This window comes from Moraxella sp. I5G (assembly GCF_055193055.1).
In genome coordinates this window covers 1-57,671 of record NZ_JBUXLH010000009.1, presented here as the reverse complement: position 1 = coordinate 57,671, position 57,671 = coordinate 1, and the positions used below count along the sequence as shown (strand labels likewise).

At 37.9% G+C, this 57,671-nt stretch carries 48 protein-coding genes, 2 tRNA genes and 1 other RNA gene (1 of these 51 running past the window's edge); 24 read left to right on the top strand and 27 right to left on the bottom strand.

Annotation, left to right across the window (positions count from 1 at the left end):
• On the top strand, positions 1–427 hold the 3' portion of the coding sequence (locus ACZBKJ_RS06320) for an alpha/beta hydrolase (RefSeq protein ID WP_463200109.1). The gene continues 221 nt to the left of window position 1, outside the view; only the last 427 of its 648 coding nucleotides appear in the window; its start codon lies beyond the left edge, outside the window; its stop codon occupies positions 425–427.
• Here the strand turns inward: ACZBKJ_RS06320 and ACZBKJ_RS06315 are convergent.
• The 7 genes from ACZBKJ_RS06315 to ACZBKJ_RS06285 form a co-directional block, all read right to left on the bottom strand.
• Positions 419–1,681, bottom strand: a complete 1,263-nt coding sequence (locus tag ACZBKJ_RS06315; RefSeq protein ID WP_463200108.1) for a TIGR03862 family flavoprotein — start codon at positions 1,679–1,681, stop codon at positions 419–421. The two genes, ACZBKJ_RS06320 and ACZBKJ_RS06315, sit on opposite strands and share 9 nt — an antisense overlap.
• A complete protein-coding gene (locus tag ACZBKJ_RS06310; RefSeq protein WP_463200107.1) occupies positions 1,674–2,312 on the bottom strand; it encodes a class I SAM-dependent methyltransferase in 639 nt (212 codons plus the stop codon). Before ACZBKJ_RS06310 ends, ACZBKJ_RS06315 begins: the two co-directional genes overlap by 8 nt.
• Before the next feature lie 90 nt (positions 2,313–2,402).
• Complete coding sequence (locus ACZBKJ_RS06305) at positions 2,403–2,798, bottom strand: DUF6636 domain-containing protein (protein ID WP_463200106.1); 396 nt, start codon at positions 2,796–2,798, stop codon at positions 2,403–2,405.
• A 35-nt stretch (positions 2,799–2,833) separates the two neighbouring features.
• Positions 2,834–5,194 (bottom strand): phosphoenolpyruvate synthase, encoded by a 2,361-nt coding sequence (gene ppsA, locus ACZBKJ_RS06300; RefSeq protein ID WP_463200103.1) that lies wholly within the window; start codon positions 5,192–5,194, stop codon positions 2,834–2,836.
• A gap of 357 nt (positions 5,195–5,551) precedes the next feature.
• Entirely contained in the window at positions 5,552–6,856 is a 1,305-nt protein-coding gene (locus ACZBKJ_RS06295; protein WP_463200102.1) for a GDSL-type esterase/lipase family protein, read from the bottom strand.
• Between the two features lie 29 nt (positions 6,857–6,885).
• Positions 6,886–7,953, bottom strand: a complete 1,068-nt coding sequence (locus tag ACZBKJ_RS06290; protein ID WP_463200100.1) for an SGNH/GDSL hydrolase family protein — start codon at positions 7,951–7,953, stop codon at positions 6,886–6,888.
• A 20-nt stretch (positions 7,954–7,973) separates the two neighbouring features.
• On the bottom strand, positions 7,974–9,389 hold the full coding sequence (locus ACZBKJ_RS06285; RefSeq protein ID WP_463200099.1) for an MBOAT family O-acyltransferase: 1,416 nt from the start codon (positions 9,387–9,389) through the stop codon (positions 7,974–7,976).
• A gap of 303 nt (positions 9,390–9,692) precedes the next feature.
• Here ACZBKJ_RS06285 and ppsR point away from each other — a divergent pair, with 303 nt between their 5' ends.
• The 6 genes from ppsR to cmk all read left to right on the top strand — a co-directional run bounded on the left by ppsR (position 9,693) and on the right by cmk (position 15,095).
• Positions 9,693–10,568: a posphoenolpyruvate synthetase regulatory kinase/phosphorylase PpsR gene (gene ppsR, locus ACZBKJ_RS06280; RefSeq protein WP_463200098.1), complete on the top strand. Its 876-nt coding sequence runs from the start codon at positions 9,693–9,695 to the stop codon at positions 10,566–10,568.
• 49 nt (positions 10,569–10,617) lie between these two features.
• Complete coding sequence (gene sthA / locus ACZBKJ_RS06275; protein WP_463200097.1) at positions 10,618–12,237, top strand: Si-specific NAD(P)(+) transhydrogenase; 1,620 nt, start codon at positions 10,618–10,620, stop codon at positions 12,235–12,237.
• A 12-nt stretch (positions 12,238–12,249) separates the two neighbouring features.
• Entirely contained in the window at positions 12,250–13,137 is an 888-nt protein-coding gene (locus tag ACZBKJ_RS06270) for an RDD family protein (RefSeq protein ID WP_463200095.1), read from the top strand.
• Entirely contained in the window at positions 13,134–13,850 is a 717-nt protein-coding gene (gene ung / locus ACZBKJ_RS06265) for a uracil-DNA glycosylase (protein ID WP_463200094.1), read from the top strand. Before ACZBKJ_RS06270 ends, ung begins: the two co-directional genes overlap by 4 nt.
• A 70-nt stretch (positions 13,851–13,920) precedes the next feature.
• Entirely contained in the window at positions 13,921–14,385 is a 465-nt protein-coding gene (gene tadA / locus ACZBKJ_RS06260) for a tRNA adenosine(34) deaminase TadA (RefSeq protein WP_463200093.1), read from the top strand.
• A 20-nt stretch (positions 14,386–14,405) separates the two neighbouring features.
• On the top strand, positions 14,406–15,095 hold the full coding sequence (gene cmk / locus ACZBKJ_RS06255) for a (d)CMP kinase (RefSeq protein WP_463200092.1): 690 nt from the start codon (positions 14,406–14,408) through the stop codon (positions 15,093–15,095).
• A 50-nt stretch (positions 15,096–15,145) separates the two neighbouring features.
• On the opposite strand, the gene ACZBKJ_RS06250 is transcribed toward cmk, so the two are convergent.
• On the bottom strand, positions 15,146–15,274 hold the full coding sequence (locus ACZBKJ_RS06250; protein ID WP_463200091.1) for a hypothetical protein: 129 nt from the start codon (positions 15,272–15,274) through the stop codon (positions 15,146–15,148).
• A 2-nt stretch (positions 15,275–15,276) separates the two neighbouring features.
• Here ACZBKJ_RS06250 and rpsA point away from each other — a divergent pair, with 2 nt between their 5' ends.
• On the top strand, positions 15,277–16,947 hold the full coding sequence (gene rpsA, locus ACZBKJ_RS06245; protein ID WP_463200090.1) for a 30S ribosomal protein S1: 1,671 nt from the start codon (positions 15,277–15,279) through the stop codon (positions 16,945–16,947).
• A gap of 93 nt (positions 16,948–17,040) precedes the next feature.
• Here the strand turns inward: rpsA and ACZBKJ_RS06240 are convergent, their stop codons facing one another.
• The gene (locus ACZBKJ_RS06240; protein ID WP_463200089.1) at positions 17,041–17,766 is read right to left on the bottom strand and encodes a Bax inhibitor-1/YccA family protein; all 726 of its coding nucleotides are present in this window, start codon (positions 17,764–17,766) and stop codon (positions 17,041–17,043) included.
• Positions 17,767–17,992: 226 nt separating this feature from the next.
• Here ACZBKJ_RS06240 and ACZBKJ_RS06235 point away from each other — a divergent pair, with 226 nt between their 5' ends.
• From ACZBKJ_RS06235 to folP, 4 genes are all read left to right on the top strand, one after another.
• Positions 17,993–18,958, top strand: coding sequence for an NAD(+) kinase (locus tag ACZBKJ_RS06235; protein ID WP_463200156.1), 966 nt, complete (start codon positions 17,993–17,995; stop codon positions 18,956–18,958).
• A 3-nt stretch (positions 18,959–18,961) separates the two neighbouring features.
• Complete coding sequence (locus ACZBKJ_RS06230) at positions 18,962–20,560, top strand: phospholipase D family protein (protein ID WP_463200088.1); 1,599 nt, start codon at positions 18,962–18,964, stop codon at positions 20,558–20,560.
• Positions 20,561–20,693: 133 nt separating this feature from the next.
• Positions 20,694–22,031 (top strand): MFS transporter, encoded by a 1,338-nt coding sequence (locus ACZBKJ_RS06225; RefSeq protein WP_463200087.1) that lies wholly within the window; start codon positions 20,694–20,696, stop codon positions 22,029–22,031.
• A gap of 26 nt (positions 22,032–22,057) precedes the next feature.
• Entirely contained in the window at positions 22,058–22,927 is an 870-nt protein-coding gene (gene folP / locus ACZBKJ_RS06220; protein WP_463200085.1) for a dihydropteroate synthase, read from the top strand.
• A gap of 79 nt (positions 22,928–23,006) precedes the next feature.
• On the opposite strand, the gene clpB is transcribed toward folP, so the two are convergent.
• The gene (gene clpB, locus ACZBKJ_RS06215; RefSeq protein WP_463200084.1) at positions 23,007–25,583 is read right to left on the bottom strand and encodes an ATP-dependent chaperone ClpB; all 2,577 of its coding nucleotides are present in this window, start codon (positions 25,581–25,583) and stop codon (positions 23,007–23,009) included.
• A 201-nt stretch (positions 25,584–25,784) separates the two neighbouring features.
• On the opposite strand from clpB, the gene ACZBKJ_RS06210 reads away from it, so the two are divergent.
• Together ACZBKJ_RS06210 and ssrA are read left to right on the top strand one after the other, a co-directional pair.
• Positions 25,785–26,339: a carboxymuconolactone decarboxylase family protein gene (locus tag ACZBKJ_RS06210; RefSeq protein ID WP_463200083.1), complete on the top strand. Its 555-nt coding sequence runs from the start codon at positions 25,785–25,787 to the stop codon at positions 26,337–26,339.
• A 92-nt stretch (positions 26,340–26,431) separates the two neighbouring features.
• Positions 26,432–26,789: a transfer-messenger RNA gene (gene ssrA / locus ACZBKJ_RS06205) on the top strand.
• Positions 26,790–27,235: 446 nt separating this feature from the next.
• Here the strand turns inward: ssrA and ACZBKJ_RS06200 are convergent.
• Genes ACZBKJ_RS06200 through ACZBKJ_RS06190 form a run of 3 tightly spaced genes read right to left on the bottom strand, consistent with a single transcriptional unit; the run spans position 27,236 to position 33,577 of the window.
• Positions 27,236–28,930 carry an efflux transporter outer membrane subunit gene (locus tag ACZBKJ_RS06200; RefSeq protein ID WP_463200082.1) on the bottom strand — a complete coding sequence of 565 codons (1,695 nt, stop codon included), beginning with the start codon at positions 28,928–28,930 and terminating at the stop codon, positions 27,236–27,238.
• A 12-nt stretch (positions 28,931–28,942) separates the two neighbouring features.
• On the bottom strand, positions 28,943–32,092 hold the full coding sequence (locus tag ACZBKJ_RS06195; protein WP_463200081.1) for an efflux RND transporter permease subunit: 3,150 nt from the start codon (positions 32,090–32,092) through the stop codon (positions 28,943–28,945).
• Between the two features lie 9 nt (positions 32,093–32,101).
• Positions 32,102–33,577, bottom strand: a complete 1,476-nt coding sequence (locus ACZBKJ_RS06190) for an efflux RND transporter periplasmic adaptor subunit (RefSeq protein ID WP_463200080.1) — start codon at positions 33,575–33,577, stop codon at positions 32,102–32,104.
• A 302-nt stretch (positions 33,578–33,879) separates the two neighbouring features.
• On the opposite strand from ACZBKJ_RS06190, the gene ACZBKJ_RS06185 reads away from it, so the two are divergent.
• Positions 33,880–33,953 (top strand) — tRNA-Cys (locus ACZBKJ_RS06185).
• Between the two features lie 10 nt (positions 33,954–33,963).
• Positions 33,964–34,050 (top strand) — tRNA-Leu (locus ACZBKJ_RS06180).
• 65 nt (positions 34,051–34,115) lie between these two features.
• Here ACZBKJ_RS06180 and ubiA read toward each other — a convergent pair.
• Positions 34,116–35,012: a 4-hydroxybenzoate octaprenyltransferase gene (gene ubiA / locus ACZBKJ_RS06175; protein ID WP_463200078.1), complete on the bottom strand. Its 897-nt coding sequence runs from the start codon at positions 35,010–35,012 to the stop codon at positions 34,116–34,118.
• A 161-nt stretch (positions 35,013–35,173) separates the two neighbouring features.
• Here ubiA and lysA point away from each other — a divergent pair, with 161 nt between their 5' ends.
• The 3 genes from lysA (at position 35,174) to ACZBKJ_RS06160 (ending at position 38,409) form a co-directional block, all read left to right on the top strand.
• Positions 35,174–36,511: a diaminopimelate decarboxylase gene (gene lysA / locus ACZBKJ_RS06170; protein ID WP_463200077.1), complete on the top strand. Its 1,338-nt coding sequence runs from the start codon at positions 35,174–35,176 to the stop codon at positions 36,509–36,511.
• 106 nt (positions 36,512–36,617) lie between these two features.
• Positions 36,618–37,358, top strand: a complete 741-nt coding sequence (locus tag ACZBKJ_RS06165; RefSeq protein WP_463200076.1) for a hypothetical protein — start codon at positions 36,618–36,620, stop codon at positions 37,356–37,358.
• A gap of 91 nt (positions 37,359–37,449) precedes the next feature.
• Positions 37,450–38,409 carry a hypothetical protein gene (locus ACZBKJ_RS06160; RefSeq protein WP_463200074.1) on the top strand — a complete coding sequence of 320 codons (960 nt, stop codon included), beginning with the start codon at positions 37,450–37,452 and terminating at the stop codon, positions 38,407–38,409.
• A gap of 61 nt (positions 38,410–38,470) precedes the next feature.
• Here ACZBKJ_RS06160 and ccoP read toward each other — a convergent pair whose 3' ends face one another.
• From ccoP to ccoN, 4 genes are read right to left on the bottom strand one after another with little or no spacing between them, the layout of a single operon-like run.
• A complete protein-coding gene (gene ccoP / locus ACZBKJ_RS06155; protein ID WP_463200073.1) occupies positions 38,471–39,544 on the bottom strand; it encodes a cytochrome-c oxidase, cbb3-type subunit III in 1,074 nt (357 codons plus the stop codon).
• Complete coding sequence (locus ACZBKJ_RS06150) at positions 39,541–39,714, bottom strand: cbb3-type cytochrome oxidase subunit 3 (RefSeq protein ID WP_463200072.1); 174 nt, start codon at positions 39,712–39,714, stop codon at positions 39,541–39,543. The genes ccoP and ACZBKJ_RS06150 overlap by 4 nt, the downstream gene beginning before the upstream one ends.
• A complete protein-coding gene (gene ccoO, locus ACZBKJ_RS06145; RefSeq protein WP_463200071.1) occupies positions 39,714–40,352 on the bottom strand; it encodes a cytochrome-c oxidase, cbb3-type subunit II in 639 nt (212 codons plus the stop codon). The genes ACZBKJ_RS06150 and ccoO overlap by 1 nt, the downstream gene beginning before the upstream one ends.
• 10 nt (positions 40,353–40,362) lie before the next feature.
• A complete protein-coding gene (ccoN, locus tag ACZBKJ_RS06140) occupies positions 40,363–41,835 on the bottom strand; it encodes a cytochrome-c oxidase, cbb3-type subunit I (RefSeq protein WP_463200070.1) in 1,473 nt (490 codons plus the stop codon).
• 559 nt (positions 41,836–42,394) lie between these two features.
• Here ccoN and ACZBKJ_RS06135 point away from each other — a divergent pair.
• The 3 genes from ACZBKJ_RS06135 to ACZBKJ_RS06125 all read left to right on the top strand — a co-directional run bounded on the left by ACZBKJ_RS06135 (position 42,395) and on the right by ACZBKJ_RS06125 (position 45,598).
• Positions 42,395–42,805: an SCP2 sterol-binding domain-containing protein gene (locus ACZBKJ_RS06135; RefSeq protein WP_463200068.1), complete on the top strand. Its 411-nt coding sequence runs from the start codon at positions 42,395–42,397 to the stop codon at positions 42,803–42,805.
• 176 nt (positions 42,806–42,981) lie between these two features.
• On the top strand, positions 42,982–44,433 hold the full coding sequence (ccoG, locus tag ACZBKJ_RS06130; protein ID WP_463200067.1) for a cytochrome c oxidase accessory protein CcoG: 1,452 nt from the start codon (positions 42,982–42,984) through the stop codon (positions 44,431–44,433).
• A 106-nt stretch (positions 44,434–44,539) separates the two neighbouring features.
• A complete protein-coding gene (locus ACZBKJ_RS06125; RefSeq protein ID WP_463200065.1) occupies positions 44,540–45,598 on the top strand; it encodes a hypothetical protein in 1,059 nt (352 codons plus the stop codon).
• Between the two features lie 44 nt (positions 45,599–45,642).
• On the opposite strand, the gene ACZBKJ_RS06120 is transcribed toward ACZBKJ_RS06125, so the two are convergent.
• Positions 45,643–46,641: a bifunctional nicotinamide-nucleotide adenylyltransferase/Nudix hydroxylase gene (locus tag ACZBKJ_RS06120; RefSeq protein ID WP_463200064.1), complete on the bottom strand. Its 999-nt coding sequence runs from the start codon at positions 46,639–46,641 to the stop codon at positions 45,643–45,645.
• A 72-nt stretch (positions 46,642–46,713) separates the two neighbouring features.
• Between ACZBKJ_RS06120 and nfuA the strand changes: the two genes are divergently transcribed.
• Complete coding sequence (nfuA, locus tag ACZBKJ_RS06115) at positions 46,714–47,337, top strand: Fe-S biogenesis protein NfuA (RefSeq protein ID WP_463200154.1); 624 nt, start codon at positions 46,714–46,716, stop codon at positions 47,335–47,337.
• A gap of 414 nt (positions 47,338–47,751) precedes the next feature.
• Here the strand turns inward: nfuA and ACZBKJ_RS06110 are convergent, their stop codons facing one another.
• The 8 genes from ACZBKJ_RS06110 to dxr form a co-directional block, all read right to left on the bottom strand.
• The gene (locus ACZBKJ_RS06110) at positions 47,752–47,880 is read right to left on the bottom strand and encodes a methionine/alanine import family NSS transporter small subunit (RefSeq protein WP_463200063.1); all 129 of its coding nucleotides are present in this window, start codon (positions 47,878–47,880) and stop codon (positions 47,752–47,754) included.
• A gap of 11 nt (positions 47,881–47,891) precedes the next feature.
• The gene (locus ACZBKJ_RS06105; RefSeq protein ID WP_463200062.1) at positions 47,892–49,400 is read right to left on the bottom strand and encodes a sodium-dependent transporter; all 1,509 of its coding nucleotides are present in this window, start codon (positions 49,398–49,400) and stop codon (positions 47,892–47,894) included.
• 258 nt (positions 49,401–49,658) lie between these two features.
• A complete protein-coding gene (lpxA, locus tag ACZBKJ_RS06100) occupies positions 49,659–50,435 on the bottom strand; it encodes an acyl-ACP--UDP-N-acetylglucosamine O-acyltransferase (protein ID WP_463200153.1) in 777 nt (258 codons plus the stop codon).
• 23 nt (positions 50,436–50,458) lie between these two features.
• Positions 50,459–50,908, bottom strand: coding sequence for a 3-hydroxyacyl-ACP dehydratase FabZ (gene fabZ, locus ACZBKJ_RS06095; RefSeq protein ID WP_463200152.1), 450 nt, complete (start codon positions 50,906–50,908; stop codon positions 50,459–50,461).
• Between the two features lie 131 nt (positions 50,909–51,039).
• Positions 51,040–52,053, bottom strand: coding sequence for a UDP-3-O-(3-hydroxymyristoyl)glucosamine N-acyltransferase (lpxD, locus tag ACZBKJ_RS06090; protein WP_463200061.1), 1,014 nt, complete (start codon positions 52,051–52,053; stop codon positions 51,040–51,042).
• Complete coding sequence (gene bamA / locus ACZBKJ_RS06085; protein ID WP_463200060.1) at positions 52,053–54,461, bottom strand: outer membrane protein assembly factor BamA; 2,409 nt, start codon at positions 54,459–54,461, stop codon at positions 52,053–52,055. The genes lpxD and bamA overlap by 1 nt, the downstream gene beginning before the upstream one ends.
• 122 nt (positions 54,462–54,583) lie before the next feature.
• A complete protein-coding gene (rseP, locus tag ACZBKJ_RS06080) occupies positions 54,584–55,951 on the bottom strand; it encodes an RIP metalloprotease RseP (RefSeq protein ID WP_463200150.1) in 1,368 nt (455 codons plus the stop codon).
• A gap of 18 nt (positions 55,952–55,969) precedes the next feature.
• A complete protein-coding gene (dxr, locus tag ACZBKJ_RS06075; RefSeq protein ID WP_463200059.1) occupies positions 55,970–57,184 on the bottom strand; it encodes a 1-deoxy-D-xylulose-5-phosphate reductoisomerase in 1,215 nt (404 codons plus the stop codon).
• A 239-nt stretch (positions 57,185–57,423) separates the two neighbouring features.
• Between dxr and ACZBKJ_RS06070 the strand changes: the two genes are divergently transcribed.
• A partial coding sequence (locus tag ACZBKJ_RS06070) for a hypothetical protein (RefSeq protein WP_463200058.1) occupies positions 57,424–57,671 on the top strand: 248 nt, incomplete at its 3' end.

Genomic DNA, 57,671 nt, shown 5'->3' with positions numbered 1-57,671 from the left:
TGGCTTGGTGCTGCGTGATTTTATCGCTCGTTACCCCAAATGGCAAATAGGGCGAGCGGTTACCTTAGGCACGCCACACCAAGGCAGTTTATGTGCTGACTATACCAAGCGTCTGATTCCTTGGCTTATTGGAAAATCCTACGAAGGAGCGCTTGATGGTCATTGCTTACCCTTACCTGAAGGGGTTGATATTGGCGTAATTGCTGGCAACAAACCTTATGGGTTGGGTTTACCATTCTTATTATACCATCAGTACAAACACGGTATAAAAAACGACCACGATGGTACGGTTTTTTTATCTGAAAGCATCTTACCAACCACAAGCGATTACTTGGTGATGCCTGTAACACATTCGGGTTTTTTAACCAATAGAAAAGTTGCCAAACAAGTAGGTTATTTTTTACAAAATGGTTGTTTTTTACGCTGATTTAGTTAATTTTAGATATTTTACTACGCCCTCTGCAGCAATTCGACCTGTAGCAAAACACGCAGTTAGTAAATAGCCACCAGTTGGCGCATCAAAATCGAGCATCTCTCCAGCACAAAAAACAAATGGATTGGATACTAATTGCAGATTATGGGTTAAGCTGTCTTTTTTAACACCACCACCAGTGCTAATGGCTTCGGCAATTGGGCGAAAGCCATCAAAATCGATTGGTAATTCTTTAATAAATTTCGCCATTTTATCACCATCTTGCCAATCATTTTTTGATGTACATTCCCTTAACACAGCGATTTTAACATCATCCAAACCAGTTTTACATAGTTTAGTATTTAAAGATTGTTTTGTTTGATGGCACAATATTTTTTTAATCTCATTAATGTGTTTATTGGGCAATAAATCCAGATAAATGGTTATTTTATGATTTTTATTGAACTGTGTTCTCATTTTCTGATTATAATAATAAATCAACCCACTTTCCATACCATAATGGCTAATAATAATATCACCATGTTTCTTTTCGGCATTTTTAGCTTCTGTTTGCAGCCAAATATCAACACGTTTTAATGGTTTTCCAAAATATATTTTCATATAATCTGACCATGTCTTTGTAATACCTACATTACTTGCATACAAAGGACTGATTTGTTTTTTATCAAACCAATGCTGCCAAATACCGTTACTGCCTAACTGGGGGTAAGAAACGCCACCACAAGCCAAAATAATCGCATCAAATTTTTTATTCATAAAAATACTTTCTTGGTTATTTTGTTTTATTAAAAATCTTAATGTATTTTTATCAATTTCAATGCAAGAATGACGATAAAAAAAGTTTACATTATGTTTTAGTAAACGTAAAAGCCATGCTCGTAAAAATTTAGATGCTTTCATCTCAACGGGAAATACACGGCCCGACGAACCAATATAAGTTTGAATCCCAAGCTTGTCAAACCAACGTATTAGCCACTGATTAGAATACTTATACAGAAAAGGCGTTAGCCAATCTTTTGGTGTATAACGACGGACAAACTCGGTCATTGGTTCACTATGGGTAATGTTTAAACCTGTTTTGCCTGCCCATAAAATCTTTCGCCCTGCGCTTGGCATTTGCTCATAAACTTCCACATTGACATTATACTCAGCCAAAAAATCTGCCGCCATCAAACCGCCTGCACCTGCCCCAATAATTGCAACGGTTTTTTGAGTGAAATTTTGTTTTGTATTTTGAGAATTATTCATTATTTAGTCCAAGTGGCAATATCTTATCAAAACGAGTTTGGTAATGCGTAGGTTTAGTGATGATTAATTCTTGACACATCTCACCTCTTTGCAAATATTTTATTTCAAAATGCGTTCTTTTAGAGTCTTTTGGAATGTTTATTTTTTGATAATTCAAACACCATGTTTCTTTTAATAATTGTTCTGCTTCATTGATATATTCAGTTATATTGCTTGCCAAAATAATTTGCCCATTGTCTGTTAAACGTGATAATAAAAATTCAAAAAATGGCATATTTAAAAAACGCTGATTTTTATTATGTGGTTCTGGATTGGGATATAAAATAAAACATTGTTTAATTTGTTGAGGAAAAACACCATAAACCACCCATGAAATTGCATCAGCATGGATAGGAATAAGATTATTGTATTTGGCTTGTTTGGCAAGTTTATCAAAAGTATGAAATTTTTCTGCCGTTCGTTCGATAGCGTATAAAGTTTGCTGCGGATTTTGATTGGCAAATAACAGCGCGTGTTTGCCCTTACCTGCACCAATTTCTAAATATATGGGTGTGTTATCAATTGGCACAAATCCCTTTGGAGCATGTAAAGCGTATGGATTAAATAAGCGCTTAAAATGATGACTTTTCATATTGTCTCTTTATCAATTTAAAACACCTATTATAAAATAGGCCAACAAAAAAGACAGCTAATTACAGCTGTCTTTTTGATGCATGATGAATCAAAATAGAGTTTGTTTTTTGCGGTTTAGTGTAAACCCATGACCTTGGTTGTTTTTACATGTCATGCCTGTTTTTTCATTCATGCACTGCCATCCACTGCCTTTTATTGAGCTACCATAAGACAAGGTCTTTACACCTTGTGTCTGAAAAGGATAGTCAAAACTACACTCTATTTTTGCCTTACCACGAGCCTCCAAAGAAAACATATCACCCCAATCACCATCACAGTCTTTTGGTTTGGGAAGAGCGGGTTTTTTATTGTCTTGTTTATGCAAATGGCACATTAACATACCACCAATATCACCACAGATGACATTACCATCAGGCGATTGAAAATCAGCAAAAGCATTAGAACCACATATTGCCAAGAAACAAATCAAAGCCACCTTTTTCATACGTTTCTCCTTAGTAGGCTGATTAAAAGAACCAACTATTTGGCTAAAAACAACCAAGTATCAAGCACTGTATCAGGGTTTAATGATACTGAACTGATGCCTTGCTCCATTAACCATTTTGCTAAATCTGGATGGTCAGAAGGTCCTTGACCGCAGATACCAACGTATTTACCTTGTTTTTTACACGCTTCAATCGCCATGGATAATAGTTTTTTCACCGCTAAATCACGCTCATCAAACAGATGCGACACAATACCGCTATCACGGTCAAGCCCTAAAGTTAGTTGGGTTAGGTCATTTGAGCCAATGGAAAAACCATCAAAATATTCTAAAAATTCATCGGCAAGTAAGGCATTAGTTGGCAACTCACACATCATAATGATTTCCAATCCATTTTCACCACGTTTTAATCCGTGTTTTTCCAAAAGTTCAATGACTGCTTTAGCACCTTTGGTAGTACGCACAAATGGAATCATAATTTTGATATTGGTTAAACCCATTTCATCGCGTACGTATTTTAAAGCGCGACATTCAAGCTCAAAACAGTCAGCAAAATTTTCTGACACGTAGCGGCTGGCTCCACGAAAACCCAACATGGGGTTTTCTTCTGATGGTTCATACAATTTACCACCAATTAAATTAGCATATTCATTGGATTTAAAATCACTCATACGCACAATTACAGGTTTATCACGAAACGCCACACCCAGTGTTGCAATGCCTTCAATTAATTTATTGATGTAAAAATCTATAGGTGATGGGTAGCCAGCAATGCGTTCGTTGATTGCTAAAACCACTTCTTGGGGTAGGCTGTCCATATTTAACAAGGCTTTTGGATGCACGCCAATCATACGGTTAATAATAAACTCAAGCCGAGCAAGACCAACGCCTTCATTAGGAATCTGTGCAAAATCAAACGCTCTGTCAGGGTTGCCTACGTTCATCATAACCTTAAAGGCTAGTTCTGGCATAGCATCAATGGTATTAGACTGCATTTCAAAATCTATCAGCCCTTCATACACAAACCCTGTGTCACCTTCAGCACAAGAGGCTGTTACTTCTTGCCCTTCAGTTAAAGTCTCTGTTGCATTACCACAACCAACAATTGCAGGCACGCCAAGCTCACGAGCAATAATTGCCGCATGACAAGTTCGTCCACCGCGATTGGTAATAATGGCACTGGCGCGTTTCATTACAGGTTCCCAATCTGGATCGGTCATATCCGAAACCAAAATATCGCCATCTTCCACTTTGCTCATTTCGGCTAAATTATGCACGATGCGAACTTTGCCACTGCCAACACGTTGACCGATGGAACGCCCTTCAGTTAATACTTTCGCACCCTTAGAATTAATTAAATAGCGTTCCATTTTGCCTTTGTCTTGGCGAGATTTTACTGTTTCGGGTCGAGCTTGAACAATAAAAATTTCACCCGAATCGCCATCTTTTGCCCATTCCACATCCATTGGGCAGCCATAGTGCTTTTCAATAATCATGGCTTGTTTGGCAAGAACACACAATTCATCATCGCTTAATGCAAATTGACTGCGGTCTGCTTTTTCTACCTCAACAATTTTGGTGGATTTAGCGGTACTGCCTTCATCACCATAAACCATTTTACGCTCTTTAGAACCTAGGTTACGACGAATGACTGCGGGACGATTTTGGTCCAATAAAATTTTTGAAACATAAAACTCATCAGGGTTTACAGCCCCTTGAACCACCATTTCGCCCAAGCCATAACTTGCTGTAACAAAAACCACTTCATCAAAACCACTTTCGGTATCAATGCTAAACATCACCCCTGATGTTCCAGTTTCAGAGCGAACCATACGCTGAACACCTGCTGACAACGCCACGCCTTGATGCTCAAAACCTTTATGCACCCGATACGCAATTGCACGGTCATTATAAAGGCTAGCAAATACTTCCTTGATGGCGACAAGTACGTTGTCAATGCCGCGAATATTTAAAAAAGTTTCTTGTTGACCTGCAAAAGATGCATCGGGTAAATCTTCAGCTGTCGCCGATGAACGCACTGCAACTGCCACATCTTCGCCACCTGTAAGCTCTTGATAAGAATGACGAATTTCATCTTCTAAAGACTTAGGAAGCGTTTGTTCAATTACCCATCCACGAATTTTTTTACCTGTAGCGGCCAGCGCTTCTACATCATTAACATCCAATGTATGAAGCTCGGCATTAATTTTATCCAAAAGTCCAGTTTCATTTAAAAAACAATTAAATGCGTCAGCAGTTGTTGCAAAACCGTTAGGAACATTGACACCCAAAGGCTGCAGATGGCTAATCATCTCCCCTAAAGATGCGTTTTTACCGCCAACAATTTCTACATCGTGTCTGCCAAGTTGGTTAAAAGGAATTACTTGAGTGGTCATACACTGCCCCAATTAAAAAATATTATCATTAAAAACTAGTCGCCAAGATTATAACGATAATTTTAAGACTTCTCAATTTTATTTTATATAAAAATGGCTATATTTTTAAAAAAAATACTTACTTTATCTAAATACCGCCAAGCATTAATTTTAAGACAATCAAAAAATAATATTGAAAGAAAAAATTAATTTATTACACGACGCTTTTATCTTTAAAATCATAAAATATTTGATTAATTCTTGATTAAATACTAATAAAATCAACCATGATACAACTTAAACTGATTCGATATATCAAAAAAATAGGCAATCCAAGCCATTGGATTACCTAAATAATTGTTATAGAATTTAGATGATTTATTCACGAATAAAAATTCTACCATTACCATTTGGCTGACTAATAAATCCTGAGCCGTGATTTTTTGGTATATTAATTGGGATTGGGTCTGGTTTAATTTGTCCGCCATGGCTCACCGTTGGAGTTGTTGGCACATAAGGCTGTCCACCCAAACGTCCAAAACTTAGCAAATCATCCGCCAAAATCTGACCTAGCGCTGTGTAGCCTACCGCACTAAAATGCACCCCGTCTTTAGATGCTCTACCACTATTAATCCATGATTTCATTGAACAGTTGCCGCCCATTGCGCCCTGCCAGTCCCAATATAGTGTGCGTTCATTTTGAGCAACTTCTCTTTGTGCATATTGAATCGCAGTTAAATTATTGGGACGCGTACCACAGCCACCACTTGTGCCTCTCAACGATTCTGGCGCGCCTAATACCAAGATTGCTGAACGCGGTGTCGCTTGGCGGACTTCACGAATTTTTTGAGTTAAAACCGAACGAACGGTCTCGGCTGAAACATTATTATATGCTTCATTTGTCCCGTAAGCGAACACCACTAAATTTGGTGATATTTTACCCAATTCACTTTGCCAAGCGTTTTTATTCCAACGACTCCAATGGGAAAGCTCTGCTCCATTGATTCCAATTGCTGAAACCGTTGCGCCGCTACCTGTAGCGCTCAGCGCCCACCAACCGCCAATATCCGTATTTCGTGCGCCATCATTGTAGATGGTAATGGGCAATTTTGCATCAAAAGATACCAGCTGCCAAGTATTGTTTTTATGAGGTACTTCTATATTAATCATACGTCCTGATGCGTCCGTTACAGTAAACTTACCATCACTGGGTGCTTGTTTAATACTGACCAACATTTTTTGCATGGGTTCGGCTTGTTTGGCTTTAAGCGTCAACGTTGCTCCTAAACCATTAGGTCTGGCAATCAGCCCACCTGCGGTATAATCACCACTTTGAACCGTACGGCTAGAAACTGGAGAAAAGTTTTTGTTATCATAGCCAAATCTTGCCATTCTTTGACCACTAAAATACATTGGCATTGCCCAGCCCATACCGCCTTTACCAAGCACACTTTGCAAACGCTCTCTTAACGCTTCAGTCATAGTATCACCTGCGGTATGTGAGTCACCAAACTGTACAATATGTACATTTTGTTTACTGATGGCTTCTTGAAAACTTGCCGCCTTAGGGTCACCAAAATTAACCAAATATCCAGCGCTAGCAGCTTGCATACCCAAAGTCAATGCTGATAAAAAAAACAGTGATTTTTTAACCAGTTTATCAAAGACAATACAACTTAACATAACACAACTCATCATTTATTATCAAAAAATTATTTTATAGTTAAATATGATAACACTTCATTAGCAAGAATTTGTTGCCCTTGTGGTGAAAAATGAATACCATCACTACTGCGTGTTTTAATTTTTTTATCATTTTGTAACAAATAATCACTATAAATATTCGAATCACCACCCATGATTGGTCTAGAATCAATCACTTTCACATTATGACGGTTTAACTCTTCGTTCATAACTGAAATCAGGCGAATCATTTGTTCATTCAGTGATGATTTTTTCATATTTGGCGGAGTAATCCAAATCACACCTACCTTTTTTTCTTCTGCAAAATTAATAATTTGGGCAATTCGTGACTGATATTCTTGATTCCATTCTGGACTATTAAATTTTAAATAAGCACCACCACTTGCTTTTGGCATATCCCATGGGTCATTAGGCCCAAGCATAACCATCAAAACTTGAATATCCGAATGCTCCATTAACGTTTTTTTAATGGTTGCTGGCCAATCAAAAAATTTAGGGTATGCCAAACCAGTACTTTGTTTGCTTAAATTAATAGATTGAATTTGTTGATTTTGCAAAGATTTTTGCATATATGGCGCGATGCCCTGCATCATAGAATCACCAGCAAACAATACTTTTTTAGATTTATCTACGGTTAATAAGGTTTGCAATTGTTCTTGTTTTTGGCTAGATAGCATTTGTTGATTTTTCAATGCTTCTTCTGCTTGTCTCTTTATTGCCTCTTCTTGCTGCTTTTTTTCCAAAAATACTTTATATTCTGGCGTATAGGCATAATTTTCATTAAAATCATCAATTACATTTTGATTATAAGCCTGAATATTATCTGCTAAATTATCACGAGCATCGTAAAAAGTTTTTCCAATTTCTGCTCCAGCAAGCCAAATCGGGTGATCAATATTTTCCAGCGGGCTATTTTTATGATAAGTTTGGCTATAATACGAATTAATGGAGTTTTGCATAATCCAAAACGACAAAACTAATGCACCCATCAAGAAAAATAAAATTAAAATTACATGATAAAAACTTGTATCTTCATCATTGTAATCATCATCAAAGTCATCATGTAACGTATTCATTTATCAATTCCAGCCATGAATTAAAAGTTTGCATAAATAAACCCAGGAATACCAGAAGGCGCAAAAACCACAATTATCATAAATAAAATAAACAGCAAAACATAGGAAATAATACTAGGAATTCTTATCATGATATGATAAATGCTTTTCATAATTGATTTAGAAAAAGGATAAATCATCCAAGCAATTGATAATATAAATAACAAATATAAAGGGTTGTTTACCCAAGCAACATTGATGTAATTATAAACTAAAGATTCAAAAATCAATCTGGATTCATCAAACGTTGTTGCTCTAAAAAATACAAAGGCAAAGGCAACAAAATGAACAGTGATAATAACACTGATGATTTTTCCAAAAACCCCACTATTTGCTAAAAAATTTCTTTGCTTTTTTTGACCTGATAGGATTTGACATATTTTATCACCAATATTTAATAAACTAATCGCTACACCATGCAGAAGCCCCCATAGTAAAAAATTAATAGTTGAACCATGCCAAATACCTGATAATCCCATAGCAATGATTAGATTAATTTGTGTTCTGTTAAGCCCTTTTCTACTGCCACCCAAAGGAATATAAATGTAATCTCGAATCCAAGTTGATAAGCTAATGTGCCACCTATCCCAAAATTCTCGAATATTATGCGCTAATAATGGCTGATCAAAATTCATGGGGATTTTAAACCCCAATAATAAAGCAAATGCTACCATCATTTCACTATAGCCTGAAAAATCCAAAAATAACTGCAAAGTATAACCATAAATTGCTGTTAAAATCTCTAAACTATGAAATCCTTCAGGATTTGCAAATACAGGATTTACCCAGATATCTGCCAGATAAGAAGCCAGCCACCATTTTTTTAATAATGCCAAAATCAACAATGAAAAGGCTAAGATTGGTAGTAAAGGTTTTCTTGGCGATTGGACTGTAATCTGTTCATACATACCACATGGATTGCCCTGTACATCATTTAATCCTTTGGTATTGTCGATGCGCGCAATTGGTCCTGCACTAATGGTCATAAAAGATGAAAAATAAACGCACGTCTGTAAAAATGTCAGGCTTTTTGGGTTATCTGTATTTTTATATGTGGTGTGTAAATAACTGATTGCCTGAAAGGTATAATAAGAAATACCCAAAGGAAAAATGATATTAACCAAAATGTATGAGCTATCCAAATTATAAGACTCTAACATCGTACGAATATTGGTAGCAAAAAAATCATAATATTTAAATAAGATTAAATTTATTAAAGATAATAAAATACCTACAATAAACCAGCCCTTACCTGCCGAATGAATTTCTTCAGGTTCTATTTCTTTTTCATCAATCAATTCTTGATATGCTAATTTTGTACGATAAATTTTTTGATTAATTATAAAAATAAATAAAGTAAAACCAGCTAAAATACTAATTGCCAGCCAACCTGCCATTTTATAAACAACAAAATAACTAAATAATAGTAATAAGAAATTTTGAATTTGCGGTTTTTTATAAAATAACCAATATACAGCAAAAAATACTGTAAAACATATTGAAAATTCTATAGATAAAAAAGAAAACATATTGAAGATTTATTAAATAGAAAGTAGCAAATTGTATCATTATTGTACAATAACTGCAATGTAACTTGATGGATATTTTAGCATTTATACTTAATTTATTTTATGCTATACTTGCCAAGACTTTTGTTTTGTGTTTGTTGCACCATCACGCCATTACTACCAAGGATTGTTATGTATATTTATAATGAAAATCAAAATTTCACTCAACCCAATCCCAATCAAAACACACCAAAACGCAGTGCTTTTTTTATCTCAGATGGTACGGCAATCACTGCAGAAACGCTTGGTCGGTCACTTTTAAGTCAATTTGGTGATGTGCAATTTGATATAAAAATCATTCCTTATGTTAATACACTAGAATTAGCCCGAGATGCCGTCAAGCGTATTGAGGAAGCTTATCGTTTAACGCAATTAAAACCTTTAGTTTTTGACACCATTGTCAGCGATGATATTCGCAACATTATCAATGAAGCGCCCGCCTGCAATTTGGATATTTATGAAGGGTTAATCACTCGCATTGCTGATGAAATTGGGCACACTCCCAATCCACATTCTGGTATGGCGCATGGACGCGTAGATTCTGACGATTATAAAGCCCGAATTGATGCGGTGCATTTTGCCTTAGACAACGATGATGGCGCGCGTACCACACACTATGATGGTGCTGATATTATTTTAATTGGACTTTCTCGCTCAGGAAAAACGCCCACTTCTTTGTATCTTGCTTTGCAATTTGGTATTCGTGCTGCTAATTATCCTTTTACTGAAGATGATTTAGACAGCAATCGATTACCCAAAGCCTTGCAACCTTATCGCCATAAATTATTTGGTCTAACAATTGATACTGAGCGCTTGGTGCGTATCCGTCAAGAAAGAAAGGCAGGAAGCCGTTACGCCAGTCTTGCCCAATGTCAAGAAGAACAGCGCGCTATCCAAGCCATCTACACCACCCAAAAAATTCCTAATTTAAATGTTTCTGAAATGTCCATCGAAGAGATTGCCACACGTATTTTGCAAATAACTGGACTGTCTCGACGTATTAATTAGTTGTTTAAACCTAGCTGTCCAACAAAGCTCACAATATTTAGGATTGATTATGTCAATAGCAAAAAACCAAAAAGATTCATCCAATTATCCAATCAGCAGCGAAGTTATCAAAACCAAAAAAGAGAATGATACCATTAAAGTCAATGCTTCAAAAATAGATGGTGACGCGAAAAACTCTACCAAAATTGCCATCAGCACCACTCATGAAGACCCAATCCACCACCTTATTAGTCCCTTAGATGGACAACGTGTTGCCCTAAAAACTACCAAGCAAAAGACTAAACACAGTTTTGACTATGATGTGGTGGTGCTGGGTGCAGGTCCTGCAGGCGAAGCGGCGGCAATGAAACTTGCAAAATCGGGTAAAAAGGTAGCGGTGGTTGATCCACGTGAACAAGTTGGCGGAAACTGTGCTCATGTTGGCACTATCCCTAGTAAAGCCCTGCGTCAATCGGTATTTAATGTTATTGGTATTCGTCGCGACCCGCTATTTAGCTCGATTACTGACAGTTTTTCAGTGCCATTAAATAAAGTATTGAGCAAAGCTCGCCGAGTTATTTTAAGCCAAGTAAACACCCATAAACTATTTTATCAAAGAAATGGGATTGATATTATTCAGGGTTGGGGTAGTTTTAGAGATGAACACACTTTAGATATTGACGACTTAGACGCTGAAACCGACCGTTCCATTACCTTTGAACAGGCTATCATTGCTGTTGGTTCTCGCCCTTATCGCCCTGATATTTTAGACTTTGACCATCCACGTGTTTTTGACTCAGATAAAATTTTACAGATGGACTATGTAGCTCGTAAAATCATCATTTATGGTGCGGGCGTCATTGGTTGTGAATATGCATCTATTTTTACAGGTCTTGGCTATGTTGTTGATTTAATTAACAATAAAGACCAACTTTTGAGTTACCTAGATGACGAAATCTCAGATGCACTCAGTCATGACTTTCGCCAATTTGGAGTGCGAATTCGTAATAATGAAGAAATTGACCGTCTAGAAACTTTTGATGACTGCGTGATTTTGCACTTAAAAAGCGGTAAAAAAATCAAATCTGAAGCTATTTTATGGTGTAATGGACGTTCTGGTAATACTGATGGTTTAAATCTTGAAGCAGTTGGTTTAAAAGCCAATAGTCGCGGGCAACTGGAAGTTGATCGAACTTATCGCACCGCCGCCCCTCATATCTACGCAGTAGGTGATGTGATTGGTTGGCCTTCTCTAGCATCGGCTGCCTATGACCAAGGAAGAAATGCTGCTGGTTTTATGGTTGGTGATAAACATGCTGAATTTATCTCCAGTGTACCCACAGGCATTTACACCATTCCTGAAATTTCAAGTATTGGTAAAACTGAAAAAGAACTCACTGCCGATAAAATACCTTATGAAGTTGGTCAAGCATTTTTTAAACACCTAGCTCGAGCCCAAATTATCGGGGAACGCTCTGGAGTTTTAAAAATACTTTTTCATCGTGAAACTTTGGAGATTTTAGGCATTCATTGTTATGGCAACCACGCTTCTGAGATTATTCATATCGGGCAAGCAGTAATGAAATGTGGGCATACTTTGGAATACTTCGTTAATACCACATTTAACTATCCCACTATGGCAGAAGCCTATCGTGTGGCGGCGCTTAATGGGCTAAACCGTATTTTTTAACAAGCAGATATTATGACAATCACCAAAATTTATCTGGCACGAAATAACGTTCAGGCTGGGCCTTATACTCTTGAGCAAATCAACACCATGTTAGCATCTGGTGAGGTTTTACTGGATGATTTAATCTGGCATAAGGGCATGTCAAATTGGCAAACAGTTGGTGAGGTAACTGGTGGACGTTTATTTTATCAGCCCAATCAGCCCCCTATTCAAAGCACTTCGCCACCCAATCGTGGTTTTGGAGACAATGTAGACATCTATCCGCATCAAACTTCAAACCGCCCAGATGTAGACAAGCTATATGGCCGTAAACCGGTTGCTCAACCCCAAAAAATTACCGTGGTATTATCCAAAGATACCGCGGTCAAATACGCTAGTATCAGTCAACGATTTTGTGCTTTTGGAATCAATACATTACTGTATCTTTTGGCGATTATGCCTTTATTGATTGCTTTTTTAAGTCTATTTGATGCCAATGCACTAGGTCAATCATCAAATGCCAGTGAAATTTTTGCTTATTCTAACAAACTTGCCAGTCAAATCCCTACTAGCACTTTAAACATCAGTCATACCATGTTGTTTGTCCTATTGGGTATGCAGTTATTACTGATTTTTAAACGCGGACAATCTTTTGGTAAAATGGTGATGGGCATTCGGGTGGTCAATCCTACTACCTATAAAACCCCAAATCTTTTTACGCTGTTGTTTATGCGAACAATATTCTTGATTTGCATTTATATCATAGGAATGTTGTTTTTTTCAGGATTGCCAGCGTTATTGATGTTAGCCATTAATTATTTTATGGCAAACAACAGTTCCACCAAACAAGGTTGGCATGATACTTTGACCAAAACGGTTGTTGTGCAAGCAAACCCAAACCAATTGGATAAAACCATATGAAAACTTACACCCCAGTAGAACAAGAAATTTTAAACCGCGCTCAAATTCCAGATGATTGGAAAACGGTATTAGCTGATGCTTTATTAAGCAAGGATATGAGTGCTTTACGCGAGTTTTTACAACACGAATATCAGCAGCAAAAGACTATTTATCCACCTAAAGACAAAATTTTTAATGCATTTAATCTAACACCATTGTCTCAAGTAAAAGTGGTTATTTTAGGGCAAGACCCCTATCATGGCGCAGGACAAGCTATGGGATTGTCATTTAGTGTACCTAAAATTATTCCAAAGCCACCATCATTGCAAAATATTTTAAAAGAACTGTCTTTGGATTTAGGTATTGCCATTAGTAAACACGGCGATTTAACGGAATGGGCAAAACAAGGCGTTCTATTATTAAATGCTACCTTAACCGTTGAAGACAGCAAAGCTGGCAGTCACCAAAACCAAGGTTGGGAAAGTTTTACGGATGCGGTCATTGATGCAATTAACACCCACACTCAAAATACTGTTTTTATTCTTTGGGGCAGTTTTGCTAAGAAAAAGGGGCGTTTTATTGATACCAATCGTCATTTAGTATTAACTGCAAGCCATCCATCACCACTATCAGCAAATCGTGGTGGATTTTTTGGCACAAAACCTTTTTCCAAGACTAATACTTATCTAATAGAACATGGTAAAACCCCCATCAATTGGCAACTTTCTCAATAATTGGCATTCAAATTCATCAACAATTTTTGACTTAAGTTTATGCTTGTTTTGGACTGACTTTGATGCGCAGATGATGAAACAAGCGTTGGTTCTTGCGAATACAGGGGCAGTTCTTGGTGAAGTGCCTGTTGGTGCAGTGATTACTTATCAAAATCAAATTATTGGGGAAGGTTTTAACTGCCCAATCAGCACCTCTGACCCAACTGCTCATGCTGAAATTGTCGCCATTCGCCAAGCCTGTCAGCATTTAAAAAACTACCGCGTACCTGAAGGCAGTACTTTATATGTAACGTTAGAGCCCTGCACCATGTGTTTAGGCATGCTGGTACATGCTCGCATTTCACGAGTAGTTTTTGCTACGACAGAACCCAAAGCAGGTGCGGTGATTAGCCAAGAGAATTTTATGGAAAAATCTTATTTTAATCACAAAATCACCATTGTAAGCGGTCTTTTTGCCGAAGAATCTTCCAAGTTATTAAGTTCTTTTTTTAAACAAAGGCGACTTGCTAAAAAATCAAAGCCCCAAATCGATTAAAAACGTTTATTAGGAAAATTATGCAAAAAAAACAACCCATCATTACCATTGACGGTCCAAGCGGTTCAGGCAAGGGCACATTAGCCTATCGTTTGGCAGTGCATTTAAATCTACCTTTATTAGACAGCGGGGCTTTATATCGCATCGTTGGGCTTTTAGCTTATCAAAAAGGTCTATTAACAGCAGCGCCTAATGAAGATGCTTTAGCTCAAATGACCCAAAATTTATCTTTAACTTTTCGTCCCAATCCTAATACCAAAATGGTAGATATTTATATTGACAATCAGTTATTTACAGACAATATCCGCACAGAAACGGTTGGTAATTACGCATCTAAAGTTGCCCTTTTTCCAAAAGTTCGTAACGCCCTTCTTATGGTTCAGCAAAATATGAAGCAAACAGGCGTGGTAGCTGACGGTCGTGATATGGGAACGGTGGTTTTTCCTGATGCCGATGTTAAAATTTTTTTAACCGCTAGCGCTGAATCTCGTGCCAAAAGACGTGTTCTGCAATTAGAGCAATTAGAGCAAGCCGCAGATTTTGATGAAATTTTAAATACCATCCTACTACGAGACGAAAGAGATAAAACACGAGAAGTTGCCCCCTTAATCGCCGCAAGTGATGCTTTAGAGATTGACAGCTCCAATTTAACTGCTGATGAAGTCTTTAACCAAGTTGTAACATTTTGTCAAAAAAAATTAAAATTTTAGAAAATTTTTGTATAAATTTCATAAATTCCGCAAATAAACGTGTAATTGTGCTAAAAGTTTGCTAAAATACCTACTTTTATTTGCGTCCAAATCCATGCCAAAGCCAGTATTGCATCATTTGGACGTTCACAAGAACCGTACTGACTGGACAGGCTACGGGTATTTTTAAAGGTAAACATAAATGGAATCATTTGCTGAACTGTTTGAAGCAAAGAACGCAAACGAAGTAAAAGTTGAAATCGGTGCTGTTATCTCTGGCGTAGTTGTTGCTATTGATAATGAACGTATCACCGTAGATACTGGATTAAAATCAGAAGGCTTCATCGCTCGCAGCGAATTTTTAAATGAAAGTGGTGAACTTGAAGTTGCCATCGGCGACAAAGTTGATGTTGTCGTTGAAAAAGTTGATAACGGCATGGGCGAAACCATTCTTTCTCGTGAAAAAGCTAAGCGCGAAGAAAGCTGGCGTATGCTTGAGCAGTTACACGAAAATGATGAAATCGTTAAAGGTCTTATTTCTTCTAAAGTAAAAGGTGGCTTTACGGTTGAAATTGGCTCAGTACGTGCCTTCTTACCAGGTTCATTGGTTGATGTACGCCCTGTACGTGATACCGCTCACATTGAAGGCAAAGAACTTGAATTCAAAGTTATCAAAATTGACAAACAACGCAACAATATCGTTGTTTCTCGCCGCGCAGTCATGGAAGCTGAAAACTCAGCAGAACGCGATGAATTGCTTGCTAAACTTGAAGAAGGCATGGAAGTACAAGGTGTGGTGAAAAACCTAACCGATTATGGTGCATTTGTTGATTTAGGTGGCATTGACGGTCTATTACACATCACTGATATGGCATGGAGACGCATCAAGCACCCATCAGAAGCTGTTGAAGTAGGTCAAGATGTTACTGTTAAAGTATTAAAATTTGATCGTGAACGCAACCGCGTTAGCCTTGGCTTAAAACAATTGGGTGCTGACCCTTGGAGCGAAGTTGAGCAAACTTACCCAGTTGGCACTATCACAAAAGCTCGCGTTACTAACTTAACCGACTATGGTTGTTTTGCTGAAATCGCTGAAGGCATTGAAGGCTTGGTACACGTTTCAGAAATGGATCATACCAACAAAAATATTCACCCATCAAAAGTTGTTCAAGTTGGTGATGAAGTCAATGTTATGGTGCTTGAAATTGATGGTGAGCGCCGTCGTATCAGCCTTGGCATCAAACAAACCATGGCAAACCCATGGGAAGAGTTTGACAAAAAGTACTCTAAAGGTGACAAAATCACAGGTACCATCAAATCAATCACTGACTTTGGCTTGTTCATTGGTCTAGAAGGCGGTATTGATGGTTTGGTTCACTTGTCTGATATCTCTTGGACTGAAAGTGGCGATGATGCCATCCGCAACTACAGCAAAGGTGAAACTGTAGAAGCGCAAGTACTACAAGTTGACGCTGAAAATAACCGCATCAGTCTTGGCATTAAACAGCTAAATTCTGACCCATTTAACGAATACTTGGCCGCTAATGAGCGTGGAGCTATCGTTAAGGGCACCGTAAAAGAAGTGGACGCCAAGGGTGCCATCGTTGCTCTAGCTGATGAAGTGGAAGGTTATTTGGCAGCTGCTGATATTGCTCGTGAGCGCACCGAAGATGCTAGTAAAGTACTAAACGTTGGCGAGGAAGTAGAAGCTAAAATCGTTCGTGCTGACCGCAAATCAAGAAGCATTACTTTGTCTATCAAAGCCAAAGATGAAGCTGAAGAGCGTCAAGCCATCAAAGAGTTATCAAATACCGCTACCGAAAATCAACCTAAAACATTAGGTGATATTTTTGCTGACCAGCTAAAAGGCTAACTCACAATAAAAAAGTGGTGATACATTTCACCACTTTTTTTATGAAGAAAAAATATCCTCTTTTGTTGAGGATATTTTTTATTTTATTAACAATTAATCGTTTTGTAGATAGCCAATTAAACGCAACATTTCAACATACATCCAAACCAATGTTGCCAAAATACCAACGCTATGCACCCATTCAAATTCTTGGTCTACACCATAACTGACACTGCGTTCTACATTATCAAAATCAAGCAACAAATTAAAGGATGCGATAATAGTAACAAATACACTAAAACCAATGGCAATCAAACCGCCACCAAAAAGTCCTGGAATACTGCTACTAAAAATTAAGCTCATGCCTAACTGGATAAAGTACACAATAGCAATGGCAATGGTTGCTGATGTGATGATGGAACGAAATTTTTCACCCACTTTTACGATGCCTGTTGTGTATAAAGTTAGCATCACCGCTGCAGTAATAAAGGTTGCAGATAATGCCATCAAAGGAACGCTAGGTGCTTTATAGTAAGCTGCCGCACTGACTGCCCCTAAAAACACTCCTTCAATCATTGCATAAGGAACTGATAATGTCTTAGCTAAATGTGGTTTAAACGCCATCAAAAGCCCAATGCCCATTGCTGAAAAAACAGCAACAATCGCTAGTATATACAACATGCCTGGTGCAATTGCGCCCATCAACGTAAAAAAGAAGATACCAAAACCGACAAAAGCGGATAGCCCTAATAAAAATGCAGTTTTTTTGACCACGCCATTAACCGTCATTGGAACAGCACCAACAGCAAGTTCAGTGCGGCTTATAATTGGGTTTGCCATAGTTTTCCTTTAAAATTAACCAATAAATCAAAATATAAGAGAACTTTTCTTATACAATAAATGATTAAATAAATCAATCAATTTTGGACAAACTTAATAAAATTTTACAATAGACCTAAAAGATAGTTACAAATTTGTATACGATTTTATCTTAGCACTTGTTTTTCTTGAGCTTATGAAAAACTTTCGGTATGATACGCCTACCTTAATTTATCCATCAAAAACCATGACCACAGTGCACACTTTAACACGCAGCCATTTTAAAAAAATTGGACTGATTGGACGGGCGGGCAAAAAAAGTATCACCACCACACTTAATCAGCTTATTGAGCTATTGCATCGATGGAACCTTTTAACAATTATTGACACCAGCACCGCTAGCATTGAAGGAATTTTAATAGATTTTAATCACACAGATGAGCATCATATCAAGATTGTGCCACGTTGGCGGATGGGCGAATACTGTGATTTGGTAATTGTCGTTGGTGGTGATGGTTCTATTTTGCAGGCTGGTTCGCTATTAGCAGGTACAGGTGTTCCTGTTTTAGGCATTAACCGTGGTCGTTTAGGATTTTTAGCCGATGTCAATCCTGACAAATTAGAAGAACAATTATTGCAAATCCTACAAGGCAACTATCACACTGATGAGCGTTTTTTATTAAAAATGCAGATATTAGGACAAGATGATTATGACAAACCTTGTGTTTTTCATGAAAGTTTTGCTTTAAACGATGTTGTACTTCATGCTGGAAAATCAGTACATACTATTGATTTTAATCTAAAAATTGATAATGTTGCCGTATATCGCCAACATGCTGATGGTCTGATTATCTCCACACCAACAGGTTCCACCGCTTATTCTTTGTCTGCAGGCGGCCCTATTATTCATCCAAACTTAGACGCCATCTGTCTTGCGCCCATGCATCCACACACATTATCTAGCCGTCCAATCGTAGTTACAGGCACCAGCAAAATTAGCATTAATATCAATAAAGATAATCGTACCCAGCCGATGGTAAGCTCTGACGGGGAAGCTAGTGTGCCATTAAAAAGCGACCAAACACTTTTGATTACTAAACATGATAAATCATTGATATTGTTACACCCTATTGGCATCGATTTTTACCAAGCCTGCCGAACCAAGCTTAATTGGAGCTTATACAGTGAAGAATTTTCCTTAATTGAAGATTAATTAATGGCAATAAAACAAGACAATATTCGCTCTAAATTGTTTAAAATTTGGGCATCTACAATTTACATCAGTCTGTTGGTAGCTTGTCAGGGTTTACCAAAAAATCCACATTTACCAAAAAATTCATTAGATCATCAGCCTTATGCGCTAAAAAGCACGACATCTGAATCAGCATTTTTACAAAATATCAAACAACAATCAGCTCAACATCCCAATTTATCAGGCTATCGTTTAATTGCTTCAGGTTCAGATGCTTTTAGCACACGCACGCTTTTAACTCAATCCGCCCAAAAAAGTATTGATATTCAATACTATATCTGGCACGATGATACTACAGGTATTTTTTTATTAAAACAGCTTTGGGCTGCCGCCGAACGTGGCGTTATGGTGCGATTATTATTGGATGATTTTAACAGCTCGCCTAGCCGCGACAAGATTTTAACCGCTTTTGCAAGCCATCCCAATATTTCCGTACGAGTTGCCAATCCTTTGGTTTATCGAAAATACCGTAAATTAAATTTTGTTACTCGTCCACGACAAAGCCAAACGCGCATGCATAATAAAAGCATGACCTTTGATAATGTAGTGAGTATTGTTGGCGGGCGAAATATTGGTGATGAATATTTAAACAGCAATCAAAAAAGAAGGTTTGCTGACCTTGATGTACTAGTTGCAGGGCAAGTAATTGACGACATCAAAACCAGCTTTGAGAGCTATTGGCAATCCAATTTATCATTTGATATACAGGTTTTAACTCAAAATAAATATAGCCCTACAGCGTTTAATTTTACACTCAACCCTAATGAAATTAGCACTTACCAAATCGCCACCCAAAATAGTTCGATGACGACCCTAATTCAAAATGTAATGCCACTACGTTGGGCTCGCATGTATTTTTTGGCCGATGATGTTAAAAAATTAAGCGGTAATGCTGATGAAAATGGGTTGTTAGTTACTCAATTACGCAATATGCTTCCTACCCCCAAAAAACGCTTGAGCATTATTTCATCGTATTTTGCTCCAACAAAAAAAGGGGTAAAAATTTTAAAACAGCTTAGCGAAAATGGCGTGCAAATCAGCATTTTAACAAATGCTTACACTGCTACCGATGTGCGTTTGGTGCATATGGGCTATGGGCATTGGCGCAAGGATTTATTAAAGTCAGGTATTCAGCTTTATGAACTCAAAGCAAATGCCAATAGCTTACATCAAATTAACAAACACAATGATAAGCCATCATTTATGACAAAAAAGAGTTTACACGCTAAAGCATTTGCAATTGATAATCAAGCAGTGTTTATTGGCTCTTATAATATTGACCCTCGTTCAGCTAATATTAATAGTGAACTTGGCATGGTAATTGATGATAATATGCTTGCTTGGCATATCCATAAAGCTCTTAATAACGATATAATCAAGCAAAACAGCCCAGATATTTTGCATCAAACCTATAAAGTAGAAATCAACCCAAGTTATCAATTGCAGTGGCGAACCATAGAAAACAATCAAGAGGTTATTTACACCAAAGAGCCAAAAACCTCTTTAATAAATCGCACAAATATCGCACTTTTGAGTTTATTGCCCATTGATGGGTTTTTATAAATCACTTATTCATAGATTAAATTTATAAATATATTATAATAGGCGCCAATACAAAAACAGACAATTTACAACGGCGCAAAAAAGCAACTGTAAAACAAGATATAATACGCATAAATCATATGGTAGGATACTCATGTCAAACTCTCTAACCTCTACGCATTTAACTATAATTGCCATTGCCGCGGTTACGGCAGGGATTGGCTTTTTTGATTATATGATTTTTGTGTACCTCAACGACGTGCTTAGTGAACTATTTTTTATTGGGCAAAGTCATGATTGGTTTTACGAAATGCAATTAATTGGTCTATTTGTGCTTAGTTGTTTGGCGATGCCTCTTGGTGGATTCTTAATTGGTGAATACGCAGATGATGAAGGGCGAAAACCTGCCTTTGGACTTAGTGTCATGGCAATGGGTGTATTTACTTTTATCATTGGACTTTTGCCAACGGATACTCATATTGGTGTTTTAGCATCATTTTTATTTATTTTAGCAAAACTTGGGCAAGGCATGGCGTTTGGTGGTCTGATTCCAACAATTTGGGTTTATTTAAGTGAACGTCTTCCAAATAAAAGTTTAGGTCTAGGGTTGGGTGTGGTTACCGCAAGTTCATTGTTTGCGGTTTTGCTCTTACTTTTTTTGGTGCTTGGGCTAGAAAATTATTTGTCCAATGACGATATTATGCTTTTTGGTTGGCGAATTCCCTTTTTGCTTGGTGGCGCAGTTTGTGCTGTTTTATATTTATTTGTACGTCGTTTTAGTGAAACACCTGTTTTTTTGCGTTTAAATACCAATCATGACGATAAGGCATTGAGTATTCACACTCTAGAAAATCAAAACGTAACGGAAAATTCATCCAAAGAATCCATTGGTTTTTACACTCTAATTCAAAAGCGGCTGGCTATTTTTTTACCTGCCATTACTTTATCTTGGCTAGCCGCTAGTTTGTTTGTCGTATTGGTTATTTTATTGCCTGATTTAATCAGCACTAATTTTATTTTGGATGAAAGTGTATTAAATTTAGGCGTCATTATTGGCATAACCTTTATGATTATTGGTTGTGTTGTTTATGGATTTATGGCAGATTTTGCCAATACTGCTCAAGTTATGTTGTTTGGTGGCATCTTTTTTATTTTGCAAATTTTATTATTTTTTGGTCATTTAACGGGTGGCGGTGAACTAATTTTAGTATTTTTTGCCCTACTTGGGTTCTCTAGTGGCATCATGGCGGTCGCGCCGATGATTATTATTCGACTGTTTCCAACTCGCATTCGCGCTACTTACACATGTGTGGTATACAACATCGCTTTTGCACTCATCAGTACTTTACTACCATTTATCCTAGGATTTGTCAGTTTTTATTTTCGCTTAATGCCGGCAATGTATTTAGTGTTAGCTGTGGGGGCGACGGTATTTATTAGCTTTTATGCTTACCACATTCCTCAAATTAAAAATGATAATTACACAGATTAATGCTATTTAAAAAAGAAAAATTTATTATGCTGACACACTGTTTAAAATTTCGTCAAAAAACCTTAGATTTATCCACCCCAAAAGTCATGGGGGTGCTGAATGTTACCCCTGATTCATTTTCAGATGGCGGGCAGTTTAATAGCGTAGATAAAGCTATTGCCCACGCCGAAACAATGATAAATTTTGGTGTGGACATTATTGATATTGGTGGCGAATCAACGCGTCCAAATGCTCCTATTGTCAGTACTGATGAAGAACTGTCCCGGGTAATGCCTGTGGTTGAGAAGATACGCAAGCAATTTGGTCATGATATTTGGTTATCGGTTGATACTAGCAATCCTGTTGTCATGCAGCAAAGCATTGATGTAGGTGCTGATATCATCAATGATGTGCGAGCGCTAGCATATAAAGGAGCAAAACAGATGGTTGCACAATTAAACTGTCCTGTTGTACTCATGCACAATCGGGGTAATCCCCGCACTATGGATGATTTGATTGATTATACCGATGTTATTAAAAACATTACTGATGAACTGCAAGATGCCATCACTCAAGCAGTAAATGCAGGGATTGACCATAAAAATATAATCATTGATGTTGGTATGGGCTTTGCCAAAGGATATCGTGAACATAAAATGTTAATCAACCATCTATCTGACATCATACAACATTTTAAGCTGCCCATGCTGTTTGGGGTATCACGTAAACGTTTTTTAGGGGAAATTTTAGGGCAAATGCAGCTGCCCTATCTTGATAACCATTTAGCTTCTGAACGGGATATGGTTGGGGTGATTGCCCATCTTTTAGCCATCAAACAAGGCGTTCAAATCGTACGAGTACACGATGTTAAAAATATGGTACAAGCAATAAAAGCCTATCAATTGTTTACCAACTAACAAATTACCAATCAGCAAACAAAAACCAAATAAAAATCCCAAAGCTAAACTTTGGGATTTTTGTACACATTGACCAAATTTAACTTAATAATCGTTTATTAAACACAAAATTACCTTGGCCGTCTACGTCCACTAAAATGGTATCGTGAGGTAAAAATTCACCATTTAACAATTTAACAGATAATGGGTTTTCAATTTCTTGTTGGATGGCACGTTTTAAAGGTCTTGCCCCAAACGCGGCGTCATAGCCATTATTTGCCAATTTTTGTGTAGCTAAATCGCTAAAAATAATTTGCATGTCTTTTTCATTTAAACGCTTAGCAAGGCGCGATAATTGAATAGTTACAATGCCTGCCATTTGTGCTTGTCCTAATGGGTGAAACACCACTATTTCATCGATGCGATTGATAAATTCTGGTCTAAAATGTGTGCCAACAGATTGCATGACTGCTTCTTTGATTTTGTCATAACTTTCATTTGCCATATCAAAAATCTTATGACTACCCAAGTTTGATGTCATAATGATAACCGTATTTTTAAAATCTACGGTACGACCTTGAGAATCTGTTAAACGCCCATCATCCAGCACTTGCAACAAAATGTTAAACACATCAGGATGGGCTTTTTCTACTTCATCAAACAATACCACACTATAAGGTTTACGGCGCACCGCTTCGGTCAAAACCCCACCCTCTTCATAGCCTACATACCCTGGAGGAGCCCCAACTAGACGGCTAACTGAGTGTTTTTCCATAAATTCGCTCATATCAATACGAATCATGGCGTTCTCATCATCAAATAAAAAGTTTGTCAAAGATTTAGTAAGCTCAGTTTTCCCCACCCCTGTTGGTCCTAAAAACAAGAATGAACCAGCGGGTTTATTTGGGTCAGAAAGTCCAGCTCTGCTACGACGAATGGCGTTAGCAACTGCATTTACAGCCTCATCTTGACCAACAACTCGGGCGTGTAATACTGACTCCATTGTTAACATTTTATCTTTTTCGCCTTGGAGCATTTTAGCAACAGGAATCCCCGTGGCTGCTGACACCACCTCAGCAATTTCATTATCTGTTACTTTGTTACGAAGCAGTTTTGGTGCATCGAGTTTGTCATTTTCATCTTGAGCAAGACGTTTTTGCAGCTCTGGAATTACTCCATATTGCAGGCGTGATGCTTCAGCAAAATCACTTTCTCTTTGAGCTTTTTCCAAAGCAAAGCGAGCTTTATCGAGTTCAATTTGAGCATTTTTGGTATTTTCCACCAATGCCTTTTCAGATTTCCAGATTTCTTCTAAATCTGTATATTCTTTTTGAGCGTCATCAATTTGTTTTTGCAAATTAACTGCTTGTGCTTTTGAACCTTCATCGTCGTCTTTTTTAACCGCTTCTAATTGCATTTTTAGCTGAATAATACGGCGGTCTAATTTATCCAAACTTTCAGGTTTGCTGTCTAATTCCATTTTGATACGACTTGCCGCCTCGTCAATCAAATCAATGGCTTTATCAGGTAACTGACGGTCTGTAATATAGCGGTGCGACATTTTAGCAGCAGCAATAATAGCACTGTCTAAAATTTTAACGCCATGATGCACTTCATATCGCTCTTTTAAACCACGTAAAATTGCAATAGTATCTTCGACACTTGGCTCATCAATGAGCACTTTTTGAAAACGTCGTTCAAGAGCAGGGTCTTTTTCGATGTATTGACGATACTCATCAAGTGTGGTCGCCCCCACACAGCGTAACTCACCACGTGCTAACGCTGGTTTTAGCATATTGCCTGCATCCATTGCTCCAGAGGTTTTGCCAGCCCCAACCATAGTATGCAGTTCATCAATAAATAAAATGATATTGCCATCTTGTTTGGCAAGGTCACTTAATACTGCTTTTAGTCGCTCTTCAAATTCACCATGATATTTTGCACCAGCAATCAAAGACCCCATATCCAGCGATAAAACCTCTTTGTTTTTCAGGCTGTCAGGTACTTCGCCATTGATAATTCTCTGGGCAAGCCCTTCAACAATTGCTGTTTTACCTACACCTGGCTCACCAATCAATACAGGATTGTTTTTAGTACGACGAGATAACACCTGCACTGTACGGCGGATTTCGTCATCGCGACCAATCACAGGGTCAAGTTTACCCTCTTTAGCTCTATCCGTTAGGTTGATAGTGTATTTTTCCAAAGCATTTCGAGTTTCTTCAGCATTTTGATTCTTCACGGTGTCATTTCCTCTTAGTTCTTGAATAATTTTTGTTAAATTTTGAGCATTAATGCCTGCTTTACTAAATACTTTTTTACTGTCTGTTTGTTCGCATAAAGCCAAAAGTAGCCACTCAGTTGCTACAAACTCATCACCCGCTTTTTTAGCATAACTTTCAGTTAAGTTTAGTATTTGGCTAGCATCAGCGCCTAAATTTAACTGACCTGTTGGTGTCATGGTGGTTACTTGACGTTCTAAAAAGGCTTTAGTTTCCTGATTTAAAATAGCAACATTTGCCCCTGCATTTTCAAGTGTTGCCAAAACTGCTTTATCGGCTAGAACAGACGCAAGTAAATGGGCTGAACCAAGGCTTGTATTATTTAGGCTAACTGCCAGCGTTTGGGCTTCTTGAATGATGTTTTGTAATTTGTTGGTATATTTTTGGAAATTCATACAACCTCCGTAAATTTTTATTGCTTTCTTGAGTGATATATGATAGACAGTAATTGATTTTTCAATTAAAATTTTTTTAATTTGAGAAAAAAATTTATAAGATATTGATTTTATTTTAAATTTTTAATTTTTAAAAAAGACTTGTAATTTAAAACCTAGATACCATATAACAAAAGTCCATTTAAAAACTAAGGAAAAATTATGGCGCGTCTTATTGTTCATACTCCAGACACTGCTCCTGAAGCTGCTAAAGAACGTATTGAAGCAGTACAAAAAGCCAATGGTTTTATTCCAAATCTTATTGGAGTGTTGGCAAACTCTCCCCAAGCATTGGCATTTTATCAAGAAGTTGGTAAAATGAACGGTTCTAATTCATTGACCGCTGAAGAAGTAGAAGTGGTACAGATCACGGCTGCTGCTCATAATGGTTGTGATTTTTGTGTAGCAGGTCATAGTAAAATTGCTACGTTGCGTCTAAAAACACCCGAACCCATTTTAGAAGCATTACGCAACCGCACAAGCATCGACGACAATCCAAAATATCAAGCGTTAGCACAGTTTACCATGCAGTTGATTGATAAACGTGGTCAAGTATCTGATGATGAATTAAATGCATTTAAATCTGCAGGTTACAACGACCAAAATGTGCTTGATGTCATTATGGGTGTAGCGCTAGCAACCTTATGTAACTACGCCAATAATGTCGCTAAAACTGACATTAATCCTGAACTGGCTGCCTATGCACCAAAACACTAATTTTGTTTAGCCCATAAATAATTGTCAATAATTGTTGAGGTTTGCATAATTCACTTGCATTTTTCAGCAGTTATGATACCATGGGAACAATTGGGGATGTTCTGGCTTTGACGCTGGTAATGAAACCTAATGATGCATGTCAAGAGTGTATGCCTCTTGTAAATACCCATACCTTTAAAATAGTCGCAAACGACGAAACTTACGCTCTAGCAGCCTAAGGGCTGCTTGGGTCGGCACAGATTGCCTTTGGTCTGGTTGCTCACCCCGAAGCGAACGTACAAGGGATAGTTTAGGTTAGTGTTCCAATAGCTTAGGCGAAACTTTAGGAAATCGTCCAATCCTACCTGACTGTCGGTTCGGTGCGGATTAAAGCCATAGACAGATTCTAAGCATGTAGAATCATGGGCGTAGTGCTGGCGGACGCGGGTTCAACTCCCGCCATCTCCACCATTATAAAGCTATCATTTATAATCAAACAATATCACTGATTATCATAAAACCCCAAAAAAACCCTTGTAGTTATTAAATTACAGGGGTTTTTTAGTGTCTTAAACTGTCATGTGTTATCACTAACAATTATTGATTATCATAAATTATCAAGCTAAAATAACACACAAATTACACATAGCTAACACACCATGGCACTAACAGACGGTCAAATCAAATCGCTTAAAGTTTAGGCAAAATGTTGCTCAAAATCTGACGACGACGGATTATCGCTTAATATAATGCGCTAGCTGGTAAAAAGTCATAGATTTTGGACTTAAATCAAACTTAGTCAAAAACCCTTGAAAATCATGAATTTCAAGGGTTTTTTAATATCTAAACCAATCAAAATTATAGCCAAATATCATATAAATAACACACCCAAAATCAAATTGGTGTGTTATTTCTTATTATTTAGACTTATTTGGTGGCATAGAAACGTCTGTCTGTACGTCTGCCTGAGTGGCATTTTGAGACTGATTTGCCTCTGACTGTACGGATTGCACTTCTGGATTTGCTACACCAGCTACATTTTTTGGTTCAAGCACTCTAATATTATCAGGCTTGGTTTGAGTTAATTGCAGCTTTTCATCTTCAATTTGTGTTTTTTGATTTGCAATATCCGCCAAAGTTGCTAAATTTGCCGTCTTCATTGCTTCACGTTGCTGATGAAATTCAGCAATCTGTTCAGCTGTCAAACTTGCACCACCACCCAAACGTTGATATAGTTCAATTTGACTGATGATTTTTTGTTGCTCCAGACTCAAAATACCTTGTTGATTAGCAAATAATGAACGTTCTGCATCTAAGACATTTAAATAATCATCCAAACCTGAACGAAATCTAGCATAAGCAATATCATAAGTTTGTTGATAATTTTTTTGTAAACGATACTGAGAATCCAGTCTTTGACCAAGCGTTGCTCGATTTGCTAAAACATCATTGACTTCTTTAAAAGCAGTTTGAATGGTTTTTTCATAAGCTGCTAAAGCCGATTTTTGAGCAACTTCCGCTACTTCATAGTTGGCGCGACGACTGCCTGCATCAAAAATTGGCAAACTAATTGATGGCCCAAATGACCAACCAAATGCTGAACTATTGAACAAATCTTTTAAATGAGATGAACTGTAGCCAATATTACTTGATAAACTAATCGATGGAAAATAAGCCGCACGCGCAACATCAATATTGGCGCCAGCGGCACGCAATGCATGTTCAGCTTGGACAATATCGGGACGATAGTACAAAAGTTCGCTAGGTAAGCCGGTTTGGAAAATTGTCTGTGTTGTAATGTTTGCTACCGCCATCTCAGGCATCAATTCTTTAGGAATGGGCTTGCCAATAAGCAATTGTAAAGCATTTTTTAATTGCAAAATGTTTGTATCAGCTTCATAAATAGAAATTTTAGCCGATTCTAAAGATGCTTCTGCCTGCAAACTTGGTGAACGCGAATCAATACCTGCACTAAAACGCTTTTTTGTAATCATCAGTGAATGTTCGCGCGTTTTTAGAGTTTCTTTGGCAAGATGACGTTGGGCAAGTGCATAACTCAAATTTACATAAGTTTGAGCAATATTGGAAATCAAAGAAATTTGGGCGGCATCTTTAGCAGCATTTGTTGCTAAAAAATCATGCAATGCGGCTTCTTTGCTATTGGCGACTTTACCCCAAAAATCCAATTCATAACTGGACATCGCCAGCCCAACGTTATATGCTGTACTTGGATTTTGATCTCTTCCCCCTGCTGAACGCGTTACTCCAGCACTAGCGCCAACGGTTGGTAAACCACCAGCACTGGTGATTTGATATTTAGCTTTAGCACTTTGTATTGCTAAAATAGCTTGCTCCAAATCTTTGTTATGTTCAAGCCCCATCTGTATCAACTGCTTTAATTTGGGGTCAGCGTAAAAATCCTGCCAACGCAGCCCCGCCAAACTAGGTCTTTGAGGAACGCTGATGGTTTCTTGATCAAGAACTTCAAAGTTTTTATCCAAAGGCACATTTGGCACAGCAATCGGTGTTTGTGCCTTTGGAGGGATGACACTGCAAGCAGACATCGCCAAACTCAGAGCTGCAATAGTAAAGAAATGTATTTGTTTTATCATCTTTGATTCTCCTTATGAGTTTGACTTATCCAAATTTACAGTGGGTTTGTGCTTGTAAGGAAAAATAGTTCGCACCCACACATAAAACATCGGAATAAAGAAAATACCCAAAAATGTTGCAGTAATCACCCCACCAAGAACACTGGTACCAACAGCATTTTGACTGCCAGAACCTGCACCAGTTGCTTGATACAAAGGCACAACACCAATACCAAATGCCAAAGATGTCATAATAATAGGTCTAAGACGCATACGCGCCGCGGTCATTACTGATTCTTTTAAGGATTTGCCTTTTTCTTGAATTTCTTTAGCAAACTCAATAATCAAGATGGCGTTTTTAGCGGATAAACCAACTACCGTTAGCAAACCCACTTGCAGATACACGTCATTTGAAAAACCACGCATTGCTGTAAATAATACCGCACCCAATACTCCAAGCGGAATCACCAAAAGCACCGAAAATGGAATTGACCAGCTTTCATACAGTGCTGCCAAACATAAAAACACCACCAAAATAGAAATAGCGTATAAAATTGGAGCTTTGCCGCCTGATTTTTGCTCTTCTAGTGCCAAGCCTGTCCACTCGTGCCCAATACCTTCTGGCAGCTGCTTCATCATCACTTCCATTGCAGCAATTGATTCACCAGTACTTTTTCCAGGAGCTGAAGTACCTTGCAGCGCCATACTAGAAAAACCATTGTATCGCGTTAAATTAGGCGAACCATATTGCCAACGACTGGTTGCAAATGAAGCAAACGAAATCATCTCACCATTATTATTGCGCACATACCATTTAGCAATGTCTTCAGGGGTGGCACGGCTATCAGGTTTGCCTTGTAGATAGACTTTTTTAATGCGTCCACGGTCAATAAAGTCATTTACATAACTACCTCCCCATGCCTGAGAAATGGTGCTATTAATGCTTGACATGGATAAATTATAGGCGGCAGCTTGTTCTCTATTAATATCAATTTTTAATTTAGGAGCGTCTTCTTGACCACCTGGACGAATTGAACCAATGGTGTCTTTGCTTTGCATTGCCATACCCATCAACATGTTACGCGCTTCTAAAAGCTTTTCGTGACCCACGCCACCGCGGTCTTGCAGCTGTAAATCAAACCCACTGGATGTGCCAAAGCCTTGAATAGCTGGAGGCGCAAGTGGCAAGATTAGTTTAGCTTCTGGAATGATGCCATTCATCACCATAGCGCGCTGAGCGATGGCTTGAGCGGTTGATTTATCAGTTGTACGCTCACTCCAGTCTTTGAGTTTAACAAACGCCATACCCATGTTTTGACCACTTCCCATAAAACTAAAACCTGAAATGGTAAATATACTATCAACATTATCTTTTTCTTGGGTCTGATAGTAACCCAAAACTTTATCCATGACTTGATTGGTTTTATCCATCGTGGAACCTGCTGGCAATTGTACAATTGTCATTAGCATGCCTTGGTCTTCTTCTGGCACAAATGAACTGGGCAATTTAACAAACGTGCGTGCAAAAATTGCCACAATCACCACATACAGCACCAAATAGACAAATTTGGCATTAAATGTTTTGCCTACAAAACCTTCATATTTTTGGCTGGCTTTTAAGAACAGACGGTTAAACCAACCAAAAAAACCTTTTTGGGTTTGCACATCTTTGTGCTGACCACGTTTTAAAATGGTTACACAAAGCGCTGGAGTAAAAATAAGCGCGACCATTGCTGATAACGACATACTGATGATGAGCGTTGCGGCAAACTGACGATAAATGACACCACTAGAGCCACCAAAGAAAATCATGGGTACAAAAACCACGGATAAAATCAAAGCAATACCAATGACTACTTTACTGATTTCACCCATAGACTGAATGGTAGCATCTTTGACTGGAATGGTATGATTTTCTTCCAAAATCCGTTCAACGTTTTCAACCACTACGATTGCATCATCTACAAGCAGACCAATAGCAAGCACCATTGCAAACATGGTTAAGATATTGATGGTAAAACCAAATTGCGATAATAATGCAAACGTACCCAAAATAACTACAGGAACGGCTAAAGTTGGAATGATAGTTGCACGCCAGCTTTGTAAGAAAAGCAACATCACCAAAAATACCAATCCAATTGCTTCAAGTAAGGTTTTGACAACTTGAGTGATGGATAAGCGTACAAATGGCGTAGTATCGTAAGGTACTTCGTATTTTAAACCTTTTGGAAAAGACGTGGACAATTCATTTAAACGAGCCTCAACTGCCTCACGAACTTCCAAAGCGTTGGCGCCTGAAGCAAGACTGATTGCCACGCCTGCTGCTATTTTACCATTGTACAGTGTACGTGATGAATAAGATTGACTACCAAGTTCAACATCAGCAACATCACCTAAATACACTTTAGCGCCAGAAGCATCGGTTTTCACCAAAATTTTACGAAATTCTTCAGGGGTTTGCATGTAGCTTTGAACACTAACACTAGCATTGATAACTTGGCGCGTTTCATCAGATGGTAAATTCGCAATTTGACCTGCTGAAACTTGCACGTTTTGACTACTGATTGCTGCAGAAATATCTGATGGCATTAACGAATATGAACGCAGTTTTTCAGGGTCAAGCCAAATACGCATGGCATAACTAGAGCCAAAAACATTAACCGAACCGACACCATTGACACGGCTAACCGCGTCAACAATACTGGAGTTTAGATAATCGCCAATATCATCTTCTGACATGCTGCCATCTTCTGATACAAATGCTGCAACCATCAAAAATCCACTGGACGATTTATTGACGGTAACACCTTGTCTTTGCACTGCTTCAGGCAAAGAACTGGTCGCAGCTTGCAGTTTATTTTGCACCTGCACTTGGGCGGTATCTGGGTCAATGCTGTTATCAAAAGTTAAAGTAACTTCTGCCGAACCTGTTGATGATGAACTCGATGACAAATAAGACAAACCATCCAAGCCCTTCATTTGTTGTTCAATTACTTGCGTTACAGAGTTTTCCACCGTTTCAGCATCAGCGCCTGGATAAGTGGCACGAATAGACACTGTTGGCGGTGCAATGCGCGGATATTGCTCAATAGGCAACCCATAAATTGCAATACTACCAACTAACATAATTAAGATAGCGATAACCCACGCAAAAATGGGACGCTCAATAAAAAATTTAGACATAGGTCTTCCTTAATTGCCTGAACTGTCGCTACCATCCGCCATGCTTTCAGCTTCTTTTTGCGCGGCATTTGCTTCATCTTCTTGCTCTTTAGACTTTGGCGCCATGACACTATTTTGACCTACTTTTTCAGTTGGAGCACTAGGGTTTTGGGCTGGTTGAGATGCTGCTTCGGGATTTTGTGCTTGGGCATTTGGGTTTTGGGCATCTTGATTTTGAGCATTGGAATTTTCAGGGGTAGGCCCTGGGGTTTGACCTGCCAGCTTAACTTCAACCGCCTGACCTGCAGTAACTTTAGCACCACCCATGACCACCACCGCATCACCATTGGTTAAACCTTCAGTTACTACCCATTGACCTTTGAACGTGCCTGATGTTTTGATGGTGCGTTTTTCAATCTTTTTCTCACCATTGACTACCAATACTTCAGCTTCACCTTTTGGTGTCAAAGTCACTGCTGTTTGTGGTAATAGTACTGCATTACCAATCACTGCTTGGGCAAGATTAGCATTAACATACATTCCAGGAATTAAAACACCGTTTGGATTTTCAAACACAGCACGCAACGTAACCGTGCCTGTGCTTTTTTCTACTTTGGCATCTGAAAGCGCTAATTTACCAATTAAAGGATATATTTCACCATCTTCTAAAACGATTTGTACTTGAGTGGTACCAAAACCTGCTTTGCCTGATTCAATTTGTTGGCGCAATCTTAACATTTCTGATGATGACTGCTGAATATCCACATACACCACATCCGTACGAGAAATGGTTACCATCGGGGTAGCTTGTGATGCCGATACCAAAGCCCCAGATGTTACTGACGAAATGCCCACTCTGCCTGAAATCGGCGCGCGAACAATGGTGCGGTCAATGTCTAAACGGCTAGCATCGTGCACTGCTTTGGCGCTACTGATGGATGCTTCAGCTTGTCTAACCGTTGCTTTGGCTGCCTCAACATTTGCCTGAGCAGTACGAACGGCCGTTTTATACTGGTCGTACATTTGTTTAGAAACAGCATCAATACCAACCAAACTTTGTACACGATTTAAATCTGATTGAGCTTGAGCAAGAGTTGCTTCTTGAGCGGCAAGTGAAGCTCTGGCGCTGACAAGACTGGCTTCAGCGGTAGCAATGGATGCAAGACTAGTATTGGCAGCACTAACATAATTATCACGATTGATGCGATATAATTCCTGTCCTTTTTTAACAAAACTACCTTCTTTAAACAAAACCGCATCAACAATCCCGCCAACTTGTGGACGCACTTCGGACGTTTCAAAAGCTGCAACTCGACCCGAAAACGTCTGCATAATTGGCACAACACCCAGTTCAATCACCTGCACTTCCACCACAGGCGTTGGCGCTTTTTGCTGAGCTGAAGCCTCAGTCTTGGCATCTTTTGCCTCTTGTTTTTTACAACCAAAAAGTATTGCCATGCTACTAAATGCCAACGCCATACTCAGCGTTTTTAAATTGAATCTCATAAAAAACCTTTCTTATTTGTGTTATAAAGCCTCTAATCTTGCCAAACTTGTTACAATTTGCTAATTCTTGATAAAATTTTATACAGAATAACACACAACCATTGCACAAAGTTAAAGATTTTCATTATAACGTATTTTTTGCTCATTTTTAGTAAGTTTTTGCACTTGTGCGTTCATAAAAACAGTTTGTAAATTACCTAAAACTATGTTCAAAGCAAGTTTTTTCTAAATTATGGATATTTTTTTAAAAAAATACTTGCAATCTAAAAAATTTTTGATATTATATGCATCATTCAAGCGATGGCTGGGTGGCAGAGTGGTCATGCAGCGGACTGCAACTCCGTGTACGCCGGTTCGATTCCGACCTCAGCCTCCAACCAAACCTTGCCCGAGTGGTGAAATCGGTAGACACAAGGGATTTAAAATCCCTCGCTCTTTTGAGCGTGCCAGTTCAAGTCTGGCCTCGGGCACCATATAAGAAAAACCCTAAGCAAATTACTTAGGGTTTTTGATTTTACCAAAACTAGTTTATGGCACATTATAAATTAGCCATAAAACTTGCCACCACAATGACCAAAAATACAAATCGCCCTACCCATGCATTTGCCAAAAATGCAGCAAAACACGCTAGTCGTTCTTTATATTTAATTTGATGATACTGTTTAACCATCATTGCTGCTACTACAAACATTGAATAAACAGGAATGACGCCTATTTTTGTATTGGCAAAATAATGATATAAAATCACCGTCATCAGTACTACAAAAGCGCTTTGCAATAACATAATAATAATGATGTCAAAGCGCCCAAATAAAATTGCGGTGGACTTAACGCCAATTTTTATATCATCATTACGGTCACACATGGCATACTCAGTATCATAAGCTACCGTCCAACACATATAAGCAGCAAAAACAAGCCAGCCCCATACATCTACATAACCCAAAACACACACGTAAGCCATGGGCACTGCCCAACCAAACGCTGCTGCCAATACCACTTGGGGCAAATGAGTATAGCGTTTCATAAAAGGATAAATAAACGCTAAAAACACTGCAACCAACGACCAATAAAACACTTGCACTGGCAAAAATAATAACAAACTTGCTGACAATAAAGACAAACCACAAAACGTTGCCACAGCTGTTTTTGCAGATAATCGCCCATCAGCCAGAGGTCGAGATTTGGTGCGTTCAACTTTACCATCTACTTTTCGGTCAGCAAAATCATTAATTGCACAACCTGAAGCGCGCATTAATATCGCTCCTAGCGCAAAAATTACTACAAATTTCACTGATGGTAACTGATTTTTTGTCATACTCGCTAAAAATAGTGACCACAATGTTGGATAAAGTAGAAGTTCAATGCCAATGGGTTTATCAAAACGGGTTAATTGTATCCACGCAACCAATTTATCTTGAAGGTTTTTTGTCATTTTGTACAATAATATTTAATTTTTTTGTTATTGTAGCATATTTTAATTTTGCTGAATTGTTACTTTTTGTCCATCTAAAAGTGATCGTTATTTTTAAAAAAATATGGCAAAATTAGCATATTTTGCTAAAATGGGTAAATTTTTTCGTTTTTCGGTGCATTATGACCTTTAGACAAGCTGGCCAAATTCAAAATAATAATTTATACATTGACCCAATCATTTTAGCAGAAGCCCTACCATTTTTAGATTATCAAAATAATGAACTGCATATTGATAACGTCAGTGTAAAAACTTTGGTTAAAGCCTATGGTACACCTTTATACGTTTACAGCCAAAATGCGTTGCTTGCCAATTATCGAGCTTATGTTGATGGGTTTAGCAGCCTAAAAAATGTACAAATTTGCTATGCAGTTAAAGCCAATTCCAATTTAGCAATCCTGTCAGTGCTTGCCAAGGCTGGAGCGGGTTTTGATATTGTATCCTTAGGGGAGTTAGCTCGAGTATTAAAAGCAGGCGGCAATGCTAAAAAAATTGTTTATTCTGGGGTTGGTAAAACCGCAAGCGATATCGAAACTGCTTTAAACGTTGGTGTGGGCTGTTTTAATGTTGAAGCAATGAGTGAACTTGAGCTTATCAGTCAAGTTGCTACAAAACTAGGTAAAACTGCTGCTATCGCCATTCGTGTCAATCCCGATGTGGACGCCAAAACTCATCCTTATATTTCCACAGGTATGAAAGACAATAAATTTGGTATTCATCATGAAGATGCATTGAATAGCTATAAAATCGCTCAAAGTTTACCTAATTTAGAAATTATTGGCATTGATTGCCACATTGGCTCACAGCTCATTCAAACCAAACCTTTTGTAGATGCTTTAGATAAATTAATTGAACTGATTGACACGCTGGCAGATAATGGTATTCACCTAAAACACATTGACCTTGGTGGTGGGCTTGGTGTACGTTATATTGACGAAAATCCCGATAGTGTCAGTGAATTTGCAGGGGCGTTACTGCCTAAACTCACCAAACTACAAAACCAATATGGTTTAGGACTACATCTAGAGCCTGGTCGTAATATCGTCGCCAACACAGGTGTGCTTTTGACACGCGTTGACGTCTTAAAACCCACTCAATACAAAAATTTTGCGATTGTTGATGCTTCAATGTCTGAACTGATTCGTCCTGCTTTATACCAGTCACAAATGGCAATTATTCCAGCCATTTTATCCAAAAATGAAATAAACAATCATTATCAGGCTTGGGATATTGTTGGTTCAGTGTGTGAATCTAGTGATTTTTTAGGCAAAAATCGTTTATTGGATTTGCGCGTTGGTGATATTTTGGCAGTAACTGGTGCTGGTGCATACGGTTTTGTAATGGCAAGCAACTATAACAGCCGCCTAAGACCTGCTGAAGTCTTATGTGACGCTGGCACTCATCGAATTATCAAAGAACGAGAAACCCTGAATGATTTATGGCGTGGGGAATTTTTGTAATGTTTTATGTTTTAAAGATGATTTCTTATTATACACTCTGATAATAAATCATTCTTACTTACTTATAATAATTTTAGCCATAATATATGAATCAAGCAATTAAATTATGACATCAGAAACTCAAGACGATTTTACTCACAATTACGATACCACAACAGCTGCTTTGATTGAAGGATTATTTGCAAGCTGGCAAAATACTTTAGGCAATATCAAGCACAGCTACGCTATGACTGCTGATGCCTTGGTTGATGAAATATTAATCACTATTAACCAAAAACAAATCAATGATGCGTTAAATCGTTTTGTGGTGCAAAATGTAGGACTGCTTTTACAATTACGTCTTGAACTGTTTGATGGTTATTTACGTTTATATTGCATTGCTGATGTTTTAGGACTGCATTTATCGGTTGCCAGTAACTTTAAACTCACTCAAATTCGTTTGGATAAACATCAACAAAGATTGGTTTTTGAGCAAATCAGTGAAACGGATATCTTAGATTTGCACGCCAAAACATGGTGGAAAGCCCCTGCTATTTTACTATTTATACGCTGGTATCGACGATTTTTCAAAAAAGACCCTTTGCCATTTTTGCTAAGTTTATCTCCCAAGCTAAAGGGGCTACCTTTTATTGAATACAAAGATAATTTTATTTATCTACAAATTGGACGTTGGTTTCCAAAATCTTTTCATGAGCGTCTAAAAAAAATACAGGTGAATCGTGGAGTGGTAAAACCTGAACAATTGTTATTACAGGTGCAACCAAATTTTGTAGAGATTTTAAGTTTTGGCGACCCTAATGCTGACATTATTACCCAAGCAGACAATCCTAATAACCAAGCTAGTTAATTTACTTTGAATTACAATTGGCTGATTTAACAGCTTGATTTTTTAAAATTATCCCTTATAAATATAGGGTTTTTACAATTTTAGGATAATCATGAGCAGCCATCAAACTTTGCATTACAATTATCAGCAACCAACACCAAATCTTCTACAAAAAATGGATTTACCTTGTGAACAAAACGCAGGACATGGCGACCACTGGGCAATTTTAACAGATAATATTGGTCAAGATGTGCCCAACTGGTTGCAAAAAATGCTGGAAAATGCATCACTACCTGTGGGTCTCGCCCCCAATATGGCAAGCAATGCTCGTTTATTGTTAGGACAAAATCAAACCTGTCATATTAAACAAATTTTATCAATGGTTGATGGTAAACCAACCGCCTTCATCAATGCCTTTCCCTGTGTAGAAAGTCCTTATGTACTAGAGTGCGAAATTCAACGAATCATTCGCTGCGAAAAAACAGCTGATGCCATTTTACGATTAAAAAGCCAAGATGGAACCATTATCTACGCTTTTGACCAACTTTACAGCATTAATAATCATCAATATCAAGCAAATAAAGTTTATACTGCTCATTTTAGCGCTTGGGCATACCAGATAGAACCCAGTAATCAAGAACAAACAATTTTAGTAGAAGACCCTAAAGCAATTCGCTATCATCGTGCTTTTAATGACATTGTTTCAAAAAATAATGGACAAGTTCCTGACAATATCAATGAACAAATCAAAGCATGGCAACCGGAAGACCCAAATGCAACCCTTGCTCCTGTAGAAATTAATTTGGGTCATAGTTGTATTTATTTGTTTGGGGATACCTACGGTCAAGAGGATGAGGCGTGGTGCCAAGGTCAAGTGTTGGGCATTAGCCAAGTTCGGTTTTTTGAAAAAGACATTACTCTGTTTGATGTAGTAATTTTGCGCGAATATGGCAGCAAGCCTTTAGTAGTGCGCATTGCCACACCAACCACTGTCCAAACTAGCAGTATTAAAGTTCATGACTACATTCAAGCCAATATTTGGCTACAAGTAGCAATCTATCAAAATAATTAAACAGATTTAAAAAAAAGACCTTAAATCAATCATTAAGGTCTTTTTTTTAGGTTCAGTGATTTTATTGATCATCTTGTTGCTGACTAATAAAGCGAACATATGCTGCAAGTAGCATGATGCGCTCATTACCCAACTTAGTACTCCACTCAGGCATCACACCAGAGCGTCCATGACGAATGGTTTGCTGCACAGTTTCACGATCGCCGCCAAATAACCAAATATCATCGGTTAAATTAGGTGCACCCATCGCAGTTTGACCCTTAGCATCAGCGCCATGACAAAGTACGCAGTTAGCTTCAAAAATGGCTTTACCTTGAGTAACTTTAGCCTGGTCAAGTTCATAACCATTTTGATTACCTGAAATGCTTAGTACATATTCAGCAGCTGCACGAACTCCAGACTCACCCAATTGCTTTTGCCATGCTGCCATTGCACCAACACGACCATTGTGCACTGTTAGCAAAATCTCTTCGGGTTTACCGCCATACAGCCAGTCATTATCAGTTAGGTTTGGATAACCTTTGGCGCCTTGAGCATCTGAACCATGACACAATGCACAGTTTTGCAAAAATAAGTTGTTACCAATTTTTGCTGCTTCTTGGTTTTGTGCTAGTTTATCCACAAAAGGTGCAAGTAATTTTACTTGCTCATCAATTTGAGTTTGCAATTCTTTATCAGGTTCGGCATTTTTTCTTTGGGTTGCTTGCAATTCATTTAGTTTTGCTAAAATTGGCAATGCCCCTTCTGCACCTGCATCTGCTAAAATTACTTCTTCAAAGTTTTTGCTAAAGGTTTGATTGTTACGCTCAAGTCCACTGTTTAGTTCATTTGCTGATGTCCAAGAAACTTCCTGACCATCTACAGAAACTGTAGCCACACCTTTCCAGTTGGCTGGTTGGATTGATGGATAAAAGACAAAATAACCCAAACTCCAAGCCAATGTGCCAAAAAATACAACTAACCACCATTTTGGTAAAGGGTTATCATATTCTTTAATACCGTCATATTCATGACCGGTGGTATGATTTTCATCTAAAGTAGGTTTTGTTTTTAAAGTCCATGCCAATACGCCGAAGATAAATAACCAACAGCCTAGCGATAGGACAGTAATCCAAGAACTCCAAAAAAAGCTCATTGTATATCCTTAGTGCGTTGTTTTAATGAATGCGATTCACCATCTAACGCAAGTTGTGCATCTTCTTCAAAGCGTTTTTTATTTTTGGGGGAATATGCCCACCATGCAACGGCGATAAACGCTACAAAAGCCGCCACCGTTGCAATACTATGTAAAACGCCCCAGTTCATTAACGTTGACCCTGCATCGCAATACCAAGCTGCTGCAAATACGCAACGAGTGCGTCTAGCTCGGTCGCACCCTGAACTTGGTCAGGTGCTGCTTGAATATCAGCTTCGGTGTATGGTAATCCAAAACGGTCTTTGAATAGACGCATTTTGGCTTGAACTTTACTACCGTCAACTTCATTTTTCTCAAGCCAAGGATAAGACGGCATGACTGATTTTGGCATGACTGAACGTGGATTAATCAAATGGTCCTTATGCCATTGGTCAGAATAACGACCGCCTACGCGCGCCAAATCAGGGCCTGTACGTTTGGAACCCCATAAAAATGGATGGTCCCAGGCAGATTCAGCAGCACGACTATAAGGTCCATAACGCTCAACCTCAGCACGCAAAGGGCGAACCATCTGCGTATGACAAACATGACAGCCTTCGCGGATATAGATATCACGACCTTCAAGCTCTAACGCTGTCCAAGGTCGCATATTTGGTAAAGGCTTATTTACACCACCTTTGTCAGGGGCATTGGCATCATAAATTAATGGCAAAATCTCAACCAAAGTTGCAAAACTAATGGCGATAACAATAAAGATGACCAGTAAACCCGTATTTTTCTCAACAATCTCATGAGTAAGATTTGACATGGTTCTCCCCTTATGCGTTCACAACAGCAGCATTACTGCCAGTACCATCAGCAATTTCGCCTAATGTACTTGGCATTTTGATGGTTTTGTAGCAGTTATACGCCATGACAATCATACCCGTTACATACAAGAAACCGCCCAACGCACGCACTACAAATGGAATGTGTGAAACAGCAACTGAACTGATAAAGTCATAATTTAGCGTACCGTCAATTGGGTTTGTAGAACGCCACATTAGACCTTGGGTAATACCAGAAATCCACAAAGCAACGATATAAAGCACTGTACCGGTTGTTGCCAGCCAGAAATGCACAGTAATTAAGTTGATGGAATACATTCTTGCTTTATTATAAAGACGTGGCAACAATACATAAATTGAACCAACGGTAATCATACCTACCCAGCCCAACGCGCCAGAATGCACGTGACCTACTGTCCAGTCTGTATTATGGCTGATGGCGTTTACTTCTTTAATGGAAAGCATTGGACCTTCAAAGGTACTCATTGCATAGAATGATAAAGCAACAATCAAGAAACGAATAATTGGGTCAGTACGCAGCTTATCCCAGCTACCAGATAACGTCATAACACCATTAATCATACCGCCCCAAGAAGGCGCAAATAAAATTAATGAGAATACCATACCCAAAGACTGTGTCCAATCAGGCAATGCTGAATAGTGCAAATGGTGTCCACCTGCCCACATATAAGAAGCAATCAATGCCCAAAAGTGCACAATAGACAAACGGTAAGAATAAACAGGTCGACCAATTTGTACAGGTACAAAATAATACATCATGCCCAAAAACGCAGCAGTCAAATAAAAACCAACAGCATTATGACCATACCACCATTGTACCATTGCGTCTGTTGCACCACCAAACAAAGAATAAGATTTCCAAGCAGACAACGGAATAGCAAGGTTATTAACGATATGTAGTAAAGCAATGGTAATGATAAAGGCTGCAAAGAACCAGTTTGCTACGTAGATATGAGAAGTTTTACGCTTAATTAATGTGCCAAAAAACACAATAGCGTAAGCAACCCATACCAAAGCAATCAAGATGTCAATTGGCCATTCAAGCTCTGCATACTCTTTAGTGGTAGTGATACCAAGTGGCAAAGTTATGACCGCAGAAACAATTACTGCCTGCCAACCCCAAAACGTAAACCACGCTAAATAAGGTGCAAAAAGTCGCGTTTTGCAAGTACGCTGAACGATATAATAGGAAGTTGCAAAAAGTGCTGACCCCCCAAATGCAAAAATTACCGCATTGGTATGTAGCGGTCTTAAACGCCCAAATGATAGCCAAGCAGTGTCAAAGTTTAATATTGGCCATGCCAACTGTGATGCGATAAATACACCAACAGTCATGCCGATGATACCCCAAAATACCGCCATGATAGTAAAGAAACGCACAACGCTAATTTCATACTCATGGTCAACCGATAGGGGGGCTACTGTTGTATTAGATAGACTCATTGGATAGTTTCCTGTGCAGCCCAATTATTTTTGTATTGCGTTTAGGGTAATATCATTTAGTAATGTTGCTTTACCCAAAATCCACGCCTTAAAATTTGTTTTACTATTGTAACGCAATTTTTAACAAATATCACGACCAACCAACAGGCAAGACTAAAATCCATCTAAAAACAATGAATGGATGTAATAAAAATGGCTGATTCTAACCGATTTTATGTTGCTTGCGAAAGTCGTGTTTTGACTTTGTGTATTGCAAATTATTGATAAAATTTAGCAACAACACTTAGCTTGCGTTTAACAAATCCACACTTATAACAAGGTGTTTTTGTAAGTTTTCATGCTGTATTATACAACACTATTGTAAATTTTCCGCTACCTTTTGTAAAAATAATGCAATTTTTTGGCAAATTTTTCTTATTTTTTTACAAATTTCTTTGATGGTAATCAATTTTTTGGCAGGTCTGGCGTGATTTTAAGAACAAAAGGTGAATTTTTACCCTTTTATAGTAAATTTCTTTTATAATAATGATAACTATCAAGAATTTTTTAAGGATACCTGATGACACAAACTACAACCTTTAATTTTTTAACTCAATCATGGTTTGATGCAGTTGCTAGACTTAATCAAGAAGTAGGTGAATTAAATCTACCTCCAAACCTTGCTGAACTTATCATCAATGTTACCGTTAAATCTGAAAATCCAACACTTTTGCACTTACAGGCTGGAAAAATCAACCAACACCACATACAAAACGCTGATGCCACAATTTATATTGACCAAGATACACTCAATCAAATTATTCATGATAATTCTGTGGATACAGCGCTAGAAGCGTTTATGACTGGGAAAATTTTTATTGAAGGCGATATGTCTAAAGTAATGGCATTGCAATCAGCTCGCCCCAGCCAAGAACAAAAGGCGTTATATAAACAAATTAAAGAAATGACCAATTTTAATCAAAATTTCTAATATGCAACTAAATGTTAAAATTGTTACGGCTTTATTGGACTTTTGGATAAAACGTAGTAGAATAAGCATATTCTAAAAATGAAATTTAGATTTACCCAGCCAAAAATGTATTTAGTTGAGAAATTTTTTATCAACTTGTCTGACTAAATATATTTTCCATAGCTAAGGTTGTTGCCATGTCTGAATCAAACGAAAAAATACCTCCTGAAACCCCCAAAAAAACCAAACCTGAACCTGTCAAAAAAATTCCCATTGCACCGGTACCAGATGCCACCAAAAAACGCATACACCCACGTTTTGTAAAGGGCAAATACCAAAACATTCGTTTGATTACAATGTATGCAATTTTAGTGGGATTTTTGGTAATGCCATGGTTTCGCTGGAATGGTCATCAGGCGATTTTATTTGACGTGATGAGCGCCAGATTTTATATCTTTGGGGCAACATTTATGCCTCAAGATTTTTACTTTTTTGCGTTTTGTTTTATGATTGCTGCCATGTTGCTCTTTATGGTAACGGTCTATGCAGGACGGATTTGGTGCGGATATGCTTGCCCGCAAACCATCTATGTGCATTTATATCAACACGTAGAAAAATGGGTGCTTGGCGAACGCAACAAGCGCATGAAGTTTGAAAAAGAACCCATGAGTGGCAAAAAACTTGCCAAAAAGGCCTTAATTCATTTTATTTGGGGCATTTTTAGTGCCATTACTGCCTTGACCTTTATCGCGCTGGTAGTAGGCACAGATTATTTGATTTTTAACGGCTCTACCCCATTTTTTATGGGTTGGGGTAAGATGACTTGGGTATTTTTCGGCATTATTACATTTGTAACCCATATGAATGCTGGCTATATGCGCGAACATATGTGTGTTCATATCTGCCCTTATGGTCGTTTCCAATCGGTGATGTTTGACAAAGATACTTTAATCATTTCATACGATTATGAGCGAGGCGAACCACGCGGCGCTAGAAGAAAAAATGCTGAACATTCAAGCCTTGGCGATTGTGTTGATTGCACCATGTGTGTGCAAGTCTGCCCAACAGGGATTGATATTCGTAATGGTTTACAAGTTGAATGCATCCAATGTGCTGCTTGTGTTGATGCTTGTAATGAAATTATGGACAAAGTGGGTTATTCGCGCGGTCTAATTCGTTATACCACTGAACGTCAATTGGTAGAGAAGAAAAAAGCCAAATTACTCAGTTTTCGTATTTTTGCCTATATTTTTGTTTTATCAGCGCTAATTATAGTTGCAACATTGGTGGGATTGGGTCGCAAACCTCTTGAGATGGAAATTCGTCATGAACGTAAACAGCTTAGCATGAAAAGCCGTGATGGCATGGTTGAAAACAGTTATGTGGTTAAGATTATTAACAAAACCGACCAAAAACAAACCTATAAAGTTAAACTAGAAGATGTGGAAGGATTGACTTTGCGGTCTCGTTTTAAAGAAATTTCACTAAACGCCAATGAACCTTACAACATCCCTGTTAGCATTGTTGGCGACCCTAAAGTGATTAAAGAAGGTCATACACCTGTTACTATTACTGTATATAGTACCAATGGTCAATACAGTACCAGTGCTGAAGATGTGTTTATTTTAGAATCCAAAAACAAAAAATAAATCACACCGATAAATTAGCTAAAAGCTCCTGTCCTAAAGGAGCTTTTTTATTTTCTAAAAACTTATATTGTGTTATGATTACTTAATTCATCCATTGATATTTACTATGTTTTATTTTGCCCCTCATCCAAAAACATTCATAATTTGCATTAGTTTATGCAGTTTTAGTGCCTTTGCTGAAAATACTGATAATGTAAATAATGTCATTTCAGAAAACGTCAATATAACTAACAATGAATTTACCACCACCTCAAGCACCCCTACCCTTGAGCCAAAAAAGCACAACTCTTGGCTTGATAAACACAAAAGTTCTTTGACAAAATTTATTGACGCCACCGCTTATAAATTAGATGATTTTTTTGGTACGCCCAATCCAAGCAAACCTGCTGAAGCCAGTTTACGGATAATGCTGGATATGTATGATGACAAACACAATGGTTTGGTTCTTAAACCTCGTCTGCGTGGTAAAATCCGCCTACCAACTTTAGAACACCATTTGCAAGCGGTTATTGGCGATGATGATTTGGACAATGAACAAGGTGGCGGTGCTCACACAACCACTCGTCCAAGCAAAACTGATGACCTGATTGACCGTCAAAGCCACAAAGACAACTCATCATTAGCTCTACGATTTAGTCGTTTAAAACAGGATTTAAACATTCAGACTGATTTAGATTTAGGTTTGCGTGGCAGTGATGTCTATCTTAAACTGTACGGACAAAAACAATGGGATTTACCCCACCATTTCCACAGCAAAATCGAGCAAGTCTATAAATACGGCACAAAAAGTGAGCATTATGCCCTATCCACTATGGAATTTTCGCAACCCCAATCCAAAACACGTACACTATACAGCCGCTCACATCTTATTTATACACACAAAAATCATGAAGAAGACCTAAACTGGAGTCACAGTTTATATCAACAGCATCAATGGCATGCAAAACATGGCATCAAAGAATTTAGTTATGGTGTTTATTTGGGTGGTGATGTCAATAATCATTCCAAAGCCAATTTAAACAATTACGGTCCTTATGTTAGTTATCGTCAGCCGATTTGGCGCGATTGGTTATTTGTACAAAGCCAGATTAGTTTTTATAACAACAAAGATTTAAATCAAGAACATCATTTAGCTGCCTTTGGACGCATTGAAATACTATTTTAATTTAACTGTATTTTGATTATCATGACTTGGTGGTTTGATACAATTTACAAGCCAAGCATTTTGACAATAATTCCATAGTGGTCTTCAAAAAAACGATTGCCATCAAGTTTTGACAACGGCAGCCAAAACGCACAATTGGCATCATCCGCCCCAACAACAGTAGGTAACTTATTACCATAAAGTTCACAATAAAACACCGTGGTGATGGTACGTCCACGCAATGAGCGGTCAGGCTTATCAAAGATTTCTTGGGTTTTAATACATGATTTATTCAAAATAAGTCCAGTTTCTTCTTTTACTTCGCGTATCATGCATTGTAACAATGTTTCATCTTTATCTAAAAAACCTCCAGGCATTGCCCAAAGCCCTTGACCATATTCCCCACCGCGCTCAATCAATAAAATATGTCCCGCCTGCACAATCAGCGCATCTGTGGTAACAAAAATTGGCGGATAAGGGGCATGCTGCCACGCATTTTGATAATTTACGATATGTTGATATTCTTTTTGTAATTGAGAAAAATCTTTGGTCTGACTAAAATTCTGTAAAAATTTTTGACTGGACGCTGGCAAATATCTATCAATATCATCACAACCTGAAAAATAACTCAATCTTAATGGAGTGGCTGATAAATTTTCAAAATTGGGTAAAGTTACCAAGCGCCATTGTGGAAATAATGATAAATAATAAGAACTTTCATCTTTATTATGACCAATAATACCGATTTTTGCATTCACATCATCCTTGGTAACTGCGCTAACTTGCCATTGAATATTTTGTATCCATTGATGGTCATTGTATAAAGTGTCATCTATTGGTAAAAAATGCAGTCGCTGACAAATGTTATCATCAAAAGCGCCTTGTATCATCAAGACTCGTTCATCAAAACTAAAAGGGTTTTTGAGCGTGCGGGGAGCATTTGCCGAACCGATTAAAATAATCAGTTGTCGCGCCTGTTGCATAGCTTGTTCAATAACAAATTTATGACCCAAATGAAATGGCTCAAACCGACCAATAAACACCAAATAATCAAATTTATTCATAAAAATCTCAATATACCTTGATAAATTTGCGTTATGTTACCATATTAGAGAAAATTTTTGTTTTTTGAGACAATCATGAGTGAAAACACCAACGAATTAACCAGTAATATTGTAATTACTGAATCTGCGCAAGCCTATTTGAGCGAACTACTTGCTAAACAAGAAACTGAAGGAATTGGCGTACGAATTTTTGTAGAACACGCAGGCACACCAAGAGCTGAATGCTGTATGTCTTATTGTCATCCTGACGAAATCATAGACAGTGATTTGCAAATTACCTATCCTAATTTTATCGCCTATATTGACGCGCCTAGTATCACTTATCTGCATGACGCTGTTATTGACTACAATAAAGACCGTTTTGGTGGTCAATTAACCTTTAGAGCCCCCAATTCAAAAGTTCCTCAAGTTGGTGAAAATGCCAGCATTGAAGAACGCATTAATTATGTATTACAATCAGAAATTAATCCTCAGCTTGCCGGCCATGGCGGCAATGTGGAACTAGTAGAAGTTCTTGAAGATGAAGCGGGTAAAATTGCTGTTTTAAAATTTGGTGGCGGCTGTCAAGGCTGTTCTGCTGTTGATGTTACTTTACGTCAAGGCGTAGAAGTGCAACTAAAACAACAAATTCCCGAACTAACCCAAGTCATTGATGAAACAGACCATACTCAAACTCAAAATGCATATTACAAATAATCTGTAATATCAAATGATAAAAAACACGCATAAAAGAGCGTGTTTTTTATGATAAGTCCTTCACAACTAAATTACCAAGAATCGCTTGCCATCATAGATGATATAAAAATCAAAAAGACGATTATCAACATTGGTAGACCTAGTCCAAAAAGCCACAACCACTGAAACAGTGGTTTGATTTGCCAGCTAAATATTTCGCTAACAAAAACTGAGGCTGCTTTGATCCAACACACAAAATAAAACACCCAATACAATTTATCTGCTGTGATTAACGACGTTTTAGGCAGCTTACCTCTTATCACAAAGGTATACAACCCGGTGATAAGTATAGGCACCCAAATTGGTGAGGACAGCGCTAGTATTGTTGCCAATATTGTTACAAGCATTTGTTTTTATTCCAAATATTATCAAATATCAATGGTCATTTGGTACTTTATCCATATCAATATCAGGATTTTTGACTAAATGGATGATTGACCAAATCAAACCGCCCCAAATTGCTACCATGGCAAAAACCATCACCGCTAATGCAGATGAACTCATACAACATCTCCTTATTTATTTATGCCTGTTTTATGTTCATGATGAGATGCATGACCTTTTGCAAGAGTAAACACCAGTGCCACCAGTGCAAAAAATGCCACCGTACCCCAACCAAAAATCACCTGAGTCAATACATCATACTCACCATAACCTTTGGTTAGCAATTCTTTTAAGGTTAGAACCAATGCGGTAATTAATGCTGATGGCGTAACAATTGTTAGCATAAATAACCAAATTTTGCCCACTTTAAAACTTGAAATGGCATTAATGTGAGCGACTAGTTTTGCTGCTACAGGACGATTAAACCAAGTTACCCAAATGATGGATAAAATTGCACCCAAAACGATGCCAATATTATTAGCAAAGTTATCAACAATGTCCACAAATGTAATGGTTGTTTTGGTAGAAAACAAAAATACCGAAATAAGCGCTGATACACCGCCTACTACAGTCACTGCTTTTTTATGCGACCAGCCAAATTTATCTTTAACCGCTGAAATTGGCACTTGTACAATACTTGCCATGGATGTCAATCCTGCCGCAAAGAGCGAACCAAAGAACAGTACCCCAATTAAGGTGCCAGAATCGCCCATGGTTGAAATAATTTTTGGAAATGCCACAAATGCAAGACCTGGACCGCCTTTAGCAACTTCTTGCACAGGAACATTAGTTGCAGTTGCCATAAAACCTAATACAGAAAAAATCCCAACTCCCGCCAAAATCTCAAATGATGAGTTGGCAAAACCAACCACCAAACCAGAACCTGTTAAATTAGCATTTCGGTTAAGATAAGAGGCGTAAGTTACCATAATCCCAAAACCGATAGACATTGAGAAGAATACATGGCTAAAAGCCGCCAGCCAAACTTTAGGGTCAGTCATTTTTTCCCAGTTTGGTGCAAATAAAGCGTCCAGTCCTACGCTTGCTCCTTCAAGTTGGCTCGCCTTAAATACCATCACACCAAACATTAAAATAAGTAAGGGAATGCAAATTCGGTTAACCAGTTCCACACCTTTACGCACGCCGCCATACATAATAAACATGACAACCGCCCAAACTAAAACGATGTCAATAAATAAATGAGGTACAATGGTGAAATCAAGTCCACTGCCTGCTTGTAAGTAAGTTGCTTCAAAAAATTGACCTGGGTCTTGCCCCCATGCTTGAGTAAAAGCGTAAAGCGTATAATGACCCGCCCAACTCAACACACTGGCATAATAAATTCCAATGATACTACAAACTGCTACCTGCCACCAGCCAATACCTTCAGCCGACTTAATCATGCGTCGATAAGCAGTGGGTGGAGCACCTTTATATTTTTGCCCAACTACATAATCTAAAAACAGCAAAGGAAAACCTGCTGCCACTAACGCCACCAAATAAGGTAATAAAAATGCACCGCCGCCATTTTCATAAGTCACATATGGAAATCGCCAAATATTACCCAGCCCTACTGCCGACCCAATCGCCGCTAAAATAAAGCCGGAACGTGCCGACCAATTTTCACGTTGTTCAGACATTTATTTTTCTCCTTGTCATTATTTTTAAAAATAATTTTTTGATTAAAATCAATTATTTATAACGTTATGATTTATTTATAAATGATAAAGATAAACAAATCAGCAACAATATAGTTTGATTTAAGAGATAGAAAAAGTCAAGTAAATTAATTTAATTTATTAAAGATTTTTATCAGTCTATCTGTAAATTTAGACAACAAAACCCATAACAAACATTGTTATGGGTTTAAATCAATACAAAACAACGAGTTGTAATAATTACTTAATCAGTCCACGTTTGCTTTTTTGAATTGATTGAATTAATAAGGCAATTTTAGGCTCATCAGATAATAATTTATTCAATTCTATCAATGCTTCATCTTTAAGAAGCGATGAACGAAAAGCAATTCGATAGGCTTTATCAAGATTTTGAATGGTTTGCGCAGACCAGCCCTTACGTCTCATACCCTCTTTATTAATACCATGAGTCTGAGCAGGATTGCCTGATATGGTAACAAATGCCGCCACATCCTTCACAATAATACTACCACCACCAATCATACTATAATCATCGATATGACAAAACTGATGGATGCCTGATTGACCACCAATGATAATATGATTGCCAATATGTGCATGACCTGCCACACCCACATTGTTTGCCAAAATATTATAATCCCCTACCATGCAGTCATGAGCGATGTGCGTATTTACCATGAATAAATTATGGTTACCAATTTTGGTTAAACCGCCGCCATCTTTTGTTCCTCGGTGAAGCGTACAAGATTCACGAATACGGTTATAATCACCAATTTCTAAAAATGTCTCTTCACCTGCAAATTTCAAATCTTGTGGCACTTCACCAACACTGGCAAATTGATAAACTTCATTATGCTGACCAATGGTGGTGTTATCACCAACAATAACATGACTTTTTAAAACTGTATGCGCGCCAATTTTAACATTTTTGCCAATAATACAGTATGCACCAATTATTGCAGTATCATCAATCGCAGCAGTATCATCAATAATAGCGGTTGGATGGATGTTATTCATAGTAGAAGTTTGATTTTTCATAATTATACATCGGTTAATTTTTGGCGAGCAATCATAATTTCGGCACTGCAAGCCAATACACCATCAACGTGAGCAGTACAACTAAATTTATAAATTTCACGTTTATTCATCAAGGTTTTAGCGCGCAAAACCAGTGTATCGCCTGTACTGACTAAGCGCTTAAACCGCACTTTATCCACGCCCGCAAACAAATATAAATAGCCATCTTTTGACGTTTGATTAGCGCTAATAAAACCTAAAATCCCTGCAAGCTGCGCCATCGCCTCCACCATCAAAACCCCCGGCATAATTGGATTATCGGGAAAATGACCATTAAATAATTCTTCGTTAGCAGTAATGTTTTTATAACCTGTAATCCAATTATCAGGTGAACATGCAGTTACCCTATCAATCAACATAAATGGATAACGATGAGGTAGATATAGTTTGATTTGGTCATATTTTAAAGGCATAACCAAGCCACGCTCTGCTAATGCTTGGAGGTCTGATCCATTTAATAAATCATAATCAAGAGTAGAATTTGACATAAAATTTCCACGTTGTTTTTTGTTCTATGATAAACAATTTAATAATATTGATAACTTTATTTATCGCCAGATTGACGAAATTTGACAGCCGCTCGACGCCATTTAGCAGAAGGCATAGCTGGAACACCCGACGAATAAGTCCCCGATTCTTTGATAGACCCAGTAACCATTGTCATACCCGTTAAAGTCACTCCATCAGCGATGGTTAGATGCCCTGCGATGCCAACTGCTCCACCAATGATACAGTTTTTGCCAATAATGGTGCTACCTGCAATGCCTGTTTTTGCAGCAATTGCCGTGCCAGATTTAATGACAACATTATGGGCAATTTGCACCAAATTATCAATAATTACGTTCTTTTCAATGACGGTATCGCCCACCGCTCCTCTGTCAATACAAGTATTGGCACCAATGCGTACATTATCACCAATAACTACTTTGCCAAGCTGGGCAATTCTTTGCCACATCAGACCTTCTTTGCTGATATGTGGTGCAAACCCAAAACCTTCAGCGCCAATACTTGCTCCTGCATGAATACGAACATTTTGACCGATTTGACATTGATGGTGAATATGTACGCCACTAGCAATAAAACAATTGTTACCAATGACTGCACCATCATCAACTACCGCATGATTTTCAATATGTACACCATCACCAATTACCACATCATCACCAATAACACTATAAGCACCAATGACGACATCACTGCCTAATTTAGCAGTTTTAGCGACAATCGCTGTTTGATGAATACCTATCTTTTTGTTAGGATACGCAAATAATGTGCTAATACTAGCATGAGCCAAATACGCATCTGCAACAATCACAAAAATTGTTGGTATCTCTGGCAAATTATCTGCAAATTGTTGAGAAATCAGCACAATACCAGCCTTAGTTTTTGCTAAATCATTACTGTATTTTGCACTGGATAAAAATGCAATGGAGTTATCATCAGCACTGGATAAATCTGCCACTTTATTAACCGATTTATCCAAGGATAACAAAGATTGCTTGTTGATGACAGGCTGACAAAGTTCAATATTTTGAATAAGTTTATCTAAGGTTATCATCAGAATACACTACCAATTTGGAATTGAACTTTTTCAGTTTCATCGTTTGCTTTGTCATTTAGTGGTTGAGCATAGCTTAATGAAATTGGTCCGATTGGTGTATACCATGTTACACCCACTCCTGCACTGTAGCGAATCTCTTTATCTTGTTGAACATAGGTCAAATCATTAACATTAGTTAAACCCAAAATACCCACTGTTTGTTTATCTAATTTACTGGTGTCATAAACTTGACCTGCATCCACAAACAGCACGGGACGCACCTGATTTACCCAATCGCCCTTAAATGGCACAGGTAAAATCAATTCCATTCCACCTGTAACTAAAGCATTGCCACCGATTTCTTCACCACGAACGGTTCTTCTGCCATTAGCTAGATATATATAGCCTTGTGATTGTGGTCCTAAAGTTGATGCCTCATAACCACGTACCGAACCATAACCACCTGCATAAAAGTTTTCATAAAATGGTAAATTATGACCGTAACCTAACTTCGTCCACCCACGCAGTACCGTACCTTTCCACATTGGAAAATAAATATTGCCACGATACACCGCCTTTTGATAGGTTTGGTCGCCAAAACCCAATGTTAAGTCCAAATTATGACTCATGCCCTTGGTTGGAAAAACTGGTTTATCCAAACTTGAATAACTCCAACCCAACATCCCGCCATAAATCATATATTTATTGGAAAAAGACGCATCCGAACCATTAATGTTTGCTGTGCCGCCATCACTCAATAATTGCTTAATGTTTGCAATGCCCATATAAGGACCGCCACGCACTTTGGTGCTATCCAAGGTAAAGCCACCATTTAAACGTTGATGTTCATTAATTGGGTAGCCATACGCCAAAGATACACCATAAGAATCCAGCACATAGTTACTAATATTGCTGTTATCGTATTTGGTTTTTCGATAGTAAGCATTAAGACTTTGTGACACTCCATTAATAGTAAAGAATGGGTCTGTCAAACCTAGACTATAACTATCGCGAGTTTCTGAACGTGAAAATGATGCGGTTACTTTGTTACCCGTTCCCATAAAGTTGTTTTGTGATAGGTCTGCTTGGAACGTAATACCGCCACTTTGTGAATAACCTGCTGCAATGGTTGATGAACCTGATGGCTGCTCTTCAACCATATAATTCACATCCACTTGGTCGGGACTATTGGGTACAGGTTTAACATCAACTTTAACGTCCTTAAAAAAGCCAGTACGCATTAAACGCACGCGCGATAATTGAATTTTTTGGTTGGATGCCAATGCGCCTTCTAGCTGTCTCATTTCGCGACGAAGCACTTCATCTTTGGTTTTTAGGTTGCCTGTAAAATTAATGCGACGTACATATACAGGGCGTACTGGGTCAATGTAATAATCAATATCTACTGTGTGCGTTTGGTCGTCAATGCGGCTAATTGGGCGGATTTGGGCGTAATAATAGCCATCATCCCCAAATTTAGAAATAATATCATTGGTGGTTTGGTCAAGGTCTTTTTGTGAATAAATCGCCCCTTGTTTAAATTTCACCATGTTTTGTAATTCTTCAGTCTTATAGGTAGGATTGCCTAAAAACTGAATTTTGCCAAATTTATATTGCTCACCTTCATTGATACTAACTTCAATAAAAACTTTTTGCTTCGCTTCATCAATATTGAGTATTGCCTGACCAACATCTACACGCACAAAACCTACATTTAAATATTTGGCTTTGATGTTTTCAACACTGGCGTTTAATTTTTCTTGAGTATAGCGATTCGCCCTTGATAAAGGATTGATGGTTTTATCTTTTAATGCCAATTCTTCTTTAAGTGATTTACTACTAAAGTACTGATTACCAATAATATTAATATCTACTACTTTGGCGGGTTTTCCTTCTATAAATTTTAAATCCAATTTAACGCGGTTACCGTCCAGCTCAGTTTGTTTAACCTCAATATCACTATTATAGTAGCCTTGAGAAATATACTGGTTTTCAAGCTCGCTTTCTAACGCCTGAATGGTAGATTGTTTAAGCACATTACCCACTGCAAGACCTGTACTTTTTAAGCCCTGCTCGAGCCCATCTTTAGGGATGAGTTTATTGCCCTCAAATTTTAACTCAGCAATGACGGGGCGTTCGGTTACATAAAAAGTTAATTTTTCACCTTGTACGTCTGCTTGAATGTTGGAAAATTGTTCAGTATCGTATAAAGCTCGGATGCTATTTGCTAATGCCTCATCGCTAACCATCTGTCCTTCGGTGATTGGCAAAGCGACTTTTAGACTTTCAGGGGTTACTCGTTTTAATCCAGAAAATGCAATTTCTTCAGCAACAAAAGATTCTGCTGAAGCTGTAGTCGCCATCACTAGAAGCACTGATGAAGTGATTGATTTTTGTATAAAATTGCTAAACTTAGAATAACGCATATATTTTTTCCGTTATGTGAATACAATACTGATTGCAGTAAATTAAGCTAAAAAGGTCAATTTGGCAAGCATAAATCAGGTTTTTTACTAAATTTTCATAAAATAATCAGATTATCAATGGGTTAGCCAAAAATTCGTAGTATATCATTACCAATTGCTAAAATCATGAAACACAAAAGCAAGGTAAAACCAACACGAAAACCGGTCATTTGCACTTTTTCTGACATTGATTTTCTAAAAATCAGCTCGTAAGTGTAAAATACCAAATGCCCACCATCAAGCACAGGAATTGGCAGCAAATTTAACACCGCCAAGCTTAAACTAATCAGAGCCATAGTTGATAATACTTGTTGCCAGCCCATCTCAAAACTGTCCTTTGAGACTTCAGCAATTGTAATTGGTCCTGATAGATTATCCAGACCAATCATGCCCATTATCATTTTACTCATGGATGATAACGTCATTACGGCTAGCTCATAGGTTTTGACAAATGATTTTTGTATCGCCTCAATTGGTGTATAGGAAATTTTACTGATGAATTCTTCAGGAACTTTAACATCTTTTGGCGGTTTGATGCTAGCACCAATCTGTCCTATGCGCTGACCATTTTCTTTGGTAGCTCGTGGCATGACTTTAATATCTTGAGCAACCTCATTTCTTAGAACTGAAAAAGTTAAAAGCACTTCGGGATTTTTACGCACGATAGTAGTAACATCAAACCAGTCATCAACTTTTTTACCATTGATATGAGTAATTATATCCCCTGACTTTAAACCCATCAAAGCACCCGCTCCATCAGGTGAAAGTGTATCAATGATAGGCAAAATATAAGGTCGGTATGGCAACGCCCCTAAGGCGGTTAAGGGGTCAAACCCTTTTTGCTCGCCTTGCATAAAATTAGCAACTGCGATTTGAGTGGTTTTTGATTGATTATCTGCGGTTGTGGTCAGCTCAATCACTCCTGACTCACCCATACGATTCGCCAGTTTATAATTAATATCATTCCATGTTTCTACCATTTGCCCATCAATTGCAACAATTTTATCGCCAATTTGTAAACCAGATTTTGAAACCGGTGAATCAGCAATAATACGTCCAATTTTGGTGTTTAATTGCTCACTTGGCTGTAAAAAAAGCACAAAAAATAACAAAATAGTGATGATAAAATTCATCATAGGACCTGCCACCACAATGGCAATTTTTTTTAGTGGATGCTGGTTATTAAATGCCAAATGTTTTTCATCATCAGCTACTTCACCCTCTCGTTCATCCAACATTTTGACATAGCCGCCCAAAGGAATCAGACCAATGCGATATTCTATGCCTGTTTTTTTGCTCGTCCAACCAATAAGTTTTGAACCAAAACCGATTGAATAAGTCAAAACCTTGACTCCACAAAGCCGCGCTACGATATAATGACCCCACTCATGCAAAGCAATTAAAGGGGTTAAGACAAAAAGCGCCGCTAAAAACATCAAAATTGCTGTCATCATTGTCTGCCTATTATCCTATTTTATTTTGCTGTTTATGATGGCTTCACCAGTCAAACGAGCATGCTTATCAAAAGCCAAAATATCATCCAAATCATTAAAAGTTTGGCATAAAGACGATGATAATGTTTGATGATTAAGCGATGCTTCCACAACATCAGCAATGTCTGTCAAAGCAATTTTTTCTTGTAAAAACGCTGATACTGCCACTTCATTGACTGCATTTAAGACAATACAAGCTCCATTACCTGTTTTTATTGCCTCACGTGCCAGCATCAAGCACTTGAATTTTTGAATATTAGGAGCGATAAATTCCAATTGTGCCATATCAAATAAATTCAGTGGCATAACACCACTTTGAATGCGCTTAGGGTAAGCCAAAGCATGAGCAATGGGTGTCTTCATATCAGGCGTGCCACACTGAGCCAACAGTGAACCATCAATATATTCAACCAAGGAATGTATGATGCTTTGAGGATGAATAGCAATATCAATCTTACTTTCATTTAGATTAAATAAATGACAAGCTTCTATCAGCTCAAGCCCTTTATTCATCATAGTAGAGCTATCAATAGAAATTTTTTGCCCCATAGACCAATTGGGGTGTTTCACTGCCTGAGCAACGGTTGCTGTTTGCATTTGCTCATAGCTTTTGTACAAAAAACTACCGCCGCTTGCCGTTAGCCACAATTTTTTTATACCCAAATCAAGATTATGAATGTGCGTATTATTTTCTTGAACGGTTCTGGGCAAACATTGAAAAATGGCATTATGTTCGCTATCTATGGGTAAAATAGTTGCGTTTGATTGTTTGGCGGTTTGCATCATTAAATCGCCCGCCATTACAAGGCTTTCTTTGTTGGCAAGTAAAACTGTTTTTCCAGCCTTAATTGCAGAAAATGTGGAAATCAGTCCTGCTGCACCAACGATTGCCGCAACAACTTTATCCACCTTTTTATCACAAGCGATGGCACAAAGCCCTTCTTGTCCTGAAACCACGGTTGTATCAATTTTAGCAACTGCCAGTTGCTTAGCAAAATCTGTTTTGTCTTTATCTGCCACACAAACCATTTGTGGGCGAAATTCTTGGCATAATTCAAACAGTTTTTGGGTTTGACTAAATCCTGACAAAGCAAATATTTGATATTTATCTGCATGTAATCTTATCAAATCTAGTGTACTTGCACCAATTGAACCTGTTGCTCCTAGCAGACTAATATTTTGCTTTACCATAAGAATTATTTATCACAATAAAAATACATCATTTTAGCATAAAAGTATAAAAAAACTAAATATCGATTCATCGCATAAAATTACATATATTTACTTATTTTTACTAATTTAACAAATATATTATTAAATTGCATAATTATGTTGCTTTTTATATATTTTTATATTAGTATTAATGGGAATGATAATCGATAGTTAGTTGATTATCATGATTTTATATTTGTTTTGATAGGAATGAAATCATGAATCACCTTAAAATGAGTTTATTGGCTATTTCTTGTGCAGCAATTTTAACAGGCTGTTCAAGCTCTGATGATACGCCAGCCGCCCCAACCAAGATGGTACAACCGGGTACGCAAAATTCGGGTAATGCTGGAACAAATAACAATTCAAATTCAAATAGCAGTCAAAATTCGTCCACTGAGCAAACCAAACAGCCTGAAACCAAACAGCCTGAAACCAAACAGCCTGAAACCAAACAGCCTGAAAC

Coding starts and splice junctions, on each gene's coding strand:
- ACZBKJ_RS06270 (WP_463200095.1), top strand. CDS start 12,250: ATGACAATCACCAAAATTTATCTGGCACGAAATAACGTTCAGGCTGGG.
- ppsR (WP_463200098.1), top strand. CDS start 9,693: ATGTATATTTATAATGAAAATCAAAATTTCACTCAACCCAATCCCAAT.
- ung (WP_463200094.1), top strand. CDS start 13,134: ATGAAAACTTACACCCCAGTAGAACAAGAAATTTTAAACCGCGCTCAA.
- ccoN (WP_463200070.1), bottom strand. CDS start 41,835: ATGAGTCTATCTAATACAACAGTAGCCCCCCTATCGGTTGACCATGAG.
- rseP (WP_463200150.1), bottom strand. CDS start 55,951: ATGACAGCAATTTTGATGTTTTTAGCGGCGCTTTTTGTCTTAACCCCT.
- lpxA (WP_463200153.1), bottom strand. CDS start 50,435: ATGAATAACATCCATCCAACCGCTATTATTGATGATACTGCTGCGATT.
- ACZBKJ_RS06195 (WP_463200081.1), bottom strand. CDS start 32,092: ATGTCTAAATTTTTTATTGAGCGTCCCATTTTTGCGTGGGTTATCGCT.
- ACZBKJ_RS06125 (WP_463200065.1), top strand. CDS start 44,540: ATGTTTTATTTTGCCCCTCATCCAAAAACATTCATAATTTGCATTAGT.
- ACZBKJ_RS06290 (WP_463200100.1), bottom strand. CDS start 7,953: ATGAATACGTTACATGATGACTTTGATGATGATTACAATGATGAAGAT.
- ACZBKJ_RS06110 (WP_463200063.1), bottom strand. CDS start 47,880: ATGAGTTCATCTGCATTAGCGGTGATGGTTTTTGCCATGGTAGCAATT.
- ppsA (WP_463200103.1), bottom strand. CDS start 5,194: ATGACCACTCAAGTAATTCCTTTTAACCAACTTGGCAGACACGATGTA.
- ACZBKJ_RS06165 (WP_463200076.1), top strand. CDS start 36,618: ATGACATCAGAAACTCAAGACGATTTTACTCACAATTACGATACCACA.
- ACZBKJ_RS06210 (WP_463200083.1), top strand. CDS start 25,785: ATGGCGCGTCTTATTGTTCATACTCCAGACACTGCTCCTGAAGCTGCT.
- lpxD (WP_463200061.1), bottom strand. CDS start 52,053: ATGATAACCTTAGATAAACTTATTCAAAATATTGAACTTTGTCAGCCT.
- ACZBKJ_RS06230 (WP_463200088.1), top strand. CDS start 18,962: ATGGCAATAAAACAAGACAATATTCGCTCTAAATTGTTTAAAATTTGG.
- ACZBKJ_RS06225 (WP_463200087.1), top strand. CDS start 20,694: ATGTCAAACTCTCTAACCTCTACGCATTTAACTATAATTGCCATTGCC.
- ccoP (WP_463200073.1), bottom strand. CDS start 39,544: ATGAGCTTTTTTTGGAGTTCTTGGATTACTGTCCTATCGCTAGGCTGT.
- ccoO (WP_463200071.1), bottom strand. CDS start 40,352: ATGTCAAATCTTACTCATGAGATTGTTGAGAAAAATACGGGTTTACTG.
- ACZBKJ_RS06250 (WP_463200091.1), bottom strand. CDS start 15,274: ATGTTTACCTTTAAAAATACCCGTAGCCTGTCCAGTCAGTACGGTTCT.
- ACZBKJ_RS06135 (WP_463200068.1), top strand. CDS start 42,395: ATGACACAAACTACAACCTTTAATTTTTTAACTCAATCATGGTTTGAT.
- ubiA (WP_463200078.1), bottom strand. CDS start 35,012: ATGACAAAAAACCTTCAAGATAAATTGGTTGCGTGGATACAATTAACC.
- bamA (WP_463200060.1), bottom strand. CDS start 54,461: ATGCGTTATTCTAAGTTTAGCAATTTTATACAAAAATCAATCACTTCA.
- ccoG (WP_463200067.1), top strand. CDS start 42,982: ATGTCTGAATCAAACGAAAAAATACCTCCTGAAACCCCCAAAAAAACC.
- cmk (WP_463200092.1), top strand. CDS start 14,406: ATGCAAAAAAAACAACCCATCATTACCATTGACGGTCCAAGCGGTTCA.
- lysA (WP_463200077.1), top strand. CDS start 35,174: ATGACCTTTAGACAAGCTGGCCAAATTCAAAATAATAATTTATACATT.
- ACZBKJ_RS06190 (WP_463200080.1), bottom strand. CDS start 33,577: ATGAGATTCAATTTAAAAACGCTGAGTATGGCGTTGGCATTTAGTAGC.
- ACZBKJ_RS06305 (WP_463200106.1), bottom strand. CDS start 2,798: ATGAAAAAGGTGGCTTTGATTTGTTTCTTGGCAATATGTGGTTCTAAT.
- ACZBKJ_RS06240 (WP_463200089.1), bottom strand. CDS start 17,766: ATGGCAAACCCAATTATAAGCCGCACTGAACTTGCTGTTGGTGCTGTT.
- ACZBKJ_RS06105 (WP_463200062.1), bottom strand. CDS start 49,400: ATGTCTGAACAACGTGAAAATTGGTCGGCACGTTCCGGCTTTATTTTA.
- ACZBKJ_RS06285 (WP_463200099.1), bottom strand. CDS start 9,389: ATGGCAGGTTGGCTGGCAATTAGTATTTTAGCTGGTTTTACTTTATTT.
- clpB (WP_463200084.1), bottom strand. CDS start 25,583: ATGAATTTCCAAAAATATACCAACAAATTACAAAACATCATTCAAGAA.
- tadA (WP_463200093.1), top strand. CDS start 13,921: ATGATGAAACAAGCGTTGGTTCTTGCGAATACAGGGGCAGTTCTTGGT.
- ACZBKJ_RS06315 (WP_463200108.1), bottom strand. CDS start 1,681: ATGAATAATTCTCAAAATACAAAACAAAATTTCACTCAAAAAACCGTT.
- ACZBKJ_RS06150 (WP_463200072.1), bottom strand. CDS start 39,714: ATGAACTGGGGCGTTTTACATAGTATTGCAACGGTGGCGGCTTTTGTA.
- dxr (WP_463200059.1), bottom strand. CDS start 57,184: ATGGTAAAGCAAAATATTAGTCTGCTAGGAGCAACAGGTTCAATTGGT.
- ACZBKJ_RS06310 (WP_463200107.1), bottom strand. CDS start 2,312: ATGAAAAGTCATCATTTTAAGCGCTTATTTAATCCATACGCTTTACAT.
- ACZBKJ_RS06295 (WP_463200102.1), bottom strand. CDS start 6,856: ATGTTAAGTTGTATTGTCTTTGATAAACTGGTTAAAAAATCACTGTTT.
- fabZ (WP_463200152.1), bottom strand. CDS start 50,908: ATGCCTTTAAAATATGACCAAATCAAACTATATCTACCTCATCGTTAT.
- ACZBKJ_RS06200 (WP_463200082.1), bottom strand. CDS start 28,930: ATGATAAAACAAATACATTTCTTTACTATTGCAGCTCTGAGTTTGGCG.
- rpsA (WP_463200090.1), top strand. CDS start 15,277: ATGGAATCATTTGCTGAACTGTTTGAAGCAAAGAACGCAAACGAAGTA.
- ACZBKJ_RS06235 (WP_463200156.1), top strand. CDS start 17,993: ATGACCACAGTGCACACTTTAACACGCAGCCATTTTAAAAAAATTGGA.
- folP (WP_463200085.1), top strand. CDS start 22,058: ATGCTGACACACTGTTTAAAATTTCGTCAAAAAACCTTAGATTTATCC.
- sthA (WP_463200097.1), top strand. CDS start 10,618: ATGTCAATAGCAAAAAACCAAAAAGATTCATCCAATTATCCAATCAGC.
- ACZBKJ_RS06120 (WP_463200064.1), bottom strand. CDS start 46,641: ATGAATAAATTTGATTATTTGGTGTTTATTGGTCGGTTTGAGCCATTT.
- ACZBKJ_RS06160 (WP_463200074.1), top strand. CDS start 37,450: ATGAGCAGCCATCAAACTTTGCATTACAATTATCAGCAACCAACACCA.